This is a genomic window from Bradyrhizobium sp. USDA 4452 (genome assembly GCF_054063575.1).
The window spans coordinates 2,711,281-2,768,417 of record NZ_JBSSGK010000001.1 but is presented as its reverse complement, the minus strand read 5'-3'; the positions used below and the strand labels follow the sequence as shown (position 1 = coordinate 2,768,417).

The 57,137-nt window shown below is 65.4% G+C and carries 50 protein-coding genes and 1 pseudogene (1 of these 51 running past the window's edge); 25 read left to right on the top strand and 26 right to left on the bottom strand.

Translation table 11 applies throughout. From position 1 onward, the window contains the following. Nucleotides 1–116: 116 nt before the first annotated feature. Nucleotides 117–1,016, bottom strand: a complete 900-nt coding sequence (gene bla / locus ACVISU_RS13270; RefSeq protein ID WP_456707235.1) for a class A beta-lactamase — start codon at nucleotides 1,014–1,016, stop codon at nucleotides 117–119. Between the two features lie 99 nt (nucleotides 1,017–1,115). On the opposite strand from bla, the gene ACVISU_RS13265 reads away from it, so the two are divergent. Continuing rightward, a complete protein-coding gene (locus ACVISU_RS13265) occupies nucleotides 1,116–2,078 on the top strand; it encodes a LysR substrate-binding domain-containing protein (RefSeq protein ID WP_456707234.1) in 963 nt (320 codons plus the stop codon). 188 nt (nucleotides 2,079–2,266) lie between these two features. Here ACVISU_RS13265 and ACVISU_RS13260 read toward each other — a convergent pair whose 3' ends face one another. From ACVISU_RS13260 to ACVISU_RS13235, 6 genes are all read right to left on the bottom strand, one after another. Further along, complete coding sequence (locus ACVISU_RS13260) at nucleotides 2,267–3,235, bottom strand: ABC transporter ATP-binding protein (RefSeq protein WP_456707233.1); 969 nt, start codon at nucleotides 3,233–3,235, stop codon at nucleotides 2,267–2,269. Continuing rightward, a complete protein-coding gene (locus ACVISU_RS13255; RefSeq protein ID WP_456710818.1) occupies nucleotides 3,232–4,212 on the bottom strand; it encodes an ABC transporter ATP-binding protein in 981 nt (326 codons plus the stop codon). Before ACVISU_RS13255 ends, ACVISU_RS13260 begins: the two co-directional genes overlap by 4 nt. Beyond that, nucleotides 4,209–5,126 carry an ABC transporter permease gene (locus tag ACVISU_RS13250; protein WP_050402552.1) on the bottom strand — a complete coding sequence of 306 codons (918 nt, stop codon included), beginning with the start codon at nucleotides 5,124–5,126 and terminating at the stop codon, nucleotides 4,209–4,211. The genes ACVISU_RS13255 and ACVISU_RS13250 overlap by 4 nt, the downstream gene beginning before the upstream one ends. After that, entirely contained in the window at nucleotides 5,092–6,048 is a 957-nt protein-coding gene (locus tag ACVISU_RS13245; RefSeq protein WP_456707232.1) for an ABC transporter permease, read from the bottom strand. Before ACVISU_RS13245 ends, ACVISU_RS13250 begins: the two co-directional genes overlap by 35 nt. Before the next feature lie 252 nt (nucleotides 6,049–6,300). Continuing rightward, on the bottom strand, nucleotides 6,301–8,091 hold the full coding sequence (locus ACVISU_RS13240; RefSeq protein ID WP_050402551.1) for a peptide ABC transporter substrate-binding protein: 1,791 nt from the start codon (nucleotides 8,089–8,091) through the stop codon (nucleotides 6,301–6,303). Nucleotides 8,092–8,486: 395 nt separating this feature from the next. Beyond that, nucleotides 8,487–9,905, bottom strand: coding sequence for a M20 family metallopeptidase (locus ACVISU_RS13235; RefSeq protein WP_456707231.1), 1,419 nt, complete (start codon nucleotides 9,903–9,905; stop codon nucleotides 8,487–8,489). A gap of 202 nt (nucleotides 9,906–10,107) precedes the next feature. Between ACVISU_RS13235 and ACVISU_RS13230 the strand changes: the two genes are divergently transcribed. After that, complete coding sequence (locus tag ACVISU_RS13230) at nucleotides 10,108–11,469, top strand: metallophosphoesterase family protein (protein ID WP_456707230.1); 1,362 nt, start codon at nucleotides 10,108–10,110, stop codon at nucleotides 11,467–11,469. Between the two features lie 54 nt (nucleotides 11,470–11,523). On the opposite strand, the gene ACVISU_RS13225 is transcribed toward ACVISU_RS13230, so the two are convergent. The 7 genes from ACVISU_RS13225 to ACVISU_RS13195 form a co-directional block, all read right to left on the bottom strand. Further along, a complete protein-coding gene (locus ACVISU_RS13225; RefSeq protein ID WP_456707229.1) occupies nucleotides 11,524–11,736 on the bottom strand; it encodes a hypothetical protein in 213 nt (70 codons plus the stop codon). 367 nt (nucleotides 11,737–12,103) lie between these two features. Beyond that, nucleotides 12,104–12,478 carry a response regulator transcription factor gene (locus ACVISU_RS13220; RefSeq protein ID WP_456707228.1) on the bottom strand — a complete coding sequence of 125 codons (375 nt, stop codon included), beginning with the start codon at nucleotides 12,476–12,478 and terminating at the stop codon, nucleotides 12,104–12,106. Continuing rightward, a complete protein-coding gene (locus ACVISU_RS13215; protein WP_456707227.1) occupies nucleotides 12,475–13,341 on the bottom strand; it encodes a S1C family serine protease in 867 nt (288 codons plus the stop codon). The genes ACVISU_RS13220 and ACVISU_RS13215 overlap by 4 nt, the downstream gene beginning before the upstream one ends. A gap of 104 nt (nucleotides 13,342–13,445) precedes the next feature. Continuing rightward, entirely contained in the window at nucleotides 13,446–13,571 is a 126-nt protein-coding gene (locus tag ACVISU_RS13210; protein WP_456707226.1) for a hypothetical protein, read from the bottom strand. 86 nt (nucleotides 13,572–13,657) lie between these two features. Then, nucleotides 13,658–14,371, bottom strand: a complete 714-nt coding sequence (locus ACVISU_RS13205) for a response regulator (RefSeq protein ID WP_456707225.1) — start codon at nucleotides 14,369–14,371, stop codon at nucleotides 13,658–13,660. Continuing rightward, nucleotides 14,368–15,993, bottom strand: a complete 1,626-nt coding sequence (locus tag ACVISU_RS13200; RefSeq protein WP_456707224.1) for a sensor histidine kinase — start codon at nucleotides 15,991–15,993, stop codon at nucleotides 14,368–14,370. Before ACVISU_RS13200 ends, ACVISU_RS13205 begins: the two co-directional genes overlap by 4 nt. A 343-nt stretch (nucleotides 15,994–16,336) precedes the next feature. Continuing rightward, nucleotides 16,337–16,939 (bottom strand): hypothetical protein, encoded by a 603-nt coding sequence (locus tag ACVISU_RS13195; protein ID WP_456707223.1) that lies wholly within the window; start codon nucleotides 16,937–16,939, stop codon nucleotides 16,337–16,339. Between the two features lie 417 nt (nucleotides 16,940–17,356). On the opposite strand from ACVISU_RS13195, the gene ACVISU_RS13190 reads away from it, so the two are divergent. From ACVISU_RS13190 to ACVISU_RS13170, 5 genes are all read left to right on the top strand, one after another. After that, nucleotides 17,357–18,991, top strand: a complete 1,635-nt coding sequence (locus tag ACVISU_RS13190) for an outer membrane beta-barrel protein (RefSeq protein ID WP_456707222.1) — start codon at nucleotides 17,357–17,359, stop codon at nucleotides 18,989–18,991. A 60-nt stretch (nucleotides 18,992–19,051) separates the two neighbouring features. Beyond that, nucleotides 19,052–19,795, top strand: coding sequence for an outer membrane protein (locus tag ACVISU_RS13185; protein ID WP_456707221.1), 744 nt, complete (start codon nucleotides 19,052–19,054; stop codon nucleotides 19,793–19,795). A 19-nt stretch (nucleotides 19,796–19,814) separates the two neighbouring features. After that, nucleotides 19,815–19,997, top strand: a complete 183-nt coding sequence (locus ACVISU_RS13180) for a hypothetical protein (RefSeq protein ID WP_456707220.1) — start codon at nucleotides 19,815–19,817, stop codon at nucleotides 19,995–19,997. A gap of 40 nt (nucleotides 19,998–20,037) precedes the next feature. Next, on the top strand, nucleotides 20,038–20,664 hold the full coding sequence (locus ACVISU_RS13175) for an enoyl-CoA hydratase/isomerase family protein (protein WP_456707219.1): 627 nt from the start codon (nucleotides 20,038–20,040) through the stop codon (nucleotides 20,662–20,664). A 242-nt stretch (nucleotides 20,665–20,906) separates the two neighbouring features. Further along, a complete protein-coding gene (locus tag ACVISU_RS13170; protein WP_456707218.1) occupies nucleotides 20,907–21,122 on the top strand; it encodes a hypothetical protein in 216 nt (71 codons plus the stop codon). 28 nt (nucleotides 21,123–21,150) lie between these two features. On the opposite strand, the gene ACVISU_RS13165 is transcribed toward ACVISU_RS13170, so the two are convergent. After that, nucleotides 21,151–22,173: an AraC family transcriptional regulator gene (locus ACVISU_RS13165; protein ID WP_456707217.1), complete on the bottom strand. Its 1,023-nt coding sequence runs from the start codon at nucleotides 22,171–22,173 to the stop codon at nucleotides 21,151–21,153. 264 nt (nucleotides 22,174–22,437) lie between these two features. Here ACVISU_RS13165 and ACVISU_RS13160 point away from each other — a divergent pair, with 264 nt between their 5' ends. Beyond that, the gene (locus ACVISU_RS13160; RefSeq protein WP_050404090.1) at nucleotides 22,438–22,887 is read left to right on the top strand and encodes a cupin domain-containing protein; all 450 of its coding nucleotides are present in this window, start codon (nucleotides 22,438–22,440) and stop codon (nucleotides 22,885–22,887) included. Between the two features lie 110 nt (nucleotides 22,888–22,997). Further along, nucleotides 22,998–24,488, top strand: coding sequence for a flavin-containing monooxygenase (locus tag ACVISU_RS13155; RefSeq protein WP_456707216.1), 1,491 nt, complete (start codon nucleotides 22,998–23,000; stop codon nucleotides 24,486–24,488). Here ACVISU_RS13155 and ACVISU_RS13150 read toward each other — a convergent pair. After that, nucleotides 24,485–25,210 (bottom strand): alpha/beta hydrolase, encoded by a 726-nt coding sequence (locus ACVISU_RS13150; RefSeq protein ID WP_456707215.1) that lies wholly within the window; start codon nucleotides 25,208–25,210, stop codon nucleotides 24,485–24,487. The genes ACVISU_RS13155 and ACVISU_RS13150 overlap by 4 nt on opposite strands. Before the next feature lie 145 nt (nucleotides 25,211–25,355). On the opposite strand from ACVISU_RS13150, the gene ACVISU_RS13145 reads away from it, so the two are divergent. Continuing rightward, nucleotides 25,356–26,336 (top strand): helix-turn-helix domain-containing protein, encoded by a 981-nt coding sequence (locus ACVISU_RS13145; protein WP_456707214.1) that lies wholly within the window; start codon nucleotides 25,356–25,358, stop codon nucleotides 26,334–26,336. A 21-nt stretch (nucleotides 26,337–26,357) separates the two neighbouring features. Next, nucleotides 26,358–27,425: a maleylacetate reductase gene (locus tag ACVISU_RS13140; protein ID WP_456707213.1), complete on the top strand. Its 1,068-nt coding sequence runs from the start codon at nucleotides 26,358–26,360 to the stop codon at nucleotides 27,423–27,425. A 1-nt stretch (nucleotide 27,426) separates the two neighbouring features. Here the strand turns inward: ACVISU_RS13140 and ACVISU_RS13135 are convergent, their stop codons facing one another. After that, complete coding sequence (locus ACVISU_RS13135; RefSeq protein WP_050404095.1) at nucleotides 27,427–28,881, bottom strand: GH1 family beta-glucosidase; 1,455 nt, start codon at nucleotides 28,879–28,881, stop codon at nucleotides 27,427–27,429. Between the two features lie 246 nt (nucleotides 28,882–29,127). Between ACVISU_RS13135 and ACVISU_RS13130 the strand changes: the two genes are divergently transcribed. The 6 genes from ACVISU_RS13130 (at nucleotide 29,128) to ACVISU_RS13105 (ending at nucleotide 39,589) form a co-directional block, all read left to right on the top strand. After that, nucleotides 29,128–31,794 carry a M1 family metallopeptidase gene (locus ACVISU_RS13130; RefSeq protein WP_456707212.1) on the top strand — a complete coding sequence of 889 codons (2,667 nt, stop codon included), beginning with the start codon at nucleotides 29,128–29,130 and terminating at the stop codon, nucleotides 31,792–31,794. A gap of 78 nt (nucleotides 31,795–31,872) precedes the next feature. Then, on the top strand, nucleotides 31,873–33,525 hold the full coding sequence (locus ACVISU_RS13125; RefSeq protein WP_456707211.1) for an acetolactate synthase large subunit: 1,653 nt from the start codon (nucleotides 31,873–31,875) through the stop codon (nucleotides 33,523–33,525). 138 nt (nucleotides 33,526–33,663) lie between these two features. Then, complete coding sequence (gene pgm, locus ACVISU_RS13120) at nucleotides 33,664–35,304, top strand: phosphoglucomutase (alpha-D-glucose-1,6-bisphosphate-dependent) (protein WP_456707210.1); 1,641 nt, start codon at nucleotides 33,664–33,666, stop codon at nucleotides 35,302–35,304. Nucleotides 35,305–35,325: 21 nt separating this feature from the next. Continuing rightward, on the top strand, nucleotides 35,326–36,282 hold the full coding sequence (locus ACVISU_RS13115) for an NAD-dependent epimerase/dehydratase family protein (protein WP_456707209.1): 957 nt from the start codon (nucleotides 35,326–35,328) through the stop codon (nucleotides 36,280–36,282). Further along, a complete protein-coding gene (locus ACVISU_RS13110) occupies nucleotides 36,275–37,150 on the top strand; it encodes a dihydrodipicolinate synthase family protein (protein WP_456707208.1) in 876 nt (291 codons plus the stop codon). Before ACVISU_RS13115 ends, ACVISU_RS13110 begins: the two co-directional genes overlap by 8 nt. Nucleotides 37,151–37,261: 111 nt before the next feature. Next, nucleotides 37,262–39,589: a xanthine dehydrogenase family protein molybdopterin-binding subunit gene (locus ACVISU_RS13105; protein WP_456707207.1), complete on the top strand. Its 2,328-nt coding sequence runs from the start codon at nucleotides 37,262–37,264 to the stop codon at nucleotides 39,587–39,589. A gap of 136 nt (nucleotides 39,590–39,725) precedes the next feature. Here ACVISU_RS13105 and ACVISU_RS13100 read toward each other — a convergent pair whose 3' ends face one another. The 3 genes and pseudogenes from ACVISU_RS13100 to ACVISU_RS13090 all read right to left on the bottom strand — a co-directional run bounded on the left by ACVISU_RS13100 (nucleotide 39,726) and on the right by ACVISU_RS13090 (nucleotide 42,936). Next, complete coding sequence (locus ACVISU_RS13100; protein WP_456707206.1) at nucleotides 39,726–40,922, bottom strand: acyl-CoA dehydrogenase family protein; 1,197 nt, start codon at nucleotides 40,920–40,922, stop codon at nucleotides 39,726–39,728. Nucleotides 40,923–40,935: 13 nt separating this feature from the next. Then, nucleotides 40,936–42,074: pseudogene (locus ACVISU_RS13095) on the bottom strand (acyl-CoA dehydrogenase family protein). 4 nt (nucleotides 42,075–42,078) lie between these two features. Further along, nucleotides 42,079–42,936 (bottom strand): enoyl-CoA hydratase, encoded by an 858-nt coding sequence (locus ACVISU_RS13090; RefSeq protein ID WP_083992021.1) that lies wholly within the window; start codon nucleotides 42,934–42,936, stop codon nucleotides 42,079–42,081. 159 nt (nucleotides 42,937–43,095) lie between these two features. On the opposite strand from ACVISU_RS13090, the gene ACVISU_RS13085 reads away from it, so the two are divergent. The 3 genes from ACVISU_RS13085 to ACVISU_RS13075 are packed head-to-tail and all read left to right on the top strand — an operon-like array spanning nucleotide 43,096 to nucleotide 45,134. Beyond that, nucleotides 43,096–43,710, top strand: coding sequence for a LemA family protein (locus ACVISU_RS13085; protein WP_050404104.1), 615 nt, complete (start codon nucleotides 43,096–43,098; stop codon nucleotides 43,708–43,710). Between the two features lie 22 nt (nucleotides 43,711–43,732). Beyond that, nucleotides 43,733–44,632 (top strand): TPM domain-containing protein, encoded by a 900-nt coding sequence (locus ACVISU_RS13080; RefSeq protein WP_456707205.1) that lies wholly within the window; start codon nucleotides 43,733–43,735, stop codon nucleotides 44,630–44,632. A gap of 4 nt (nucleotides 44,633–44,636) precedes the next feature. Further along, nucleotides 44,637–45,134, top strand: a complete 498-nt coding sequence (locus ACVISU_RS13075; protein ID WP_456707204.1) for a TPM domain-containing protein — start codon at nucleotides 44,637–44,639, stop codon at nucleotides 45,132–45,134. A 112-nt stretch (nucleotides 45,135–45,246) separates the two neighbouring features. Here the strand turns inward: ACVISU_RS13075 and ACVISU_RS13070 are convergent, their stop codons facing one another. The 4 genes from ACVISU_RS13070 to ACVISU_RS13055 all read right to left on the bottom strand — a co-directional run bounded on the left by ACVISU_RS13070 (nucleotide 45,247) and on the right by ACVISU_RS13055 (nucleotide 48,586). Next, a complete protein-coding gene (locus tag ACVISU_RS13070) occupies nucleotides 45,247–45,861 on the bottom strand; it encodes a glutathione S-transferase family protein (RefSeq protein ID WP_456707203.1) in 615 nt (204 codons plus the stop codon). 103 nt (nucleotides 45,862–45,964) lie between these two features. Continuing rightward, entirely contained in the window at nucleotides 45,965–47,278 is a 1,314-nt protein-coding gene (locus tag ACVISU_RS13065) for an MFS transporter (RefSeq protein ID WP_050404107.1), read from the bottom strand. A gap of 127 nt (nucleotides 47,279–47,405) precedes the next feature. Continuing rightward, a complete protein-coding gene (locus tag ACVISU_RS13060; protein WP_050404108.1) occupies nucleotides 47,406–48,215 on the bottom strand; it encodes an MBL fold metallo-hydrolase in 810 nt (269 codons plus the stop codon). Then, a complete protein-coding gene (locus ACVISU_RS13055) occupies nucleotides 48,212–48,586 on the bottom strand; it encodes a Crp/Fnr family transcriptional regulator (protein ID WP_050404109.1) in 375 nt (124 codons plus the stop codon). Before ACVISU_RS13055 ends, ACVISU_RS13060 begins: the two co-directional genes overlap by 4 nt. A gap of 204 nt (nucleotides 48,587–48,790) precedes the next feature. On the opposite strand from ACVISU_RS13055, the gene ACVISU_RS13050 reads away from it, so the two are divergent. From ACVISU_RS13050 to ACVISU_RS13040, 3 genes are all read left to right on the top strand, one after another. Next, the gene (locus ACVISU_RS13050) at nucleotides 48,791–49,867 is read left to right on the top strand and encodes a hypothetical protein (RefSeq protein WP_456707202.1); all 1,077 of its coding nucleotides are present in this window, start codon (nucleotides 48,791–48,793) and stop codon (nucleotides 49,865–49,867) included. A 90-nt stretch (nucleotides 49,868–49,957) separates the two neighbouring features. Then, nucleotides 49,958–51,505 carry a hypothetical protein gene (locus ACVISU_RS13045; protein WP_456707201.1) on the top strand — a complete coding sequence of 516 codons (1,548 nt, stop codon included), beginning with the start codon at nucleotides 49,958–49,960 and terminating at the stop codon, nucleotides 51,503–51,505. A gap of 93 nt (nucleotides 51,506–51,598) precedes the next feature. Beyond that, complete coding sequence (locus ACVISU_RS13040) at nucleotides 51,599–51,763, top strand: hypothetical protein (protein WP_172803532.1); 165 nt, start codon at nucleotides 51,599–51,601, stop codon at nucleotides 51,761–51,763. Nucleotides 51,764–51,853: 90 nt separating this feature from the next. On the opposite strand, the gene ACVISU_RS13035 is transcribed toward ACVISU_RS13040, so the two are convergent. Continuing rightward, the gene (locus tag ACVISU_RS13035; RefSeq protein ID WP_456707200.1) at nucleotides 51,854–53,059 is read right to left on the bottom strand and encodes a CaiB/BaiF CoA transferase family protein; all 1,206 of its coding nucleotides are present in this window, start codon (nucleotides 53,057–53,059) and stop codon (nucleotides 51,854–51,856) included. A 211-nt stretch (nucleotides 53,060–53,270) separates the two neighbouring features. Next, a complete protein-coding gene (gene putA / locus ACVISU_RS13030) occupies nucleotides 53,271–56,282 on the bottom strand; it encodes a bifunctional proline dehydrogenase/L-glutamate gamma-semialdehyde dehydrogenase PutA (protein ID WP_456707199.1) in 3,012 nt (1,003 codons plus the stop codon). A 126-nt stretch (nucleotides 56,283–56,408) separates the two neighbouring features. Between putA and ACVISU_RS13025 the strand changes: the two genes are divergently transcribed. Together ACVISU_RS13025 and ACVISU_RS13020 are read left to right on the top strand one after the other, a co-directional pair. Further along, complete coding sequence (locus ACVISU_RS13025; protein ID WP_050404114.1) at nucleotides 56,409–56,873, top strand: Lrp/AsnC ligand binding domain-containing protein; 465 nt, start codon at nucleotides 56,409–56,411, stop codon at nucleotides 56,871–56,873. A gap of 91 nt (nucleotides 56,874–56,964) precedes the next feature. Next, a protein-coding gene (locus ACVISU_RS13020) for a hypothetical protein (RefSeq protein ID WP_050404115.1) crosses the window boundary here: on the top strand, nucleotides 56,965–57,137 show its start. 478 nt of this gene lie beyond the right edge of the window; 173 of the gene's 651 nt are visible here — the first part of the coding sequence; the start codon lies at nucleotides 56,965–56,967; its stop codon lies off the right edge, out of view.

The following is a 57,137-nucleotide window of genomic DNA, read 5'->3' as shown; positions in this document are numbered from 1 at the left end:
ACGTGTCCTCCGGATGGCCTGCTATCAGCATCGCCATTCGGATTCAGCGTCGCATGATCCTTCGTTGCTGCCAAGCCGCGCAGCGATGGGATGCCGCACGGCTGCGTCCTGCGGCTCTAGCCGGACTGTCCGGTACTCGCATTCGCAACGGCGCGCGCGACATTGGCGATCACCTCGTTGCATTTCTCCATGGGCGCACTTGCCCCGGTCAGGTAGACCGTCACCACGATCGGCTTGCGGCCGGGCGGCCAGAATACGCCGATATCGTTATAGGTGCCGCGCTCGCCGGTGCCGGTCTTGTCGCCGACCCGCCAGTCGCGCGGCACGCCGGCGCGCAGCCTTGCGTCACCGGTCTTGTTGGCCACCATCCAATCCGCCAGCTTCTGGCGCGAGGCGGCCTGCAGGACATCGCCGATCACCACGCGCTGCAGATTCTTCAGCATCGCAACAGGGCTCGTCGTGTCGCGCGGGTCGCCTGATACGCCCTCGTTCAGCGCCAGCTCCCAGCGGTCGAGCCGGCTCACATTGTCGCCGATGGTGCGGAAGAACGCGGTGAGGCCGGCCGGCCCGCCGATCTCGCGCAGGATCATGTTGCCCGCGGTGTTGTCGCTCCGCGTGATCGCAGCCTCGCAGAGTTCGGCGAGCGTCATGCCCGACTCGACATGGTCCTTGGTGACAGGCGAATTGGCCAAGATATCTTTGGCCTCGAACCGCACGCGCTGGTCGAGGCTGGATTCACCTCGATCGACCCGGAGCAGTACCGCGGCCGAGGCCAGTGCCTTGAAGGTGCTGCACATCGGGAACCGCTCGTCGCCGCGCAGGCTGGCGCGGAATCCGGTTTCCATGTCGAGCGCGGCGACGCCGAGCCGGCCGCTGGTTGCGAGCTCGATGCGCGCAAACTCGTCCTGCAGCCGCTGCGCCGGCCCGCTCGGTCCCGCCGCTGCACTCTGTCGCGCCAGGGTGCAAGAAACCGCAAGGCCCAGCGCGCGCAATCCCAATGTCCGTCTCGTCAGCATCTCTCGTCTCCGTTGGCGGCGCGAACCTGCCGGGCGGCGTGACGGAGCACAAACAATCATTTATACAACGAGGCATGAGAAAAACTTGGTCATGACACCGTGCGCCGGCACCTCCCGCTGAACGCATTACGCGCCTTCGAGGCCTCCGCGCGGCTGCTCAGCTTCACCCGCGCGGGGATGGAGCTGCGCGTGACGCAGACCGCGATCAGTCACCAGGTCAAGCAGCTCGAGGATACGCTCGGCGCGAGCCTGTTTCGCCGCCTGCCGCGCGGGCTGGTGCTCACCGACGAGGGGCTGGCGCTGCTGCCGGTGTTGACCGACGCGCTCGACCGGATCGGGGCTGCGATCGATCGCATCGAAGCCAAGGGCACGCGCGAGGTCGTTACCGTCGGCTGCGTCACGACCTTTGCGACCGGGTGGCTGCTGCAGCGGATCGATCGCTTCAAGCGTGCGCATCCCTATATCGACCTGCGCCTGCTCACCAACAACAACCGCGTCGACATCGCGGGCGACGGGCTCGATCTTGCGCTTCGCTTCGGCGACGGCTCATGGCACGGAACCGAGGCGATCCATCTGCTGTCCACGCCGCTCTCGCCGGTGTGCTGCGCCGATACGGCGGGCCGGCTGCGCAAGCCGTCGGATCTCGCGCAGGAATTCCTGCTGCGCTCCTACCGCGCCGAGGAATGGCCGCTGTGGTTTGCGGTGGCCGGCGCGCCATGCCCGAAGATCCAGGGGCCGATCTTCGACAGTTCGGTTGCGATGGCCGAGGCCGCCGCGCGCGGCGTCGGCGTCGGGCTGGTCCCAACAGCGATGTTCAACAACGAATTGACCTCGGGCCGGCTGGTGCGGCCATTCGCGGCCCAAGTGCCGGCGGGCTCCTATTGGCTGACCTGGCTGAAGTCGCGGGAAGTGACGCCCGGCATGCGCGCCTTCCGCGACTGGTTGCTGGATACGCTGCGGGCGGAAGTGAGCGAGACGGAGGACGCGGCAGCGCCTGCACCGCGGCGGAACGCCAAGGCAAAGGCCAGACCGACGCCACTGAGCAAGACCAAGCGGCGTTAGCCTTGGGCGGCATGATTTCAATCATCGTCGCCACTATTTCGGAATTTTCGAATAATGCCGCTGATTTGCCCGACATGTCAAGGGCCGTGTCGAACGCCCGCAGCCGCCGGCTACTGTGCATGGGGTTGTTTTCGATATTTTGGCGGTGCGCCCCCAGCGACGGCTGGCAACCGCATCTGGCGCGTCACCTACGCCAGATGGCACGCCACGGAATGCCCGTTGCTTCCCTCCCGCAGTTCCGGCGCGGTTTGCCGGCAGCGTTCTTCGGCGATCGGGCAACGGGTGTGGAAGTGGCAGCCCTGCGGCGGGTTCATCGGGCTCGGCACGTCGCCCTTCAGGCGGATGCGGTCGCGCTTCGCCTTGGGATCGGCCACCGGCACCGCCGAGAGCAGCGCCTTGGTGTAGGGATGCTGGGGATTGCGGTAGAGATCGCTGGCCTTGGCGAGCTCGACGATGCGGCCGAGATACATCACCGCGACACGGTCGGAGATGTGTTCGACCACAGAGAGATCGTGGGCCACGAACAGATAGGTGAGGTTCAGCTCGGCCTGCAGATCCTCGAGCAGGTTGATGACCTGGGCCTGGATCGAGACGTCGAGCGCCGAGACCGGCTCGTCGCACACGATCAGCTTCGGCTCCAGCGTCAGTGCGCGGGCGATCGCGATGCGCTGGCGCTGGCCGCCGGAGAATTCATGCGGATAGCGCCGCATGTGCTCGGCCTTCAGCCCGACCTTGACCAGAAGGCGCGCGACGCGGTCCTCGCGCTCGCTCGCTGACGTCACGAGATGATGGATGATGAAGGGCTCGGCGAGGATCGCGCCGACCGTCATCCGCGGATTGAGCGAGGCGAACGGGTCCTGGAACACCAGCTGCATGTTGCGCCGCATGGCGCGCAGATCGCCGCCGCCGAGACCAGTCACGCTCTGGCCGTCGAACACGACATCGCCCGAGGTCGGCTCGATCAGGCGCAGCACGCAACGGCCGGTGGTGGACTTGCCGCAGCCGGATTCGCCGACCAGCCCCAGCGTCTCGCCGCGGTTGACCGAGAACGACACGCCGTCGACCGCATAGACCTGGCCGACCTCGCGCGACAGCAGGCCGCCGAGCACCGGAAAGTGCTTCTTCAGATTGGAAACGCGCAGCAGCGGCTCGCTCATGACGCGTCTCCGAGGTGGCAGGCGATGCGATGGCCGGGCGCGATCTCGCGCAGCCGCGGCTCGCGCTCGGTGCAGATGCTCATCGCGTGTTTGCAGCGGGAAGCAAACCGGCAACCGGGCGGCGGGTTGATCAGGATCGGCACCGAGCCGCCGATCGCTTCCAGGCGGGTTTTGTGCTCGGCGTCGAGATCGATGCGCGGGATCGAGCGGATCAGGCCCTGGGTGTAGGGATGGCTTGGATTGCCGAACAGTTCGTCGACCGGCGCCTCTTCCACCACCTTGCCGGCATACATTACGACGACGCGCTGCGCGGTCTCGGCCACCACGCCCATCGCGTGCGTGATCAGCATCACCGCCATGCCGAAGCGTTCCTTCATGTCCTGCAAGAGGTCGAGGATCTGCGCCTGGATGGTGACGTCGAGCGCGGTGGTCGGCTCGTCCGCGATCACGAGCTTGGGCCGGCAGGCCAGCGCCATCGCGATCATCACGCGCTGGCGCATGCCGCCGGAGAACTGGTGCGGATAGTGATGCACGCGGCCCGCGGCATTGGGGATCTGCACCAGCTTCAGCATCTCGACGGTGCGCTCGAGCGCCTGCTTCTTGGTCATCGCCTCGTGGCGGCGCAGGCTTTCGGCGATCTGCTCGCCGATCGTCAGCACCGGATTGAGCGAGGTCATCGGCTCCTGGAAGATGAAGCCGATCTCCTTGGCCCTGATGTCGTCGAGCTCGTGGCTGGTCAGCGGCGCCAGGTCGCGGCCCTCGAACATGATCTCGCCTGCGACGATCTTGCCCGGCGGCATCGCGATCAGCTTTAGGATCGACATCGCGGTGACGGTCTTGCCGCAGCCGGATTCGCCGACCACGCAGAGGGTCTCGCCGCGGTTGATGCTGATGTCGACGCCGTCGACCGCCTGCACGATGCCGTCGTCGGTGGTGAAATGGGTTTTCAGGCCCTTGATGTCGAGCAGCGCCATCAGATCACCTTGCGTGCGTCGAGCGCGTCGCGCAGCCCGTCGCCGATGAAGTTGATGGCGACGACGGCGATGAAGATCGCACCGCCCGGAAACAGCGCCCAATGCGGGCCGATGTCGAGAAAGTCCTTGGCGTCATAGAGGATGCGGCCCCAGGTCGGTGTGTCCGGCGGAAAGCCGAGGCCGAGGAACGAGAGCGTCGATTCGGCGATGATCGCGGCGGCGACGTCGATCGTGCCGGCGATGATCACGGGACCAAGTGCATTGGGCAGGATGTGGCGCACCACCTGGCGCACCGGGCTCGCGCCGAGCGCACGCGCCGCCTCGACGAATTCCTTCTCGCGCAGCGACAGGAACTGGGCGCGCACCAGGCGGGCGACCGGCATCCAGCGCAAGCCGCCGATCACAAGCACGATCAGGATGAAGATGCCGCCCTCCGGGCCGAACACGGCCTTCAGCCCGTCGCGGAACAGATAGATCAGCATCAACAGCAGCGGCAGTTGCGGCAGCGACAGGAACAGGTCGGTCAGCCACATCAGCGCGTAGCCGAGCGGGCCGCGCGACATGCCAGCGAGCGCGCCGATCAGCGTGCCGACGAACACCGAGACCAGCATCGCGGCGAGGCCGACCGCGAGCGAGATGCGGCCGCCATAGATCATGCGGGCCAGCAGGTCTTGGCCGAGATCGTCGGTGCCGAACGGATGCGCCAGCGAGGGGCCCTGCAGGCCTGCCACCACGTCGATGTCGCTGATCGAGACGCGCCAGATGAACGGGCCGATCACCACGGCCGCGATCAAGAGCAGCAGTAGCACGGCGCTGACCACCGCCGGCCGGTGCCGGCGGTAGCGCCGCCAGGTTTCGCGCCAGGGCGAATAGCCGCGCCGCTCAGCGGAAGGAGATGCGAGGGTCAAGCCAGCCATAGAGGACATCTGCAATCAGGTTGAACAGCACCACGAGACACGCGAACACGAAGGTCACGGCCATCACGACCGGCGTATCGTTGGCGAGGATGGAGGAAATCAGCAGCGAGCCGATGCCGGGAATCCGGAAGATCTGCTCGGTGACGATGGCGCCGCCGAACACGGCAGGCATTTGCAATGCGATCAGCGTGACGACCGGGATCATCGCGTTTCGCATCACATGCTTGACGATCACCTTGGCCTGCCCGAGCCCCTTGGCGCGCGCGGTGGTGACATAGTCGAGGCGGATCACGTCGAGCATCGCCGAGCGCACGAAGCGGGTCATCGACGCCGCCTGGAACAGGCCGAGCACCATCACTGGCATGATGGCCTGCCGGATCATCTCGAGGGCCCATTTGATCCCGCTGCCCGGTACGTCGGTGTAGACGAACGGCAGCCAGTCCAGCTTCACCGAGAACACCAGGATGAACAGGATGCCGGTGAAGAAGGTCGGCAGCGAGAAGCCGATGAAGGCGAAGGTGTTGGCGAGCTGGTCGAACAGCGAATAGGGGCGGGTGGCGGCGTAGACGCCGACCGGGATCGCGATCAGCAGCGCCAGCAGTTGCGACGAGCCGACCACGTAGAGCGTGGTCGGCAGTCGTTGCAGGATCAGCGTATCGACATTGATCCGGCTGACGAAGGAGAAGCCCCAGTCGCCCTGCGCCATCGCCACGAGCCAGTGCAGGTAGCGGAGATAGATCGGATCGTCGAGCCCGAACTTGGTGCGCAGCGCGGCCTGCACCTCGGGCGGCACGTTCGGATTGGTCGCGAGCTCGCTGAACGGATCGCCTGGCGCGAGCGCCAGCACGACGAACAGCACGACCGAAATCCCGAGCAGGCTTGGGATCGCGATCATCAGACGGCGCAGGATATACTGACTCATAGAGAGATCATCTAACTAACGCTCGCACCTTGAGCACGTTGATCTTACTTTCAGTCGAAAGGCGAGCTTCACCTCGCCCCGCGTACGGGGAGAGGTCGGAATTCAAGCACGGCTTGAATGCCGGGTGAGAGGGACTCTCCACGAACTCATCTCTCACGGTATTGGCAGTTCGAGCCCCTCACCCTAACCCTCTCCCCGCAAGGACGGGGAGAGGGAAGAGATGCACCGGTTCGACGCTGTACCCGTCACGTCTTAAGTTTCACGATACCAGTCTTGCAGATTGTCGGTCTGGTTGGCCCAGCCGGAGAGCGCGGGCCGCACCGTGTTGGAGCAGGCTTCCACCGCGAGCCGATGCATCACGGGGATCATCACGTTGTCCTGCCACATCAGATCGTTGCACTTGATGTAGAGATCGGCGCGCTTGATCGGATCGGTCTCGGTATCGGCGGCATCGACCGCGGCGTCGTAATCCTTGTTGACCCAGCGCGGAAAGTTCGGTCCCTGCCACTTGTTCTCCTTGGTGGCGACGTTGCGCGAATGATAGCGGCGCATGTGCAGGGCCGGATCGGGCTGCGTCATCGGGATCTGGAACATCTCGATGTCGGCATAGAAATGGGCGTAGGTGTCGGGGTTGGCGACGTCGGAGGAGAAGAACACCGAGGCCACCACCGATTTCAACTCGACGTCGATGCCGGCCTTCTGGCAGGCCTGCTTGACGATCGCTTGGGTCTTCTGCCGCGGCCCGTTGATCGAGGTCTGGTAGAGAAGTTTGAGCTTCTTGCCGTCCTTCTCGCGGATGCCATCGGAGCCCGCCTTCCAGCCGGCTTCCTCGAGCAGCGCGCTCGCCTTCTCGACCGAGAACTCCCATTTGGTGTTCTTGGAGACGAACTCTTCGGGGCCGTTGAGATAGTTGGCGGTGGCGCGGCCGGCGCGGCCGTAGATCACCTTCTTGATGGATTCGCGGTCGACCAGGAGGGCGAGCGCCTGGCGCACGCGCGGGTCGGACAGAATCGGATGCTTGGTCTTCATCGACGAGCGTTCGCCGTCGACCTCGGTGTTGGGGTCGGTGAAGTTGATGGCGATGAATTCGATGTCGCCGCCGACGGCATAGAGCGTCTTGCCCTTGCCGCCCTTCTCCAGCCGCAGCAGCACTTCGTCCTCGACCTGAATATTCCAGGCGAAATCATATTCGCCGGTCTGGATCACCGCGCGCGCCGCCGACACCGCGTCACCGCCGCCCTTCATCTCGATCGTGTCGAAATAGGGCCGGTTCGCCATGTGGTAGTCTTGATTGATCTCGCCGCGGATCAGGTCGCCCGGCTTGAATTCGATGAACTTGTAGGGTCCGGTGCCGACCGGCTTCAGATTGGTCGGCGCCTCGCGCGACTTGCCGCCCTTGAACTCGGCGAACAGGTGTTTCGGAATGACGCAGCCATAGGCGCCGACGAATGCGTTGGCCCAGAACGGCGTCGGATCCTTGAACTTGATGCGGACCGTGAGGTCGTCGACCTTCTCCACTGTCATGCCGGCGTAGGTCGCACTCGAGACCGCGGCCGTCGCCGGGTCGCTGGCATATTCGTATGTGAAGACGACGTCGTCGGCGCTGAACGGTTTCCCGTCATGCCATTTGACGCCGGGCTTGAGTTTCCAGACCACCGATTTGGCGTCGGCGGCAAGGCCGCCATTCTGGATCGAGGGGATCTCGGCGGCGAGGATCGGGTTGAGATGGCCGTCGACATCCCAGCTGGCCAGCGGCTCGTAGAAGATGCGCGAGCCATCCTGGTCCTTGGTGCCGGTGGCGAAGTGCGGATTGAGCAGCGTCGGGCCCTGCCACCACAACAGCTTCAGCGGACCGCCGCCGCCGCGCTTGGTCGGCTTGTAGGGGTTGGGGCTCTGCGCCATCGCGACGCCGCCGATCGCCAGAATCTGGTTAGCCAACGGCGCGGTGAGGCCGACGGCAACCATTCGCTTGACGAAGGCGCGGCGGTCCATCCGCCCGTCCCTTACGTCGTCGATCATCCCGCGCAGATTGTTGTCGAACATTGTCCCCTCGGTCCGGCTCACGTGAGATTGCGGCGGACCGTGGAACCGGCCGCCGTGCTGGCGGCAGATGGCACACCGAATGACCGCGAAGGTCAACGTCTCCAACGCCACAGGGCCTAGGTCTTTTGGCTATCGCTTGTGCAGAACGGCTCCGCATCGCACATCGGTTCGGCATTTCGGCGCCAAAGCGCGGCTGCGCACGCCTCGCAGTGCGGAAAATTTGTTCGTTATCCTTTGTTCTGAGATGCTTTCCTGCCACACGGGCGCGCTTTCGAGCGAAGTGGATATCGTGCAGACTAGAAATCCAAGGCCCCGTTCCGATTGGATCGGAACGGGATCGGCGCTCGCCGGGTCCCGCGCATCGAAGCGCAGGTCCGGCCCGTCATGTGCGGCGCTCAGGCGACCGACATGTCCAACGGCGGTGCAACATTCGCCGGCAGCGGACTGACATAGGGCGTCCGGGTGGTCCGCTTCGTGAGGTCCGCCTTGGCGGCCGCGATCAGCTCCGGCTCCATCAGCGCCTTGACGCCAAGGCCGGCCATCGCCTTGGCCGCCTGCACCATCGCCTTGTGCGCGGCCGCCGTCTTGCCCTGCGCCACAACCTGCCAGGTGTGGAACGGCGTGCCGATTGCAACCGTCGGTGCATGAACCTGCACCGTCGGCACCACCCAGCTGACGTCGCCGACATCGGTCGAGCCGATCAGCGGATTGCGCTTGGCGTCGATCGGTACCAGGAAATCGGCCAGCGGCCGGTCGGTCGGCTCCATGCCGATCGCGTAATAGACCGAGGCGATGTCCTTGTCGGTCAGGGTCGCGCGGATCTTGCCGGCGAAATCCTTGTCGGCATCGTCGAAATGCGGCGGGCCGAGATCTTCCATAATCTGGTGCAGCGTCCGCTCCAGCGGCGTGTTGGGCAGGATGTTGGAGACCGCGGAGATGATCTTCATCTCGACCTTGGTCTCGGTCATCAGGGCAGCGCCTTGCGCGATCTTGTGCACGCGCTCGACCAGCTCGTTCATGCCGGGCAGGTCTCGGGCGCGGATCGAGTAGCGCACGCGGGCATGGGCCTGCACCACGTTGGGTGCAATGCCGCCGGTGTCGAGCAGCGCATAGTGCACCCGGGCATCGCTCGGCATGTGCTCGCGCATGTAGTTGACGCCGACATTCATCAATTCCACTGCATCGAGCGCGCTGCGGCCGAGATGCGGCGAGGCCGCCGCATGCGATGTCCGCCCGGTGAAGATGAAATCGGCGCGGGTATTGGCGAGCGACGGCGTCACCGCGACTTCCCAGAAACTGTGCGGATGCCAGGTGATGGCGATGTCGGCGTCCTCGAATGCGCCAGAGCGCACCATGAAAGCCTTTGCCGCGCCGCCTTCCTCGGCAGGACAGCCGTAATAGCGCACCCGGCCCGGCACCTTGTTGGCGGCGAGCCAATCCTTCACCGCTGTCGCGGCGAGCAGCGCGGAGGAGCCGAGCAGATTGTGGCCGCAGCCATGGCCGTGACCGCCGGTCTCGACCGGACGAGGTTCGGCAATTCCGGCCTCCTGGCTGAGGCCGGGCAGGGCGTCATATTCGCCGAGGAAGGCGATCACAGGTCCACCCTCGCCCCATTCGCCCATCACCGCGGTCGGAATGTCGGCGAGGTTTTCGGTGATGCGGAAACCGTGATGCCGCAGTTCGGCCAGATGTTCGGCGGATGAGCGCGCCTCGGTGTAGCAGACCTCGGGCATCGCCCAGACCCGGTCGCTCAATTCGATGAAACGCCGCTTGATCGCGTCGACGCCGCGCCAAACATCATTACGGTTGTCCATTTGCTCCGATCCTCAAAAGGCAATCTGAAGCGCGAAACGCTAGCAGCTTGGCGCAACGCCGCCTAGCGGGCGCGAGCAGACCTGCATTTCCGGGGCGTCACGTCTTGGTGTGCGTGATGGCGTTTGGCGGGCGCCGATGCCTGCCTTGAGCGATCAGCCTGCCTTCCTCTATGATGTGGCTCGCGAGGACGTGGCCCGAACCATGCATGATGCAATTCCGTCTCTGTTGCCGAGAAATCCGGGCCATCATTTCGTGATCTATGCCGACGCCTGTTCGGGCGTCGCGGGTGCACTGCATGAGCGCACCTTCGCGTCGGTGAACAGTGTGGTCCGCCGGCTGCATCCTGCGCCCGAATTCATCCTCTTTCCCGGCGACGAGATCATCGGCCTCACTGCCGATACGGATGCCTTGCGCGCGCAGTGGCGGCATTGGTTCGAGGTCGAAATGGGCTGGCTCGACCGCCATGCGGTGCCGCTGTGGCACACGACCGGCAATCACACCACCTATGACGAGATGAGCGAGGCTGTGTTCCGCGAGGTGCTGCAGCTGCCGCGCAATGGTCCGCCCGGTCAGGAGGGCCTGTCCTACTGGGTCCGCCGCGGCGATCTCCTGTTGGTGTTCGTGCACACGCTGTGGAGCGGGTTGGGCGGCGAGGGGCACGTCGAGACCGATTGGCTGAAAGAGGTGCTCGAACAACACAGGGACGCCAGGCACAAACTGGTGCTGGGTCATCATCCCGTGTACCCGATCAACGGCTTCGGCGGCAGCTATCAGCGCGAGATCGGCCACGAATACAGTGCGCGCTTCTGGGACATCCTGGTCGGCGCCGGCGTGACCGCCTATCTGTGCAGCCATATCCTCGCATTCGATGTTCAGGCCCATCGCGGCGTGCTGCAGATCTGCACGGCAGGCGCCGGCACCGCGCACCGGATGCCCGAAGGCGTCGAGTATCTGCATTGCGTGCAGGCGGCGCTCGACGAGAACGGTCTTCGCTATCAGGTGCTCGACACCGAAGGCGCCGTGCGCGAGCGGCTCTTATGGCCGCTGCCATCTCTCGACCACGCCGCATGGTCGCCATTGCCGCACGGGACCAGCCCTGCGCCACTGTCCGGAATGCCGGCGCCCGCGACGGTCGTCGCTCTGAGATTGTCGGGCCGCACAGCCGCGCGAAGCGCCGCGCCGCAAACGCTGCTCTGCACGCCGGTGCCGGACATGATCGCGCCGCTCTGGCTCGGCCTGCGCGGGCCGGCCCAGACGCTCACCTTGATCCTCGGGCGCGAGCGCGGGCGCAGTCCGCATTACTGGGTCGGTCCCGATTTCGGCGATGCGCGGGATTTCGACCTCGACATCGCCCTCTATCCGGACATGGGACCGGGGGGCGTGCTGTGGCGACGCCGCGGTGACATCAGCTGGACGTCGTTCGCGGCGATATCGGCGACGGGGCTCGAGCAATTGTCGTGGCCCGCGCTCTGGAGCGTCGGGTGCGGCGAGCGTGGACCGGACGACAGGCGATATGCCGGGCCGCGCCTCGACGTTGCTGCGACCGTGATCGCATTGTCGTGAGCCAAAATAAGCGGCGACCGCCCGGTTGAGAAGCGGAGCCAGGATGCGGATGGTCTAATCAGGCTTCTTCGGCTTGTCGCGTTCCGCGCTTTTCAATTCGCGATCGATCAGCGTGCAGACCCGCCGCTGCGCCAGCAGGCCGAGCCGCACGCGCGTGGTGCCGTGCTTGACCTTGCCGTTGATTTCGAATGACCAGCTCCAGAGGTCGGGTTCGATGTTGGTGAGCGTGTATTGAATGTTCCGATGACGATCGATCAGCTTCTTCATGCCGTTTCTTCTTGTTGGCTGAAGATTGCATAGCGAGATCAAGAAGGCGTCTGTATCCGGACGACTACCTACACAATTGGTCTAAGCGTCCGCGTGACGGAATTTTCCACAATCACTGAGTGGGGGGCGTCGTCCAGTGGTTGCGTGATCATGTCGCGAGAATGTTGGTACACGGCAGCTGCGCCACCTGCTCGGTGTCGTCCCTGCGAAAGCAGGGACCCATAACCACGAATGGTTATTGGTGGACGAACGTCGGAACGACGAGTCCCCTCAACAACGACGGCCGCGGAGTATGGGTCCCTGCTTTCGCAGGGACGACGGGGGGACAGATATCAATCCGCCAGCATCAACCGTGTACGTCCCACCCTCACAAATTGATCACGCCGCGCCGCGCCGCATGCGCCACCGCGTCGGTGCGGCCGGTGGCGTCGAGCTTGTCGAGCAGGGAGCCGACATGAAACTTGGCGGTGTGGACCGAGATCCCGAGCCGCTGCGCGATCATCTTGTTGGATGCGCCTTCGGCCAGCAGCGCCAGCACGTCGAGTTCGCGCGGCGTCAGTTCGAAGTCGACGCCGCCTGCGGTCTCGCGGTTGCGTGCGACGATCGCAGCCGTCGCCTGTTCGCCCGGCGCGGCAAGCCGCAGGCCGGCGACGCTGCCGAGCAACGTCGCCAGCCGGTCGGCGAGTGCGGGGTCGTCGACCTCGAGTGCGATCACGATATCGGCGGCGGGCTCGCTGCTCACGTCTCGGGCCTTTCGCCGACCGTCACCTTGAAGTTCAGTGGCTCGCCGCCGCGATGCACGGTGAGCTCGATGACGGTGCCGACGCTCTGCGGCCCGAGGCCGCGCGACAGTGCCCGCACGCCGGACAGCTTCTCGCCGTTGACGGCAATGATCACGTCGCCCTGGCGGATGCCGGCGGCAGCCGACGGGCCGGCCTTGTCGACATTCATCACCATCGCGCCGAGGCCGTCGTCGAGCCGCACCGGTTGCAGCCCGACGCCGAGATATCCGCGCGCGATGCGGCCGCTCTTCTCGAGCTGGGCTGCGACCCGCTCGATGGTCGCGGCCGGGATCGTCAGCACGCGGCGCGGGCCGAGCACCGCCATGCCGAACGGCGCGCCTGCGGCATTCAACGCCAATCCGCCCTGCTGGCTGTGCCGCAGCCGGACGTCGAGCTCGATCCGCGCGTCGATCTCGCCGCCGCGCAGGCTGCGCCAGGCGGGGCCCGACCGCGAGACCATGCCGAGCCGCCCGATCGGCGCGCCGCGGTCGGCCGCGACGATGACCGCGAGCGATCCGAGCGCGGGGATGTCGGTCGACAGCTTGATCGGCGCGACGTCGCCGTCGACGCGCAGCAGCGCGATGTCGGTGGTGTGGTCGCGTCCGGCGACGGCGGCCTGCCTGCGGCTGCCGTCAGCGAACTGGATTTCGACCTCGCCGTCGTCGGCGAGCGCTTCGTCGGCGGTGACGATCAGGCCGGTCTTCCAGGCGAAGCCGGAGGCGCGCGCGCGATGCGAATGTACGGAGACGATCGCAGGCGCGGCGCGCGCAATGGTCTCGGAAAGGGATGATGACAGCGAGGCGAGCGTGGTCGGTTCGGTCATGGGAAACTCCGTTGGCTTCCCCCAATCTGGGATGTTGCGGCCGGCGGTGAAACTGGCCGGATGGGCAGGGCCGGGACGCGGAACTTCCACGGAGCCCGAACCGCTCAGCTGCGGTCCCGGCTCTTCCGGCCGAACACCGCGAAGCCGACGACGAGCGCGACCACGATCAGCATCCAGTTCTGACCCTCGAAGCCGAGGAAGTGAAACGGTTGAATCAGGAACTGCACCATGTGCCCCTTTTCCGGGCACGCTAAGCCTTTCTCGGTCGGAATTATATTTTTTTTGTATATATCCGGACCGGAGGCCGTTGGGGTCGTTAGTCCGCCACGCTGGTCTCCAGGCGGTTTTCCAGCCGATAGCCTACCCCGGACTCTGTTACCAGCAGGCGAGGCTGGTTGGGGTCGGCCTCGATCTTCTGGCGCAGCTTGCGCACCAGGATGCGCAGATACTGGATGTTGTCGCGCTGGTTGCCGGTCCAGATCTCCTTGAGCAGCTGGTCGTGCGTCACCACCAGACCGATATGTACGGCAAGGACGTGCAGCAGGCGGTACTCCTTTCGTGTCAGCTTGATCCTGGCCTGGTTGAGCGAGACGGTCCGGCTGACGAGATCGACCGACAGTGGGCCGGCGACGACGACCGGATTCTCGGTGGCGCTCTTGAAATAGCGGCGCAACGCGGCGTCGCTGCGCGCCAGCAGCTCGGCCATGCCGAACGGCTTGACGACATAATCGTCGGCACCGGCCTGCAGCAGGCGAACCTTCTCGTCCTCGTTGGATTCGACGGAGAGCACGATCACCGGAACGTTGGACCAGGAGCGCAGCCGCTCCAGCGTCTCGCTGCCATGCAGGTCCGGCAGACCGAGATCGAGAATCACGAGGTCGGGCGCGTTGAAGGTCGCGATCTTCAATCCGTCGGCGGCGTTCTCGGCCTCGACCACGGTGAAGCCGTGAATCTCGAACCCGGCGCGCAGAAAGCGGCGGATCTTCGGCTCGTCGTCGATCAGCAGGACGAGGTTACGCGGCTTACTCATCGTCGCAGGTCACCAGTTCCGAATCCGTGGTCTGCGGTGCCGGTAGCAAGATCGATGCCGTCGTCCCCAAGGCCGTGGCCGCGGCTCGCGACCTCGACGCTGCCGCCATGCGCCTTGACGAAGGTCGATGCGATCCAGAAGCCGAGCCCGGAGCCGGGGACGCTCGCCTGGTGCCGCGGGCTGCGGAACGACTTGCGGCCGAGATGGCGCTGCTCGTCCGGTGTGATGCCCACTCCTTGGTCGATGATCGACATTACGACATGCCCGGGAACGTGCCGGGTCTGCACCGAGATCGTCGACCCGGATGGGGAGTATTTGGCGGCGTTCTCGATCAGCTGGCCGCAGGCCTCCGCGACCAGGCCGGAATCGACGTTGAGCAGCGGGAGATCGCCGTCAAATCCGATCTCGACGCGGTGCGCCGCCAGCCGCGGCGCACGTGCCTTGACGGCGGCGTTGACGATGTCGCGCGGGTCGGACCATTCGAGACGAGGCGTCAGCCCGCCGGCCGTAACGCGCGTCGCATTCAGGAGATTGCGGATGTGGCCGTCGAGCCGTGCGACCTCGTCCGAAACCGCCTCGGTCAGCGAGCGCAGCCGTTCGTCGGCATTGACGGCCGGCATCGCGTGCATGACGCTCACCGATCCCTGGATGGCGGCGAGCGGCGAGCAGAGTTCGTGCGAGAGCGTGCCATGGAAGGCGTCGCGCAACAATTCGGCCTGCAGATGCATCCTGGCATCGTCCATCGCCTTGCCGATGTCGAGCCGTTGCAGCGTCAGCGAAACCTCTTCCAGCACTGCCTCGATCCGGCGCGTGCGCGACCTGATCGCGTCGCGCGTCCCGCGCCCGGCATTGATGGCGATGACGCCGTGCACCACGGTCTTCGATCCGACGGCGCGAAGCAGCCAGACCTCCTGGGTTTTTTCATCGATGACGCTGCGATCCGTTGCGCCGAGCGTTGCCGTCATCGCCGCTACGCTCTCCTGCACGGCCGGCGGGGCAGCCCCCAGTTCCGGCGAGGATTCGAAATGACCTCCTGGGGACGCCACGAACAATGCCGCCCGCTGGCCGAGCGTATGCGCCAGATAGTGACTGACGGCGTCGATCAGATCGGAGATGGTGAAGCATGCGGCGAGGCGCTTGGAGAATTCGTAGAGATGTTGGATCTCCCGCTCGCGGCGCCGCAACCTTTCGGTCTCCTGTTGCAGGCGCGAGGCCAGATTGCTGCTCACCAGCGCGACGACGAGGAAGACGAGGAGATCGATGGCCTCCTGCGGACTGTCGACCCGAAGGCTGTAGAGCGGCGCGAAAAAGAAGAAGTCGGCCGCGGTGATTGCGGTCAACGATGCCAGCGTCCCAGCCCAGATACCCCATCGGGTGGCCGCATAGATGATAGGGATCAGATAGGCGATCGGCACCAGATTCGCGGCGATCGGCTCATCGAGCGCAAACAGCAGCGCCGTGACGATGCCGATCGATCCAACCGACCACAGCAGGGGCAGGACGTCGGCCCACATGACCAATTGTGGCCTCGCCTCGAGCGCCGGCGCGAACACATGCTCCGCATCGGCACGTCGCGCGCGGGTATCCGCGAGCCGTTGAAACAGGGTCAGGGAGTAGATCAAGGATTTTGCCTTCGCAGAGCAAGACACCGGAAGATCCTCGTCACGGCCGTCCCGGCCAGCGCGAAATCCGCCCCGGCAACATCCGATGTGAGCGCTGAAGACGCAGGTCCGGCGCCGTCACAATGGCGCATACCCTCGCGAATGGTTCAACGTTCGAACGTCGGCTGCTGCTCCGATGTCACCAACTACCCAGCGATCCGAGCATTCCCCAGGAACGGATAGAAAATCCATGTTGTTGAGGTGGGTGAGAAATATAGAAGAAATAGCCGAAGCGCTCAGGCCATGGTTGCCGGCGCAGCCGGATGGATCAGATGGCGGCAAGAGACGGTGGCGCGAAGCGCCTTCAGTGGCGCTCAAGCAGGGCGGCATCATCCGATTTCTGGAGCATCTCGCTGACATAGCCGAGCGCCAGCCGTTCGCCGACAAGCTCCGGCTTCGACGTGCGGTAAAGGCTGAACTCGCCGGCCCGGCTCGCCCGCGGCGGCGTCAGCTTGGCGATCGCGGCCGAGCTGACATATTTCGGCGGGTAGAGATAAAAGTCCATCAGCGGGGTCTGCGAGCCGCCGGATTGCCGCTTCAGGATCGCATGCGCACTCGCGCCGGCCGCAGGATAGAGTGCGGCCCAGCCTGCAAAGCTGCTTGCCAGAATCTCCAGCGACAGGATCGCCGTCGCGATCTCCACAAAACCCTGGTTGGACTTCTTGGCGCTTCGGCTCGTCGAAGCCTTGCGCAGCCGTTGCCTGAATTCGTGGTGCCGCTCGATGAACGGCCCGAGCCGGGCCCGCCACAGCATGTCGGGCAGGCAGGCGTAGCCATGAATGTCGTGATAGCTCTCGATCAGGTTGCGGCACTGTGCCGTAAGATCGGCCGGCAGGAAGCCGAAATCGACGTCGTTGATCTCGTCGGTGAGAGCGACGTCGTTCGCACCATTTGTAACGTTCGCCACGATGCGCAGCGCTCCATTGCACTCGACGCGAAAGATTCGCTCGATGCCGCGAGCTTAGCCACGAGGCGCGTATATCTTCGATCTCGATTCAAGGTGATCCGCATAGCAATAATATAGCACACGGATCGGATGCCGGCCGAGCTATGGCGGAAATGACACAGGGTTTTGGAAATCTATCGCAACGCAACCCGCGTATGTCGCAAAACGTCAAGATTGCCGCCGGGTTCTTGAGCAGATGCGCGTGCAACTGACGCTTACGCGAGCAAACAACGCGGCGGCAAACGTTTCGGATATTTTATCTTAATGAAAGCGCGAGGAGACCCGTATCGCCTTTTTCTCAACGCCCCACGAATGATGACGCAGACGTAACACGCGACAGCGCTCGAAGCGTAGATAGCAATATCCTGGGGCAAAATCATGAAGAGACTCTTTTTGGCGGGCGTATCGTTGGCGGCGGTGAGCCTGCTCAACACAGCTCATGCAGCTGACGCCAATCCGCCGTTATTGAAGGCACCAGCCTCCACATGCGATCCCTACAAGAATTACTCCTGCCTCGACAGCTATCTCGGCAGCGACTTCTTCTCGCGCTTCGTCAACTACTACCGCCTCGAGTGGGGCCACGACGCCGCGCCGTCGGATCCGAAGGCGCCACCGTCACGCCGCGACGGCTGGCCGACGACCCCACAGAGCACGCCGCCGATGCCGTTCACGGAGTGGCCTTATGGCGGTTCGACCAGCATCGGCGTGACGAGGCCGAGCTCGATCGACAGTCCCTTGATGGCGGCGCTCGGCAATACGCCTGCCGGGCAGTGGATGAACGATGCGCACATCCAGGTCTACGGCTGGATCAATGCCGGCGGCAATCTGAGCTCCAACACGGTTCGCGGCGGCAACGCGCCCGCCGCCTACGACTACAATCCGAACACGGTCCAGCTCGACCAGGCGGTCCTCTATATCGAGCGTCTGCCCGACACCGTCCAGAAGGATCACGTCGACTGGGGCTTCCGCATCGCGCCGATTTACGGCGAGAACTATCGCTACACGACCGCCTATGGCCTCTGGAGCAATCAGCTCCTGAACCAGAACAAGAACTACGGCTACGACCTGCCGATGGCTTACGGCGAGGTGTTCATTCCGCAGATCGCCGAAGGCCTGTTGCTGCGGTTCGGCCGCTTCATCTCGATCCCCGACATCGAGGCGCAGCTCGCGCCCAACAACTACATGTATACGCACTCGATGACGTATACGTTCGACAACTACACCAACACCGGTCTGCAGAGCACGCTCGCCGTTACCAAGAACTGGATGCTGCAGCTCGGCGTATCGGTCGGCAGCGACACCATGCCGTGGAACGCCGGCGCGAAAATCGCCAACCCGTTCCCCAATCCGCTGTTCCCCGGCACCACCATGCTGAAGGATCCGGGCGCGATACCGAGTGTGACCGGCAGCGTGCGCTGGACCAGCGATTCCGGCAACGACAGCGTCTATGTGGTGGCGGACGCGATCAACAGCGGCACCTGGGGTTACAACAACCTGCAATGGTACGGCCTGACTGCGTATCACAAGTTCAACGAACAGTGGCACATCTCGTTCGAGACCTACAATCTGCACCAGAATAATGTATTGAACGCCAACAACCCGGCTGCGATCGCCGCGTTCAATGCGGGCGGCACGCCGTTCTCGCCGCAATACTTGCCGTTCAATGCGCCTGGCCTTGCCCAGTGCAGCAGCGCGACGGTGTTCGCCTGCACGGCGTCGGTGCAGACTTATCTCGCTTACCTGAATTACAAGGCCTCTCCGCTCGACAACATCTCGTATCGCATCGAGTTCTATGACGACAAGCAAGGTCAGCGTACCGGCGTGAAGACGCGTTACGTCGAGACCGGTATCGGCTGGCAGCACTGGTTCTCGCCGCAGATCGAGATCCGGCCCGAGGTCTCCTACTACAGGTCGCTGGATGCGAATGCGTTCAACGGCAATTCCAACCTCGGCATCGCTCCGACCAAAAATTTCGCTCTGATCGGCTCGGCCGACATCATCATTCACTTCTGATCCGCGGGCGCGCCACGAGGAGATCGCGTGGCGTCCCCATCAGAAACCAGGAGATTCACAATGAAGCACGTTCTTTTCACCACCGCTGCGCTCGGAGCGCTGCTGCTCGCCTCTCCGGCAAGGAGTGCGGACCTTCCTCTCTACACCAAGGCGCCCGCTATCGCGGCGCCGGCATACGATTGGTCCGGCTTCTACGTCGGCGTGTTCGGTGGCGGTGGTTACGGCAATCACAATCTCAACAACGCACTCGGGCCGGCCGGCTTCGCCAACTATACCATCAACTACTCCTCCACTGGCGGCATTGCTGGCGGCGAGATCGGCTACAACGTGCAGAGCGGGAGCATCGTTGTCGGCGTCGAAGCGGACGGCTTCTGGTCGGGCATCAAGGGCAGTGATGTCGATCAGTTCAACGCCGGCACCTTGCCGATCGGCTCCGCAGATGCGACCAACCTTCGCGACGGCGTTACGCTCCGCGCGCGCGGCGGCATCGCTGTCGACCGGTTGCTGCTGTTCTTCACTGGTGGCTGGGCCTATGGCGACTTTCAGCACACCAACACCGATCCGGTGTTCGGCGTCGATAAGTTCAGCGCCAACAGGAGCGGTCTGACTGCGGGCGGCGGTCTCGCCTATGCGCTCACCGACAATCTGATCGGCAAGTTCGAGTACCGCTACTACGACTTCGGCCGCTACGAGCGCGCGGCACCGCTGAACGGCCAGATTCCCTACACGGTCGACAACACGTTTTCAGTCGTGACGGTAGGCCTCGACTACAAGTTCGGCGGACCGGTGGTTGCGAAGTATTGAGGCGGCGGGGGCGGACTGCATGGAAATCTCGACATTGAAGCAAGCATTGGTGCGCATCATCATGATCGTGGGGCTCTGCGCCACGGTTGTCGGCTGTGCCAGCGACATAGCGGCGCCGACGGCGGACACCGTCGGCGGCTCTCAAATGCGCTACTACGGCGGCCCGAAATCTGCGATGTGGCGAGCACCGGCGGAGAATTGACCCGGTGGCCCGACGTGTCCTGGTCGGTGAGCAAGGACCGGTGCGGACGATTGTGGTGCTGCACCCGGAAGGGATCAACGCGCGTGCGGATGACATGTATGGCGCCGTGATGAAGGCCATCGAATCGGCGCATCGCAATTCTGCCATCCGTTGCATCGTCGTCGCCGGCGGGTTCGATGTCTTCGCGACAGGCCGCGCAGCCGTAGAACATCGCGCTGTCGGCACCGCGGGGCCGGAAGGATTGCCGCTTCAGGACGCGATCCGGCTGCTACACGCGCTCGCCAGCTGTGCAAAGCCGATCATTGCCGCAGTCGAGGGAGCGTCGGAAGGCATCGGCACGGCCATTGTGTTTTATTGCGACCGGGTCATCGCTGCCACATCCGCGACGTTTGCTTCGCCGCTGGAATCTCATGATCTGATCCCGGATGATTCGATGGGCCTCCTGATACCCGGGCGGCTTGCTCATCATCGCGCCCTTCCGATGCTGGTTCCCGGGCGGCCGATGCGCGCCGAGAGAGCCTATGAGGCGGGCCTGGTCGACATGATCGTTCCACCGGGACAGGCGGTCGCCGAAGCGGAGCGGATGGCACGGCAGCTGTGCGAGTTGGCGGCGGAAGACGACCATCGCGGCATTGCGCCGGAAGGGTTGGCCGAGCGGAGCAGGTGACGCGAGCACCGGCAGCCGCGCTGTCCGCAACTTGCGTTACAGCACAATCGGCTGGTCCTTGTCGCGTGCCGCTTTTCTGACCGGCGCGGCCTGCTGTCCAAAAAATCGGCAACTGCTGATTATTGTTGCGATTCACAGAAATTGGGACCAGCATTCCGCATCGTCAACAAGACGCCGAGCAGAGGCGTCGATCGGAAACGCCTATTGCTGCTCGGACGTGTCTCAGCCTCCCGGAGGGTGCGATGCTGAAGTCCCTTGCCATTCTGATCAGTGCTTTTGCAATTGCCGTCTTGGTTGCACCGGCCGCCCAAGCCGGCGCGTCCGCCAGCGCACCGTCAAAATACGCACAGCGTTCGCAGCAGGTGCCGAGCGTGACTATGGTCAGGCAGGCCAGGCGGATCGAGCAACCGATCACCGATTTTTCAGCTCAGGCACGGACGGCGCCGTTTCATCGCTAGAGCGTTTTCGATCGTTGGCCGGGCCCGCTCAGCTCAGCCGCTGCAGCGTCGCTTTCGGGCTTTCGCCGAACTTGGCGCGGTAGGCGCTCGCCATCCGGCTCAGATGGGTGAAGCCGAGGTCGAATGCAATATCGACGATGCGCTCGCCCGGCCGCGCCGTCTTGAGGCGGGCGTTGAGATGGGCGAGGCGGATGTCGAGCAGCATCTCTGAGACGGTGGTGCCGAAATGGCGGCGGAAGCCCAGCTGCAGCGCGCGGATACCGGTACCCGCGATGTCGGCGAGCTCGGCAAGATCCAGCGGCTCGGTCGCGCGGGTTTCGAGGTAAGCCCGCACGCGCTTCAGCGCCGCCGGCTGCGCCTCGGTACGGCCGTTGAACACCTCGATCGCCGAACTCAGGCTGTGGCGCTGCTCGTTGAGCAGGACGTTGAGGAACTGTTCGCGCCAATCGGCCGCCGCGATCGCGGACAACGATTTGTGCGGCCCGAGTTGCTCCGCCGTCGACACGAGCCGCCCGATCCTGGCCGACAGCGTCTGCCCGAGCGGGCCATGCAAGGCGACGGCGGGATCGAACTCGACCGGTTGGACCGCCGCGCCGCCAAGCGCCGCGGCGCGATGCTCGACCAGCTTGCGGTCGAGCAGCAGGATGATCTGGGCGCAGTTGTCGCGCCAGGTCATCTCGGTCCGAATCGTCGGCGACAGCAGCGAGGCACAGTGTTGCGGCCCGGTGGTGAGCTCGCGCGCGGCGGTGCGGATCGAGGCCGAGCCGGACAGCGGCATCTGCAACAGGAAGAAGCGATCGAGGCAGCCGGGATTGATCGCGACCGATCCGCCATAGGCGACATAGTTGACGGAGAAGCCGTTGAACCCTGCGCAATTGTGGTGCGCGGAGAAATCGCGCTCCGAATGATCGACCGGCGTCAGGTCGTGCGGACAGAAGATGCGGCCGATCGCTTCGGCCGCATCATCGACGCGCGCGGTCGCAACGCGTGCGAAATCCTTCAGCCTTGCGGAATTTGCCCTTGCCGAAACCTCGTTGCCAACAGCAGTCACACCGGCCGTCCGGAGTTGTTTGAGGTCTAAAATATCAGCCAGCCTAGTGCATTCGCCGGCAAAGGGGAACGCCGTTTCGTCGCGCAATCTGCCCGATCGGCACGCAGGCGGCTGCGATGTCGTTAGGCAGACGGCGGCCGGCTCGATGCTCCCGCATTGCAGCATGATCGCGCCGGCTGCGGATTCGTTTATCGGCTAGACAGCCTCACCGGCCGGCGACAGGCTCCGTGTCCGCAAGACGCATCCAAAACTGGAGAGGCTGACATGGGCACGCTCGAGAAAGGCATTACCCGAACCGGCACCGGCTACGGCGGCAAGACCTGGAATATCCTGGGCCAGGTCTACTATCCGAAGGCAGTCACCGACTCGACCTTCGCGTTCGAGACCAACAGCGATCCCGGCCAGTTCGTGCCGGTGCACATCCACCCGACCCAGGACGAGTTCATCCTGGTGCAGGAGGGCGTGCTCGACCTCAAGCTCGACGGCGTCTGGGTGCAGGCCAGGGCCGGCGATCTCGTGCGCATGCCGCGCGGCATCCCGCACGGCTATTTCAACAAGTCGGACAAGCCGGCGCGGGCGCTGTTCTGGGTGTCGCCGATGCAGAAGCTCGAGGCGTTGTTCGAGAAGCTGCACAACCTGCAGGACCCCGTCGAGGTGGTGCGCATTTCCGCCGAGCACGAGGTGGATTTCCTGCCGCCGGAAGCCAACGACTAGAGCGGCGAGCAAACAGACAAAACGCACGCGCAATCGCCGGAGCTGGCTCCGGTGATTACGGGGACGTGCGCCTGGAAAACGGACTTGTTCATTCATCGCGGAGACGTTTCATGGTCAAGCAGAAGCATGTGTGCGTCATCGGCGCCGGGATTTCCGGCCTCGCCGCCGGCAAGGCCTTCGCCGGTCGCGGCCACAAGGTGACCATCATCGAGCGCAGCGGCGATCTCGGCGGGGTCTGGGAGCCGGCGCGCTCCTATCCCGATGTGCAGACCCAGAGCCCGAAGGAGCTCTATCGCTACACCGACAAGGCGATGCCGCAATCCTATCCGGAATGGCCGAAAGGACCGCAAGTCCATGCCTATCTGCGCGACTACGCCCGCGGCCATGGGCTCGACGGCGCGATGCGGTTCGACACCAGGGTCGAAGGCATGACGCGCCGCGCCGACGGCAGACCAGGCTGGACGCTCACGCTGCGCTCGACCGACGGTGCCACCGGCCATGAGGATTTCGACTTTGTCGCCGTCTGCACAGGACAGTTCAACGAACCGCAGTCCCTGCCGTTGCCCGGCGAGGAGGGCTTCAAGGCGCAGGGCGGCCAGATCCTGCACTCGTCGCAATACAGCGATCCCGATCTCGCCAAGGGCCGCAAGGTGGTGGTGCTCGGCGGCTCGAAATCGGCGACCGACATCGCGGTGAACGCGGTCAATTCCGGCGCCAGCGAGGTCACCATCGTGTTTCGCGAGCCGGTCTGGCGGATTCCCTATTTCGTCGGTGGCCTCGTCAACTTCAAGCGCATCCTCTACATCCGTGCCCAGGAGCAGATGTTCGCGAGCTGGGGCATCGGCCCGATCGCGCGCCTTGCGCATGCCGTGGCGAAGCCGTTCGTTTGGGCGAACTGGCGCGGGCTCGAGAGCATGCTGAAGATGCAGCTCAAGCTCAAACAGTGCGGCATGGTGCCGAAGCAGCGGATCGAAGACGGCGTCAACTGCTCGGTGCCGATCGCGACCCCCGGTTTCTATCCGATGGTCGCCGACGGCCGGATCAAGGCCGTGCAGGGCACTTTCGATCATTATGACGGCAGGACCATCGTGATGAGCGGCGGCCAGCGTGTCGCGGCCGACGTCGCGGTGCTCGCGATCGGCTACAAGCTCGGCGTGCCGTTCCTGCCCGAGGAGTATCAAGCCAAGCTGGTCGAGCCCGACGGGCAGTACCGGCTCTATCGGCTGATCGCCAACCCCGATCTGCCCGACATGGGCTTTGTCGGGTTCAACTCGAGCTTCTGCACCGTGCTGTGCGCGGATCTCGCCGCGAACTGGCTGGTGCGCTATGCCGACGGCCAGCTCGCGCGGCAGCCGAGCGCGGCCGAGATGCACGACAACATTGCGATGATGCTGAACTTCAAGCGCGTCGAGCGTCCGGCGGCGGGCGTCTATGGCGGGCTGTGCGTCGCGCCGTATCACTTCAAGCATTTCGACGAGCTGCTCGCGGATATCGGCACCAAGGCGTCGCGCCGCAACCCGCTCGTCGAAAAGTTCACGCCGCCGGACGCGGACGCCTATGCGCGCTTCCTTGCGACCGCGCCGGAATACAAGGCTGCCTAATCGCGGCCGGCGTCGAGGAAGGCCTGTGCCAGGCGCTCGGGATTGGAGAAGCACAGCTCGTGGCTGCCCGGCACCTGGACCAGGCGGAACAGCCCGAGCTTCTCCGACAGCCGCGGATGCCAGGGCAGGCCGTGCGGCATCGCGGTATCCTCGGTGCAGTTGACGTAGGACTTTGCGATCGGCATCTCGGCCGGATTGGTCCGCAGCGCGATCTTGTCCTGGAAGGTCTTGAGCGGGTGCGGGTTGAGCTTGTCATAGGCCCGCTGCGCCGTCTCGAGATCGGCGTCGTTGATGAAGGCCTCGCGCCAGATCGGGAACGGAAGCACCACCGAGCCGTCGCCGCGCTCGGCATGGACGGCATCGAACAGGCCGACATAGTGCGGCGGCACCATGTCGTTGAGGCATTCGCCATTGTTGGGCACGAACGCATTCCAGTACACCAGCCGGCGGATGCGGTTGGCGGCGGCGTCGGCAACGCCCGTGATGACCATGCCGCCGTAACTGTGGCCGACCAGCACGATGTCATTCAGATTGTGCTCGGCGAGATAATCCACGATCGAGTGGATGGCCTCGGCAAGCCCGGAATCCTTGCGGTCGCCGGGGCGGTTGCCCTTGATGGTCGGGGTGTGCACGACATGGCCGGCCTTGCGGATCGCAGCCGCAACCGGCTCAAACTCGGCGCCGGTATGCCAGGCGCCATGGACGAGAACATAGGTCGACATGTTGTAGCTCCCTGCGTGGTTTGGTTAGATCGGTTGCGACGTCCGGAATACGCGCCGAGTTCAAGCAGTTCTCGATCGGATATTGACCCGGGGCCACGGAACGCGCTTGGCTGTAACCGAACCGGACTGGGCTCGGAGTGAACTGATGCAGCAAATCGCCGCCGCTGATCGCTCGCGCAGGCTGAGCTGGAATACCGCGGACACGCGGCCGGGCGAGCAGTTCGCCTATTATCGCGAAGCGATCTGCCAGGCCTTCATGAACCTGACGCCGGAACCGCCGGCGACACCGGGCTTCCTGGCCCGGGTCGAAACCGTTGGGCTCGGCGATGGCGCGGTCAACCGGGTCAGCTTCCCGGAGCATGTCGTGCGGCGCTCGGCAGCCGACATCGCCGCGTCCAGCCGGCGCTGCTACTACCTCAATCTCAAGCTCGCCGGCCGTTGCCGCATCCAGCAGGCGGGGCGCGAGATCAGCCTGTCGCCGGGGCAGGTCGGAATCTTCGACAGCGGGCAGCGCTTCTCGCTGCTGCATGACCGCGGCCCGGCGCTGCAGGTCGCTTCGTTCTGGGTGCCGGCCGAGGCGCTCGACGAACGGCTGCCGTCGGCGCCCGAGGTGACGCCGGCGCGGGTTTCCGATGATCCCTTTGTCGGCCATCTCATCGCCGAGACCGCGCAAGTGCTGAACAATTCGGCGCTTCGCGCCTCTGATGCCGACAATGCCCGGCTGTTCGGTGTGCTGCTCGATCTGGTCGCGCTCAGCCTGTCGCGGACCGGTTGCGCAGGCGTTGCCGAGGGTGCGGGCCTTGCGGACGCGACCTGGCTGGCGCTGCGCCGCGCCGTGGACCGCAGGCTGCGCCAGCCGGGGCTCAGCGTCGCATCGATCGCGGCCGCAATCGGCATCAGCGAGCGTTACGTCCACAAACTGTTCGAGAAAGCCGGCACCACATTCGCCAGCCATGTGATGGACCGCCGCCTCGACGGCGCGGCGCGCGACCTGAAGGATCCGGCGGTCGCCGGGCGCGCCATCGGCGACATCGCCTTCGACTGGGGCTTCTCCGATCTGTCGCACTTTACCCGGCGCTTTCGGCATCGCTTCGGCTGCACGCCGCGTGACTGGCGCCGGGGCTGACCAACCGTTCTGGTAATCGCCATGGCGCAATCGTTTATCTATCAGGTCAGCCCGATGCGGGTCGTGTTCGGGACCGGCACGGTCGCGCAGCTGGCGGACGAACTCGGCCGGCTTGGCATCGGCCGCGCGCTGCTGCTCGCAAGCCGGCGGCAGCAGGCCGAGCTCGGCGATCTCGTAAGGCTGGCCGGCGGCCGCATCGCCGGCGCGTTCGACGGCGCCGTCGTGCACACGCCGGTCGCGGTGACCGAACGTGCGATGCAGACGGTCCGCGAGTTGAAACCCGACGGCGTGGTTGCGATCGGCGCGGGCGCTGCGACCGGGCTTAGCAAGGCGATCGCGCTGCGCACCGACCTGCCGCAACTGATCGTGCCGACCAGCTATGCCGGCTCCGAGATGACGCCGGTGCTCGGCGAGACCGCGGACGGCGTCAAGACCACGCAGTCATCGCCCAAGATATTGCCCGAGGCCGTGATCTACGACGTCAACCTGACCCTCTCGATGCCGGAAAAATTCTCGGCGATCTCCGGCCTCAATGCGATCGCCCATGCGGCCGAGGCGCTGTATGCGCGGGACGGCAACCCGATCACCGCGCTAATGGCGGAAGAGGCGATTGCAAAACTCGCGTCATCGCTGCCGGAGGTGATCGCACGGCCGCGCGATCTCGACGCGCGGTCCGACGCGCTCTATGGCGCGTGGCTGTGTGCGGTCTGTCTCGGCACCGTCGGCATGGCGTTGCATCACAAGCTCTGCCACACCGTCGGCGCGCTGTTCGACCTGCCGCATGCCGAAACCCATGCGGTGCTGCTGCCGCACACTATCGCCTACAACACGCCGGCGGCACGCGATGCGATCAGCCGTGCCGCACGGGCGCTTGGAGCGTCCGATGCGGCCGATGGCCTGTTCGATCTGTCGGCAAGGCTCGGCGCGCCGCGCTCGCTCGCCGAGATCGGTATGCCCGAAGACGGCATCGCAAAAGCGGCCGCACTCGCCACCAAAAATCCCTACTGGAATCCGCGGCCGATCGAAGAGAGCGGCATCGGCGACTTGCTCAAGCGTGCGTGGTCCGGCGCGCGGCCGCAGGCCGGATAGATCATGCGCCGATGGCGTTGCGCGCGATCACGTCGCGATAGAACGCCGCGCTCAGTTTCGGCACGCGCGCCTGGGTCTCGAAATCCACCCGATAGAGGCCGAAGCGCTTCGCATAGCCGAAGATCCACTCGAAATTGTCCATCAGGCTCCACAGGAAATAGCCGTGGACCGGGACGCCGTCGGCGGTCGCGCGCTGCAACTGGGCGAGGTAGTTGCGCAGGAACATGATGCGGTCGAGGTCGTAGATCTGCCCGTCCGGCTGCACCTTGTCCTCGCCGGAGGTGCCGTTCTCACTGATATAGATGCTCTTGATGTTCCAGAGCTTGGCGGCGATCCGCGGCGCCCAGTAGATCGTTTCCGGCGCGATCCGCAGCCAATCCGAACTCATATGCGGGAAGGAGCCCGGCATCGGCAGCGGCTTCCAGCCGGGGCCTGAGTCGGTGGCGAGGACGTAGCACTGCGGCGCGTAGATGTTGAGCCCGACGAAATCGTTCGGCTGCGAGATGATCTTCAGCTCCTCCGCGGTGAATTTGGGTGCATCAGTGCCGGCATATTGCAGGAAGCCCTCGGTGTACTTGCCTTCGAGGAGAACGCCGAGGAAGCCCGCATTGAGCTCGCGCGTCGCGATCTCGGTGGCGCGGATGTGCTCCGGCGTGTTGACCGCGGGCACGCAGGCGGTGATGTTCTCGGCCGGGCCGACCCGCGTGCCGGGGCGGCCCTTGGCGCGGATCGCCTGCACCGCGAGCCCATGCGCCAGCGCGACGTGGTGGCGCGCCTGGTTGACCTCGGCCGGCGGCAGCGTCAGCCCCGGCGCGTCGACGCCGAGCGCATAGCCGAACGGGAGGAAGCGCCCGACCTCGTTGAGGGTGAAGATGTTCTTGACCCGGTCGGTCAGTCGCTGCGCCACATAGCCGGCATAGTCGCCGAACGCCTTCGATGTGTCGCGCGAGCGCCAGCCGCCGACGCGGTCTTGTAACGCCTGCGGCAGGTCCCAGTGATAGAGCGTGGCGTAGGGCTCGATGCCGTTGGCGAGCAGCTCGTCGACCAGGCGGTTGTAGAAGTCGAGGCCTTTCGGATTCGGCGTGCCGGTGCCATCGGGAAACACCCGCGGCCAGGCGATCGAGAAACGATAGGCCCTGGCGCCGAGATCCTTGATGAGGCGGACATCTTCCTTGTAGCGGTGGTAGTGCTCGTTGGCGCGATCGCCGGTCGAGCCGTCCTCGATCTTGCCCGATGTGTGGGTGAATGTGTCCCAGATCGATCGGCCGCGGCCGTCCTCGTTGACCGCGCCCTCGACCTGGTAGGACGAGGTCGCGGTGCCCCAGACGAAGCCGGCCGGAAAGTTCGCGCCGTCCGGCCGCGGGGCGTGGTTCGCTGCCTCGGCAGGGCCGGTTAAGCCGAGCGCCGAGAGGCCTGCAAGGCCCGCAAATTGCCGACGCGAGAATTTTCCGAACATTATTGTCTCCCGTGGCCGGACCTTGCGGCCGGAATGCCGGCCACAAGTTAGCCTTCCACCCGGCCGTAGAGCAACAAGGGCCGGCCGAGGCGCCGTAGCGAGCCGCGCACCAATCGATGCGAGCCGCTGCGATGTCGGATGTCGCGGAGTTGTCAGTTTTGTGGCGACATGTTCTCCACTAGATTGCCCGCTATGTCCTTCCGCAATGACATCCGAAATTCCCGAAATCCCGGTGAGTCGTGCGCGATGAACAAGCCAGCAACCCATGTCCGAACCGCGCAGCTGCGTCGTCTTGCCACGGCGATCGGTCTGCTGCTGACGATGGCCGCGGGCGCGCAGGCCGAGCAGACATTTTCGTTCGACGGCACGCCGGGAAAGCTGCCGAAGACGGTGGTCCCGTTGAGCTACACGATCGAGTTGACGCCCGATCTCACCAGCCTTGCTCTGCCCGGCGTCGAGACCGTTGACGTCGATGTGCGCGAGGCCGTGGCGCAGCTGACGCTGAATGCGATCAATACGACCTCCGCCGAGGTCACGATCGATGACGGTGCGCAGCGTGCTGAGGTCGCAACGGACGCTACCGCGCAGACCGCGACGCTGACCTTCGCCAAACCGCTTGCGGCGGGCCGGCACAAGCTCCGCATCGTGTTCACGGCGCAGATCAACAAATTCGGCACCGGCCTGTTCGCGGTCGATTATCCGACCCCGAGCGGGATCAAGCGGCTGGTCTCAAGCAAGCTGGAGCCGGCCGATGCGCGGCGGATCTTCCCGTGCTGGGACGAGCCGTCGTTCAAGGCGAGCTTCGCACTGACCGTCGTGATTCCGCGCAATCTGCTCGCGGTCGGCAACATGCCCGTCGCGAGCGAGGCGCCGGTCGCCGACGATCTCAAGAAGGTCACCTTCGCGCCGACACCGAAGATGTCGAGCTATCTGTTCGTGCTCACGGTCGGTGAGCTCGAGCGGATCACCGCGGATGCCGGCGGCGTCATCGTCGGCGTGGTGACGACGGAGGGCAAGAGCGGGCAGAGCCGGTTCGCGCTCGACAGCGCGGTGAAGCTGCTCGCCTATTACAACGACTATTTCGGCGTGAAATATCCGCTGCCGAAGCTCGACCTGATCGCCGTTCCCGGCGGGTTCGGCGGCGCGATGGAGAACTGGGGCGGCATCACCTTCTTCGAGAGCCGGCTGCTGTTCGATCCCGCGACCAATGCCGAGACCGCGCGGCGCGGCATCTTCGCGATCATCGCGCACGAGATGGCGCATATGTGGTTCGGCGATCTCGTCACCATGGCGTGGTGGGACAATCTCTGGCTCAACGAGGGCTTTGCCAGCTGGATGGCGACCAAGGCGTCGGAGCAATTCTATCCGCAATGGCAGAGCTGGCTGAACGGCAACGGCGCCAAGCAGTTCGCCATGGCGCTCGATGCGCGCCGCACCTCGCACCCGGTGCAGCAGCCGATCGCCGATCACAGCGAAGCGGTCACGGCGTTCGACGCCATCACCTACAACAAGGGGCAGGCGCTGATCCGCATGCTGGAGACCTGGCTGGGCGAGCAGGCGTTCCGCGACGGCATCCGCAAATACATCGCCGCGCATGCCTACAGCAATTCCACCACGGCCGATCTTTGGCAGGCGCTCGAGACGTCCGGCGGCAAGCCCATCACCGGCATCGCCGCCTCCTTCACCGAGCAGGACGGCGTGCCGCTCGTCGTGGCGGAGACAGCGTGCGATGGCACGGCACAGCGCCTGACGTTGCGGCAGGATCGCTTCGTGATCGCGCCGGCCGGCGATCCGCCGTTGCCGGCCCACGACTGGCAGATCCCGGTTGCGGCCGGACCGGCGCAGGGCAAGCCGTTCGACGAGATCCTGCTGAAGGGCCGTGCCGATGTCCCGGCCGGCACATGCGGCGATGCGATCAAGGTCAATCTCGGCGACGTCGGTTACTTCAGGGTCGAATACGGTCCCAAGAACCGTGCCGCATTGCTGAACGCCTTCCCGCAAATGCAGGTCACCGACCGGCTCAATATCGTCACCGACAGCTGGGCGCTGGTGCAGGCGGGCCGCACTGAAGCGCCATCCTATCTTGCGCTGCTCGACGCGCTCGATGTCGGCGACCACCGTGCGGTGTGGGACCAGGTGATCTCGACCTTTGCCATGCTCAACCGCCTGTCGCGCGACCGCAGCGAACGACCGGTGATCCAGGCCTATGCCCGCGCCAAGCTGCGCCCGGTATTCGATCGGATCGGATGGGAGAGACGCGGTCCCGCCGACGACGACACCGCGCTGCAGCGCGCGAGCCTGATCTCGACGCTGGGCGATCTCGGGGATGCGGCCATCATCGCCGAAGCGAAGCAGCGCTTTGCAACGTTCCTCGATGATCCCAAATCGCTGCCCACCACGCTGCGCGATGCGGTCACCCATGTCGTTGGCATCACGGCCGATCGGGCAACCTATGATCAACTGCTGGCGCTCGCGCGCAAGAGCACGGCGACCAATGAGCGGCTGCGCTATTACTTCGCCGCGGCCAGTGCCCGCGATGCGGAGCTGGCGCGCGCCACGCTGGCGTTGACGCTGACCAACGAATTGCCCGACACCATCGTCACGGGAATGATCAACGCGGTTGCGGGCGCGGGCGATCAACCGCAGCTCGCCTGGGACTTCGTCCGGGCCAATTTCGATGCGCTGCTGGCGAGGCAAGGGCCGAACTTCCGCGACCAGTTCGTGCCGAACTTCATGACCAATTTTACCGATCAGGCCCACGCGGTGGAGCTCGCCGCGTTCGCCCCGTCGCAATCGACCAGCGGCGGGCGGGTGATGGTGGCGCGCTCCTTGCAGGCGATCGCGATCTCGGCCGATCTCGCCGCGCGCGTGCTGCCCGCCACTGAGGCCTGGATCACGGCGCACAAGCCGTGAGGTCGCGGGGGAGTTTCCGGCGGCGCGCGATGCGGCTATGCTCCGTGCGCGGCATGCAATCAACGATGCGAGGCTGACATGGTCAAAGGTTCCGATTTGCTGGTCGCCGCCCTCGAGAACGAGGGCGTGGAACGGGTGTTCGGCGTTCCCGGCGAGGAGAATCTCGACGTCGTCGAGAGCCTGCGCAGATCCTCGATCAAGCTGATCGTAACCCGCCACGAGCAGGCCGCGGCGTTCATGGCGGCGACCTATGGCCGGCTGACCGGAAAGCCCGGCGTCTGCATGACGACGCTGGGCCCCGGCGCGCTCAACCTGACGACCGGCGCGGCCTATGCGCTGCTCGGCGCGATGCCGATGGTGATGCTCACGGGGCAGAAGGGCATCCTGAGCAGTCGGCAGGCCAAGTTCCAGATCGTCGACATCGTCAACACGTTCCGGCCGCTGACCAAGCTGTCGCTGCAGATCGTCAGCGGCGCGACCATCCCGACGCTGGTGCGTGATGCCTTCCGGATCGCGACCCAGGAACGGCCGGGGCCGGTGCTGCTTGAATTGCCGGAAGACATCGCCGGCGAGGAGACCGCGCCGGTCGAAATGATCCCGCCGCATCCGATCGAAATTCCGATCGCACATGCTGCAGCCCTCGACCGCGCCGCCGAGATGATCCTCAAGGCGCAGCGGCCGCTGATCATGCTGGGTGCTGCGGCATCGCGCCCGCGCTCGACCGCAGGGATCGGCGACTTCGTACGGCGGACCAAGATCCCGTTCTTCACCACACAGATGGGCAAGGGCACGGTATCCGGCGGCACCAACCAGTACATGGGAACCGCCGCGCTGAGCGAGCGTGACTATGTGCACGAGGCGATCGACCGCGCCGACCTGATCATCGCGATCGGCCACGACACGATCGAGAAGCCGCCCTTCATCATGGGCCCCAAGGGGCCGCAGGTGATCCATGTCAGCTACACGCCGGCGAATGTCGAGCAGGTGTATTTCCCGCAATGCGAGGTGATCGGCGATGTCGGGCCGAGCCTCGAACTGCTGGCCGACCGCGTCGCGGGCAAGCTGCCGCATGCCAGTGCGCTGCTCAGCCTGCGCGAGGGCATTCTGGCGAAGATCACCGATCGCGCGACAGAAGGCCGCTGGCCGCCGACGCCGCAGCGCATCGTGCACGATGTGCGCCAGGTGATTCCCGAGGACGGCATCGTCGCGCTCGACAACGGCATATACAAGATCTGGTTCGCGCGCAACTACCGCACGCTGCTCGCGAACTCGCTGCTGCTGGATAACGCGCTCGCCACCATGGGCGCCGGCCTGCCGTCGGCGATGATGGCGGCGATGCTCTTTCCGAACAACCGCGTGCTCGCGGTCTGCGGCGACGGCGGCTTCATGATGAACTCGCAGGAGATGGAGACTGCGGTCCGCCTCAAGCTCAATCTCGTGATCCTGATCCTGGAGGACTCCGCCTACGGCATGATCCGCTGGAAGCAGGCGGTCGATCATTTCCCGGATTTCGGCCTGACCTTCGGCAATCCGGATTTCGTCAAATATGCCGAAAGCTACGGCGCCAAGGGCTCGCGGATCGAGAGCACGGAAGCGATCGTGCCGACCCTGGAGCGGGCTTTCGCCGGCGGCGGCGTGCACCTCGTCGTGGTGCCGATCGACTATAGCGAGAACAAGCGGGTGCTGGTCGACGAGCTGCGCGAGAAGGTGCAGCAGATCGACGTCGAATAGCAAATTGCCGCAGACCGCACGGAACGAAATGCCGTCGGCTTGATTGAACGTCAGCCGCCATGGTAGCACGCCCAGATGTTACGCACTGAGCATCACTCGTTTTGCTGATGGTCGGCGATACCAGATCTGAGAGGTCACGTGACTGCACCAAATCCTGCCGCCGGCAAACCCATTGATCCCTCAGCGCTCGCCAATGTGCCGCGGCTGGTCACGGCCTATTTCGCGGGCAAGCCCGACGCCAGCGATCCCACCCAGCGGGTTGCTTTCGGTACCTCGGGCCATCGCGGCTCGTCGCTGAAGAACTCGTTCAATGAGGATCATATCCTCGCCACCACGCAGGCGATCTGTGAGTATCGGCGCGAGAAGGGGCTGACCGGGCCGCTGTTCATCGGTATCGACACCCATGCGCTGGCCGAGCCGGCGCTGGCCAGCGCGGTCGAGGTGTTCGCGGCGAATGGCGTCGAGATCATGATCGACGCGCAGGGCGGCTACACCCCGACGCCCGTCATCTCGCACGCCATCCTGAGCTACAACAAGGGCCGCAGCACCGGCCTTGCCGACGGTGTCGTCATCACCCCGTCACACAACCCGCCGGAGGACGGCGGCTACAAGTACAACCCGCCGCATGGCGGCCCGGCCGACACCGACGTCACCGCGGTGGTCGAAAAGAACGCCAACCGGTATATCGAGGCCGGCCTCAAGGGGGTCGCGCGGGTGCCCTATGATCGCGCGCGCAAGGCAGCGACCACGCATCTGCATGACTACATCACGCCCTATATCGCCGACCTCGGCAACACCGTCGATCTCGCGCTGATCAAATCCGCCGGCGTCAAGATCGGCATCGATCCGCTCGGCGGCGCGGCGGTGCACTACTGGCAACCGATCATCGCGCGCTACGGCCTCGACGCTACCGTGGTCAACCAGGCGGTCGATCCGACCTTCCGCTTCATGACCGCGGACTGGGACGGCAAGATCCGGATGGACTGCTCGTCGCCTTATGCGATGGCGAGCCTGATCGGGATGCGCGACCGTTTCGATGTCGCCTTCGCTAACGACACCGACGCCGACCGCCATGGCATTGTGACCCGCTCGAACGGGCTGATGAACCCGAACCATTTCCTCGCCACCGCGATCGCCTATCTGTTCGCGCACCGGCCGCAATGGAGCAAGGACGCCGCGATCGGCAAGACCATCGTGTCGAGCTCGATCATCGATCGTGTGGCCAAGAAGCTCGGTCGCAAGTTGGTCGAGACGCCGGTCGGCTTCAAATGGTTCGTCGAAGGGCTCGGCAGCGGCCGCTTCGGCTTTGCCGGAGAGGAAAGCGCCGGCGCCTCGTTCCTCAAGCGCGACGGTTCGGCCTGGACCACCGACAAGGACGGCATCATCCTCGGCCTGCTGGCTGCGGAGATCATCGCCAAGACCGGCCGCGATCCCAGCGAATTGTTCAATGAGCTGACCGCCGAGCTCGGCGTGCCCTATTACGAGCGCATCGATGTTGCGGCGACGCCGAAGCAGAAGAACGCGCTGAAGGCGCTCGGGCCGGACCAGCTCAACATGACGGAGCTCGCCGGCGATCCGGTGCGCGCGGTCCGAACCAAGGCACCGGGCAACGATCAGCCGTTCGGCGGCATCAAGGTCGAGAGCGACGCCGGCTGGTTCGCCGCACGTCCCTCCGGTACCGAAGACGTCTACAAGATCTACGCCGAGAGTTTCCGCGGCCCGGATCATCTGAAAAAGATCCAGGGCGACGCGCAGGCCGCGATCGCCAAGGTGTTCTGAGCGCCGGGCGGGGCGGAATTCATGCGCGTATTGTTGACCGGCTCCTCCGGCTGGCTCGGCCGGTTCCTCGCGCCGCGGCTTCAACAGGCCGGCCATGACGTGACCGGCCTCGACATCGTTCCGGGGGAGGCGACCGATGTGGTCGGTTCGGTGACCGAGAGATCGGTGGTCGACCGCGTGTTCGGCGATCGCGGCATCGAGGCCGTGATCCATGGCGGCGCGCTGCACAAGCCGGACATCGAACGGTTCGCGCCGCAGGCCTTTGTCGACGTCAACGTGTCAGGCACGCTCAATCTGCTGCAAGCCGCCGCGTCCGCTGGCCACGACCGCTTCGTCTTCACCTCGACGACCTCGCTGATGATCTCGCAGGCGATCCGCGACGAGGAGGGCCACACCGCGGTGTGGCTCGACGAGAGCTCGGGGCCACTCGAGCCACGCAACGTCTACGGCGTGACAAAACTCGCCGCCGAAGGGTTGTGCCGGCTCTACAGCCGCGAGTATGGGCTGAACTGCGCGGTATTGCGCACCAGCCGCTTCTTCCCCGAGGACGACGACACGATCCGCGACATCCATGGCGAGAACCTGAAGGCGACCGAGCTGCTGTACCGCCGCCTCACGGTCGAGGATGCCGCCGACGCCCATGTCGTGGCGCTGGGGAAGATCCGCGGCTTCGAGGTGTTCGTGATCAGTGCGCCGACGCCGTTTGCGCGCAGCGACGTTGCCGCCCTGAAGACGGATGCGGCCGGCACGATCGCGCGTATCTTCCCCGACGCGCCGGCGCTGTTCGCGCGCCGCGGCTGGCAGCTGCCGAAATCGATCGGCCGGATCTACGACGCGAGCAAGGCCGAGCGGCTGCTCGGTTTCCGCGCGGCAACCGATTTTGCCGCCGTGCTCGCCGCCCTGCGCACGGGCGAACCGCTTCCATTTGCGCACGATCCCGATTATGTCTCGCCGTCAACGAGGCTCGCAAATGGCTGATTTCCACGGCGTCTTTCCCTATTTGGTGTCCCCGGTCGATCCCGCCGGCCATATCCGCACCGAGGTGCTGGGCCGGCTCTGCGACGACCTGATCGAGGCCGGCGTCCACGGGCTGACGCCACTCGGCTCGACCGGCGAATTCGCCTATCTCAACAATGCGCAGCGCATGCAGGTGGTGGCGACCACGATCGAGGCCGCGCAGGGCCGCGTGCCTGTGGTCGCCGGCGTCGCCTCGACCTCGACGGCGGATGCGGTGGCGCAGGCCAAGGCCTATCAGAAGCGCGGCGCTGCCGGCATTCTCGCGATCCTGGAGGCGTATTTTCCGCTCAGTGACGCCCAGGTGGAATCCTATTTCCGCGCCATCGCCGACGCCGTCGACATTCCGGTCGTGATCTACACCAATCCGAATTTCCAGCGTTCCGATCTCACGCTCGACGTCATCGCGCGGCTCGCCCAGCACCCGCGGATCGGCTACATCAAGGACGCCTCGACCAACACTGGCCGGCTGCTGTCGATCATGAACCGCTGCGGCGATGGCCTGAAAGTATTCTCGGCGTCCGCCCATATTCCGGCCGCGGTGATGCTGATCGGCGGCCATGGCTGGATGGCGGGACCTGCCTGCATCATCCCGCGCCAGAGCGTCGAGCTCTACAATCTCTGCCGCCGCGCCCGGTGGGACGAGGCGATGGCCCTGCAGCGCAAGCTCTGGCGCATCAACGAGGCGTTCGCCCGCTTCAACCTCGCCGCCTGCATCAAGGCCGGACTGGCGAGCCAAGGCTACGATGTCGGCGATCCCGTGCCGCCGCAGGCGCCGCTGAGCGCCGAGCAGCGCAAGGTGGTCGAGGCCGCGTTGCGCGATCTGGGCTGAAGCTGGCTTGCGGGTTGCATCCGGCGCATTACGTCGTCGTTTCCGGGCGTGTTGTCTCGCGCCGAAAATCCGTTAAAACCCGCCGAAATTTATGAAATCAAGGACCCTCCGATGAACATTCTTCCCGGCAATATGCGTTTTGGTGCGGGCCAGCCGGTCAAGCGTCTGGAAGACCAGCGGCTGCTCACCGGGAAGGGGCACTTCATCGACGATAAGCCGCAGGACGGCGCGCTGTGGCTGCACGTGCTGCGCTCGCCGCATGCCCACGCCAACATCAAGTCGATCGACGCCAAGGCGGCGCTGGAGATGCCCGGCGTCAAGGCGGTCTATACGGGCGCCGACCTCGTCAGGGACGATATCGGCACGCTGCCGACGCTTGCGATCTTCAAGCGGCCGGACGGCTCGCCGATGACGGTGCCGCCGCGGCGCCTGCTGGCGCATGAAGTGGTGCGTTATGCGGGCGAGGGTGTTGCGGCTGTGGTCGCGACCTCGCGCGTGCTGGCGCAGACCGCGGCCGAGGCGATCGAGGTCGATTACGAGGTGCTGCCTTCGGTGGTCGATCCGGTCGAGGCGATCAAGCCCGGTGCGCCGGTGGTCTGGCCGGAAGCGCCCGACAATATCGTGGCCGCGATGAGCTATGGCGACGCAGCCAAGGTCGAGGAAGCCTTTGCCAACGCCGCGCACAAAGTGTCGCTCGACCTGGTCAGCCAGCGCCTGGTGCCGTCGGCGATGGAGCCGCGCTCGACCATTGCCGAGATCGAGAAGAAGACCGGCCGGCTCATTCTCCACGTGCAGTCGCAGACCCCGGGCTCGACCCGCGATCTGCTGGCGGAATCGATCCTGAAGCGGCCGAAGGACAGCGTGCGCGTGCTGGTCGGCGACATCGGCGGCGGCTTCGGCCAGAAGACCAGCCTGTATCCCGAAGACGGCATCGTCGCCTATGCCGCGACCAAGCTGAACGAGAAGATCCGCTGGCGTGGCGATCGCACCGACGAATTCGTCGGCGGCACCCATGGCCGCGACCTCACCTCGACCGGTGAGTTTGCGCTCGACGCCAAGGGTCGCGTGCTGGCCTATCGCGTGCGTTCGATCGGCGGCACCGGCGCCTACTCGTCGGGCACCGCCAACATCATCCCGCTGGTGCTCGGCCCGTTCGTGCAGACCGGCGTCTACGATCTGCCGCTGGTGCATTTCGAAGTGAAGTCGGTGATGACCCACACCGCGCCGGTCGGCGCCTATCGCGGCGCCGGCAGGCCCGAGGCGGTGTTCATCGTCGAGCGGCTGTTCGATGCCGCCGCGCGCCAGATCGGCATAGACCCGCGCACCATCCGCAAGGTCAACTACATCAAGCCGGCGCAACTGCCCTACACCAATGCGGTCGGGCAGGTGTACGATTCCGGCGCCTTCGCCCACATGCTGGAGCGCGCCTCAGACCTCGCCGACTGGAACGGCTTTGCCGCGCGCAAGAAGGCGGCGAAGAAGAAAGGCCTGCTCTACGGTCGCGGTCTGACCAGCTACATCGAGTGGACCGGCGGCCGCGCCCACACCGAGAACGTGTCGCTGCATGCGACCGCCGAAGGCCGCGTCATCCTGCATTCCGGCACCATGGCGATGGGGCAGGGCCTCGCCACCACCTACACTCAGATGATCGCCGATACGCTCGGCATTGCCATGGACAAGATCGACGTCGTCCAGGGCGACACCGATCTGGCCACCGGCTTCGGCAGCGTCGGTTCGCGCTCGCTGTTCGTCGGCGGCACCGCAGTTGCGGTCTCCACCAACGACATGATCAACAAGGCGCGCGACAAGGCCTCCAACCTGCTGGAAGCCTCGGTCGAGGACATCGAGTATCGCGACGGCTTCCTCACCGTGGTCGGCACCGACAAGCGCATCAGCCTGTTCGAGATTGCGGCCAAGGAAAGCGGCGCAAAGCTCTCGGTCGAGAGCGAGGGCAATGTCGACGGACCGAGCTGGCCGAACGGCACGCATATCTGCGAGGTCGAGATCGATCCCGAGACCGGTGTCACGCGCGTGGTGCGCTACACCACGGTCGACGACGTCGGCGTCGCGGTCAATCCGATGCTGGTGACCGGGCAGGTGCATGGCGGCGTTGTCCAGGGCATCGGCCAGGCGCTGTTCGAGGGTGTGGCCTACAGCGAGGAAGGCCAGCTGCTGACCGCGAGCTATCAGGACTATTGCATCCCACGCGCCTCGGACGTTCCGCCGCTGTCGGTGACGCTCGATCCCTCCGCGCCCTGCAAGACCAATCCGCTCGGCGCCAAGGGCTGTGGCGAGTCGGGCGCGATCGGCGGGCCGCCTTGCATCACCAACGGCGTGATGGATGCCTTGAGCGAAGTCGGGGTCACCCAGCTCAACACGCCGCTGACGCCGGTGAAGATCTGGCAGGCGATCCAGGACGCAAAAGCGGGGGCTGCTTAGGCCGCCCGCGCACTCTCACCACGTCATTCCGGGGCATCGCGAGCGATGAGCCCGGAATCCATCGGGCGGCGCATTCTGAGGTGAAATGGATTCCGGGCTCGCGCTCACGCGCGCCCCGGAATGACGAAGGGAGAATTTACAGCCCCAGCACCATCTTCGCGATGATGTCGCGCTGGATCTCCGACGAGCCGCCGAAGATCGTGTACGCCCGCCCGTTGAGATATTCCGGCACTACCGGCAGCAGTTCTTCCGGGATCGCCGGCTCGTGGTTGAGCCGGTAGAACGGCCGCGCTGGCTCGACCGCAAGCCCGTCTTGGCCGATCACGTCGACGCCGAGCCGCGTCACCGCCTGACGGATCTCGCTGACCCTGAGCTTGATCAGCGACGACACCGCGCCGGGATTCTGCCCGGTCTGCAGTGCCGACAGCACCCTGAGCTCGGTCATCTCGAGCGCGTCGATATCGACCTCGAGCTCCGACATCCGTATCGCGATGTCGGGGTCTTCGATGGCGCGGCCGGTGACCTCGGACTCCGCGAGGTCGGCAATCGTCTTCAGCGCCTCACGCAGCTTGGCCGAGGCGATGCCGGAGCCGCGCTCGAATTCGAGCAGGTACTTTCCGTAGGTCCAGCCCTTGCCTTCCTCGCCGACGCGGTTGGCGACGGGCACGCGGACGTCGTCGAAGAACACCTGGTTGACCTCGTGATCGCCGCCGATCGTCAGTATTGGCCGCGTCGTGATGCCGGGCGTCTTCATGTCGATGAGAATAAAACTGATGCCGTCCTGTTGCCGCGCCTCGTCGCTGGTGCGCACCAGCGCGAACATGCGGTTGGCGTGATGTGCGTGCGTGGTCCAGATCTTGGTGCCGTTGATGACGTAGTCGTCGCCGTCGCGCACCGCGCGGGTCTTCAGCGACGACAGGTCGGAGCCGGAGCCCGGCTCGGAATAGCCCTGGCACCAATAGTCCTCGCCGGAAAGAATGCGCGGCAGATAATAATTCTTCTGCTCCGGGGAGCCGAAGCCGATGATGACCGGGCCGACCATCTTCACGCCCATCACGTTGACATTCGGGACGCCGGCGCGGGCGCATTCGGCCTCGAAGATCCAGCGCTGCGCCGGCGTCCAGTCCGGCCCGCCATGCTCGACCGGCCAGCCCGGCGCGCCCCAGCCCTTCTTGTGTAGTGCGCGCTGCCAGGCCATGCCGATGTCGGGATCGGAGAACACCGACGGCGTCAGCGCGGTGGCGCGCTTCATCTCCGGCGTCAGGCTCTCGGCGATGTAGTCGCGGACTTCCTGTTCGAAAGCCCGTTCCTCGGCACTGAAGGTGAGATCCATGGAGCGCTCTCCGTTACGCGTGGGCGCGGCCGCTCAGCGCGGCGTGGCGGCGATAATGATGGGCGCTGCTGCCGAACAGCGTGTCGAAGGCGAGCAGCCGCTTGAAATAGGCGCCGATGTCGAGCTCCTCGGTGACGCCCATCGCGCCGTGAAGCTGCACCGCTTGCTCGGCAACGAAGCGCGCGCATCTGCCGATTTTCGCCTTGGCGCCGGAAGCGGCGCGGCCGCGGGCCACGGGCTCGGCGCCCGCCATCAGCGCAGCGCGCAGCGCCATCGACCGCGCCTCGTCGACCTGCATCGCGACGTCGGCGAGGCGATGGCGGATCACCTGGTTGGCCGACAGCGGCCGGCCGAACTGCTTGCGGATCTTGGTGTATTCGAGCGTAGTGTCGAGCAGCGTCTGCATGATGCCGACCGCCTCGGCGCCGAGCGCGGCCATCGCCCGGTCGACCACGGTCTCGATCGCGGGCAGCGCATCCCGTCCGTCGCCGAGCAGCGCGTCGGCGGGCACTTGCAGATCGCTGAGATCGAGATTGCAGCCGTGCCCGCCGCCGAGCCGCGCGTAGTCGCGCAAGGTGAGACCCGGTGTACCGGGAGGCACGAGGAACAAGCAAAGCTTGCCAGATGCGCCGTTGGCGTTGGCGGTGCGGGCCGAGACGATGATCTGGCTGGCGGCCGCGCCGTCCAGCACGGCGATCTTGCTGCCGTTCAGCCGTCGGCGGTCTTGGCGGCCGTGGTGTCGACATGGGCGAGGTCGAACCGCGCGGCGCGCTCCGAATGCGCGAAGGCAAGCGTGAGCGCGCCCTCGGCGACCCTGGGCAGGATCGCCTGCTGCTGTGCCTCGGTGCCGCATTCGGCGACCAGCGCAGCGCCGATCACGACCGTGGACAGGAACGGCTCGGACACCAGGCCGCGGCCGAATGCTTCCATCAGCAGCCCGATCTCGATCGCGCCGCCGCCGAGCCCGCCATGGGCTTCGGCGATCGGCAGCGCCAGCCAGCCGAGCTCGGCGAACTGCTTCCAGATCGCGGGTGAATAACCCAGCGGATCGTTCGTCGCCTTCTTGCGATGCTCCGATGTGAAGGTCTCCGCCACGAAGCGGTCGGCACTTTCGCGCAGCAGGCGCTGCTCGTCGCTCAGGGTAAGGTCCATCTGATTACTTCACGTTGGCGTTTTTCTTGACGGAGGGATGCAGGCCCGCAGGGTCCACTATCATTCCGAATTGCTGCAGGTTGTGGGCGTGGCAGAGCTGATGCAGCGCGAACGCCTGATCGATCGCGGCGGGTTGGCCCATGATGTCGATCGAGCGGTTCACCGCCTCCTTGGATAGCTTCAGCGCGAAGGCAGGCTTGGCCGCGATCCTGCGCGCCAGCGCCAGCGTGAAGGAGGAGAGATCGCCGCGCGGCACCACGTGATTGACCATGCCGAGGCGATGCGCCTCGTCGGCGCTCCAGACATCCGCGGTGAACAACATCTCCTTGGCCTTGCGCGCGCCGAGTTCCCAGGGATGCACGAACCATTCGACGCCGCAGACGCCCATCGTCACGACGGGATCGCAGAACTCGGCATCGTGGCTCGCGACGATCAGGTCGCAGGCCCAGGCCAGCATCAGCCCGCCGGCGATGCATTTGCCGTGGATCTCCGCGATCGTGGGCTTGGCGAGATTGCGCCAGCGCCGTGTGATCTGCAGGTAGATCTCCTGCTCGCGCGCGAAGCGGCCGTGGGCGTTCGGTTCGGCGAAGCCGCCCCAATTTCCGACTGGCGGGAAATCGACGCCGGCCTCGTTCTTGCCGGCGGGCCGCAGATCGTGGCCAGCCGAGAAATGCGGGCCGTTGCCGGCGAGGATGATGACCTTGATCGCGTCGTCCTGCACTGCCTGGTCGAAGGCGGTGTTGAGGTCGTAGGTCATCTGCAGGTTCTGGGCGTTGCGCGCCTCAGGGCGATTCATCACGATCCGCGCAATCGCGGGGTCGGGCCGCTCGACGACGATCGTCTCGAATTGTTCAGACGCCAATGGATCCTCCCGGGACCGATTTTTCCGCCATGATGAACGGCGCGGGGAGGGAGTGGCAAGGGCTATCGTCTGCAAAACCGCCCGCGTATCCCGCCGCGCGGGATTGTCAGCCGGAAATCTGTTACTCTGATACGAGAATCCACCGGGAGGACCATCTTCATGCGCAAGCTTTGGACCGTGCTGGCAGCGCTGGCGACCTTGAGCCTGACCAACTGCGGCTACAACGCGATCCAGACCAATGACGAGCAGGTCAAGTCGAGCTGGTCGGAGGTGGTGAACCAGTACCAGCGGCGCGCCGATCTGGTGCCGAACCTGGTCAACTCGGTGAAGGGCTTTGCGCAGCAGGAGAAGGACGTGCTGCTCGGCGTCACCAACGCGCGCGCCAAGGTCGGCAGCATTCAGGCGACGCCCGAGGTGCTCAACGATCCCGCCGCGTTCCAGAAGTTCACCCAGGCGCAGGGTGAACTGACCAGCGCGCTGTCGCGGCTGCTGGTCGTCACCGAGAACTACCCGCAGCTGAAATCGGATGCGCTGTTCCGCGATTTGATGGCGCAGCTCGAAGGCACCGAGAACCGCATTACCGTGGCGCGCAATCGCTACATCAAGGCCGTGCAGGACTACAACGTCGGCATCCGCACCTTCCCGAACAATCTGACCGCAATGGCGTTCGGCTACAAGGAGAAGCCCAACTTCACGGTCGACAATGAGAAGGAGATCTCGACCGCGCCGAAGGTCGACTTCAATCCGGCTCCGGCGCCCGCGCCGTCGAAATAGCGTCGGCGGGGCGCCTACCGCGATGACTGTCGCACGCGTCATCCTGATCGCTTTGCTGCTGGGCTTCGTGTGCCCGGCGTGGGCGGAGGTCGCAGTGCCTCAGCTCACTGGCCGCGTCGTCGATCAGACCGGGACGCTGTCGGCGAGTGACGTTGCGTCGCTGAACGACAGGCTGAAGGATCTGGAGACCCGCAAGGGCAGCCAGATCGCGGTTCTGATCGTGCCGACCACGGGCGAGGAAACCATCGAGCAGTTCTCGATCCGCGTTGCCGAGGCCTGGAAGATCGGGCGCAAGAAGGTCGACGACGGCGCGCTGTTCGTCGTCGCCAAGAGCGACGGGCATCTGCGCATCGAGGTCGGCTACGGCCTCGAGGGCGTGCTGAGCGACGTCGTCACCCACCGCATCATCGACGAAGACATCACGCCGAAATTCAAGGCCGGCGATTTCGCCGGCGGCATCTCGGCCGGCGTCGACCGCATGATCCGTCTGATCAATGGCGAGCATTTGCCCGCGCCGGAGCCCGAGCATTGGCAAGGGCCGAACCTGGTCGACTTTGCCAATCCAGTGGTGATCTTCGTCGTCATCATCGCGGCGAGCGTGTTGCGCGCGATGCTGGGGCGGCTATTGGGCTCGGTCGCGACCGGCGGTATCGTCGGCGTCTTCACCTGGATGGTCGCCGGCTCGCTCGCCACCGCCCTGGTGATCGGGCTGTTCGCCGCCGTTGCGGCATTGATCTTCGGCGGATTGAATTTCGGCGGTGCGGCGGCCGGCTCGGGACCGTACCGGCGTGGCGGCGGTTATTCCGGCGGCTGGTCGGGCGGCGGCGGTGGCTGGAGCAGCGGCTCGAGCTCGGGCGACAGCGGCGGCTTCAGCGGCGGAGGCGGCGGCTTCGGCGGCGGCGGCGCCTCGGGGAGCTGGTAGGCACATGGGCATCAAGCGCATCGGCAAGCATCTGCTCGAACACCGATGGCGCGTGCGGCGCGAGTTTCCGCCGCGCGTGCTCCATGCCATCGAGCAGGCGATCAAGGCAGGCGAGGCGACGCATTCGGGCCAGATCCGCTTCGTCGTCGAGGGCGCGCTCGATGGCGTGCCGCTGTTCCGCGATCAGCCGGCGCGAGAGCGGGCGCTCGACGTGTTCGCGCACCTGCGGATCTGGGACACCCATCACAACAATGGCGTTCTGATCTATCTTTTGCTCGCCGACCGCGATGTCGAGATCGTCGCCGATCGCGGCATCGATGCCAAGGTCGGCCATGCCGGCTGGGAAGCGATTTGCCGCGCGATGGAAACGGATTTCCGGGCCGGCCGGTTCGAGCAGGGCGTGATCAAGGGGATCGAGGCGGTGTCGCGGGAGCTCGCGAAGTATTTCCCGCACGTCGAGGGCGGACCGAACGAGCTGCCGGACAAGCCGGTGGTGATCTAGGCCCGACTCTCCCCGCGTCATTGCGAGCGAAGCGAGGCAATCCAGCTCTCTACGTGCGGCGAGGTGGATTGCTTGGTCGCTGTCGTTCCTCGCAATGACGGCTCTGAAAGGCTTACGCCTTCACTGACGGCCGCGCACCCACACGGCTGAACCAGGCCAGGATGTTGCCGTTCGACAGGTCCAGCGGCTGGCCGACCTGGTTGCCGAAATCGAGCCAGCAATAGAGCAGCATGTCGGCGAGGGTGAAGCGCTTGCCGCAGATATAGTCGCGGCCGTCGGCCATCTGGTCGTTCAGCCACTTGATGCGGTTGGCGGCGATCATCTTCAGCCCGGGCGAGGCCTCCGGCGCCACCGGAATGCGCTTCTCGAAGAATTTCAGCGCCTCGCCGAAGCGGTAGCCGTTGGCGAGCGGCTCGGCGATGTTGAGATCGACGCGGCGGGTCCACATCCGGCACTCGGCGCGCTCTTCCGGCGTGCTGCCGATCATGGCGGGCGTGGGGTGCTTCTCCTCGAGATATTCGCAGATCGCCGTGATCTCCGAGAGGTAGTTGCCGCAGTCGAGCTCGAGCGTCGGCATCTGGCCGTGCGGATTGCGCTTCAGATGCGCAGCCTCACGGTTCTCGCCCTTGCGCAGGTCGACGGTCTGCTTGGGGAGCTCGATGCCCTTCTCGGCCATGAACATGCGCACGATGCGCGGATTGGGCCCGATCGAGTCGTAAAGCTTCATCGTCCTCGCTCCCTGTTCTTCAGTGTTATTCTTGTCGCTGTTGAACAGGCCACGCGCGGATTTGTCAAATGCAGCGCCGCAGGCGTGGTCGCGCACGCGGACCTCATTGCGCGGGCTGAGTTGCGATTCCCGGCACGGAAGGTCTCCCGCGATAGACCGACAGACCCACGAGACCCACCGCCGCGGCGAACAGGATGTAGTAGACCGGTGCAGCCTTGTCGCCGGTGATCTGGACCAGCCAGGTGTTGATGAACGGCGCCAGCCCGCCGAACAGCATCACGGCGAGATTGTACATCAGCGATGCTCCGGTCGAGCGCACGCCGACCGGAAATATCTCGGTCATGAAGGCCGGCATCGGCCCGGCCAGGGCTCCGAGCAGGACCGCGACGATCTGCAACTGCCAGAGGTTCGCGGTGGTCGGGGCGGCGACGAGCCGCTGCAGGATCACGTAGAACAGCACGCTGTAGATGATCAGCGCCGGAACGAGGACCGCGCGACGACCGATCCGGTCGGAGAGCGCGCCGCATGCCACCGCCACCGCCGCATTGACGAGGCTGACGACGAGCAGGCCGAGCTGCGCGTTCAGGATCGGCAGCTTCAGCTCAGCGACCGCATAGGTCGGCAGAAAGATCGCATTGACATAGTTGATCGCCGTACCGGCGGCGATCAGGCAGAACGAGGCAATCAACTCGCGCGGATGCTCGGAGAACAACTGGCCGAGCGTGGTCTGCCTGCTCGGTTGCGCCGTCGCGGCCTTCTCGGCGAGATAGGCCTTGAATTCGGGCGACTCGTCGCACTTTTGCCTCAGGTACCATCCGGTCGGCCCGATCAGGATGCCGAGGATGAACGGCACGCGCCAGCCCCAGCTCGCGAAGGCGTCGGGCGACAGGCTGACATTGAGGCCGATCGCCATCGCGGCACCGAGGCCGAACGCCAACGATTGCGACACCATCTGGAATGAGCCGTAAAAGCCGCGCCGGCCGGGCGGCGCGAATTCGATCAGCATCGCGCTGGCGCTGCCGAACTCGCCGCCGGCGGAGAATCCCTGGATCAGCCGTGCCAGCAGCAATAGCAGCGGCGCCGCGATTCCGATCGCGCCATAGGTCGGCAGCAGGCCGAGCAGGCCGGTGCCGATCGCCATCAGCGATATCATCACGACCAGCGCCTTCTTGCGACCGTGCTTGTCGGAATACAGCCCGAACACCAGGCCACCCAACGGCCGGGCTGCAAAGGCGATCCCGAATGTCGCGAAGGTCAGCAGCAGCGAGGAATGCGGATTGTCCGCCGGAAAGAACAGCTTGCTCAGGATGCCGGCGAACAGGCCGAAGACGGTGAAGTCGAACCATTCCAGCGCATTGCCGATCGTGGAGGAGATCACCACCCGGCGGCGCATCTGCGCCATCGTGTCAGCCTGCATTGGTTTCGTCTCCCCCGCTATCGGCAATGGCTTGCATCGCCGAGCCCATGATTTTTGTCATTGTGGGCCGATCCTAATGCAAAGTCATGGCAGGCCACAACGGGTGACCTTGGGCTCGGTCCGACCGTCAATCGTCGAGCTTGTTGAGGTCGCGTACCGACTGCATGATCGGCTCGAAATTCGCGCGTGCATCGAGCGCATCGAACAGTTGCGCGGTGTCCTCGAGCAGGGCATGCGAGCGCTGCAGCGCGATCCGCACATCATCCTGCGGCGTGTCGGACAGGCGGCCATGACCCGACAGCAGGATCTTCGAATTGAGCCCCTTCAGCCGTTCCAGCGACTGGATGTAGTCGGCGATCGAACCGGAGCCGAACACGCCGCCCATCACGCCGCCGGGCATCAGCGTGTCGGCGGCGAACAGCAGCCCCTTGTCCTGATCGAACAGCGAGATGCAGGCCGAGGTGTGGCCTGGCGTGTACATCACGTTGAGGCGGAAATTGCCGAGGTCGATCAGATTGCCTTCCTCGAGCCAGATGTCGATGTCGATCGGCACGTTCGGTTCGTTGAACATCTTGCGCAGCATCGAGAAGTCGTCGCGCAGCATGATCTTGTTGGCGGCGAGCCGGTGCGCGGCGATGTAGGCCGAGCCATGGAAATGATAGGCCGCGCCGATGTGGTCGAGATGCTCGTGGCTCAGCACCACCATGTCGATCATGTCGGGCGTCACCCCGAGATGGTTGAGACAGGCGACCAGCGACGGATAGTTGGTCGACAGCCCGACGTCGATCATGATGGTCCGCTTGCTGCCGCGCACGAGATAGGCGTTGGCCGCACGATTCTTGAAGCGGATCTGGTAGACGTCGTCGGCCGCCTGGATCAGCGTCGCGACGTCGGCGTCGAACAGCGTCTTGAACGGGCTTGGCTTGCGCTCGCTCATGGTGCAGCCGCCGTCCGGTATGTGACGGCGTTGGAGGCGCGCAGCCGTTTCGAGAGTGCATCCATCACCATCAGCGCGAAGGCCGGCTGCTGGCTGACTAGATAGACGAAGCGGGCGTGATTGATCCGCATCACTCGCGTCGCGGGCGCGGAGGCGATCGCGGTTGCCGAGCGCGCCGAGCCGTCGATCACGGCCATCTCGCCGAAGAACTCGCCCTTGCCGAGGCTGACGATGACCGTCTTGTGTCGGCCATCGATCTTGGCGATGTCGACGGTGCCGTCGAGCACGACGAACAGCTCGCGGCCGGTCGAGCCTTCCTCAAAAATGACGTCATCGACATCAAATTCATTGATGCACTTCTCGATCGTCATGGCGCTCTCCTGCCTTCTGGCTGGAAGACGGCGGTATGTTAATCGGGAAAGCGCCGCGCGCAAACGGAGCTGACGCAGATTGCCGCACGGCAACATCGCCCAAATCCGGCCCGGAAAACTCCCTAAAATTTAGGTAATGGCGGCGCGGGGTAACCATTTCGCAAGCAATGAAAGTTACCGAATTGTCAACCTATCCTGGAGACTTTGAACGTGAGTGAGCAGCAGAGCGAGCCGGTCAGCGGTCAAGCCGGCGCCGAGACGGCGGCGAAGAGCGAGCCCGTGATGGCCGCGGCCGGTGCCGAGGCTGTCAGGCTTGCGCCCGAGCAGGAAGAGACCTCGCCAAAGGCCGACGCGCCCCGGATGGACGCGCCGAAGGTTGAAGCCCCCAAGATCGAGCCGTCCCGGCTTGATCCGGTGATCGAGGCCAAGATTGACGCCAACATCGGCGCCAAGATCGAGCCGACCAACATGGACGTGCCCAAGGTCGAGACCGGCAAGCGTGAAGAGCCGCGTTTCCCGGGCAAGCTGATGATCATGGCGCCGGGTGACCGGACCTGGGACCACGAGGCATCCGCCTCCAGGCCGGGCACCGAGCAGAGCGGCAAGACATCAGGCAAACCGGCCGGTACGCGCCGGTTCGGGGCCATGGCCGCGGTGATTGCGCTGGCGACCGTCGCGGGGGCCGTCGGTGGTGCGCTCGCGACCGCCGGGCTTAGCCATCTCGCCGCGCCCGCCGCTGCCTCCGTCAGGGATGTGGCTGCCAAGGACGCTGCCAACGCCGCCGCCAAGGAAGCGGCCGATGCCTCCTTCGCCCGGATTGAATCCGAAATCGCCGGGCTGAAGGCCAGCCTGGAGCAGACTGCCAAGGCCGGCCAGGCCCAGTTCAGCAAGGCCAGTGACCGGATCGAGAAGGTCGAGAAGGCCCAGGCCGAGCCGATCGCCAGGCTCAACAAGCTCAGCGAGACCGTCGACAAGCTCCGCGCCCCGCAGACGACCGTCGCCGCCGTGACGCCCGCCCGCGAGGTGACCGGCTCGGTCCCGCCGGTGACCGCCGCGGCAGCACCCGCCGCCCCGAGGCCCGAGGTCGGCCGCATGCCGGTGGTCGACGGCTGGGCGCTGCGCGACGTCGGCAATGGCGGCGCACTGATCGAGGGCCGCGGCGGCATCTACGAGGTCTATGCCGGCGATCCCGTCCCCGGCCTCGGCCGCGTCGATGCGATCCGCAAGCAGGATGGCCGTTGGGTGGTCGTCACCAGCAAGGGTCTGATCGTCTCGCGCTGATCTGTGAAACGCGACGATACCAAGGCGCTTCACCGCGATGTGAAGCGCCTTTTTTCTTGAATAGGGTTTGCCGTGCGGTGTTAGTGGGGCATGAGCCGCGCGCTGAAATGCCTCCTGGTGATGTCCGTTCTGTTCGGCGGCGCCGTGCCTGGGCGCGCCACGGAGCATTTCGCGCTCGAGCGCGGCGCGGCGGTGATCGATCCCGCGATCCTGCGCGAGCTCGATCATGGCCGCTTCGGCCTCGGCCGGATGCTGGCACCGGAGCGCGCCGCCGATACGCCGCTGTCCAATCGCGACCTGTTCGGATTGCCTGCGATGGTGCCGGTGCGCGAGGCGCTCGACCGCGAATTCGATCACTATGTCGGAAAGCACAAGGCAAGCCTGCCGAACGAGAGCATCGGGGTCGGCGACAGCTTTGCGTTCCAGCTGTTCGATCGCGCGCTGCTTGAATCCGCTGACGTTCGCTTCGTGCTGGCCGGCATCGTCAACCGCATGGACCGCGCCTATGTGGCGCCGAAAGATTGCGGCGAGATCCGGTTGATCTACCGGCTGACCCGCACCGACGTGCCGCTGATCGGCGAGAACGCGGTCTCGCAGCGGCTGCCGATGACGCTGAACCTGGTGTTGAAGGCGAAGGGCGACGGCAACGATGCCTCGCTGACCTGTCGCGAGCTCGCGCGTCGCTGGCTCGCAACCGCCAGCGCGCCGCCGACGATGGACAGGCTGTTCGGCAAGGACGGGCCGCTCGACCTGATCGATGCCCGTAATATCGATCGCATCGAGACCAATCTGCAGATCGCCCACGCGCCGAAATCCGCGGTGCGCGACTTCCGCACCGACTATCTCCTGAAGGTGTTCGACCATGACGCCGCGGCGAAACGCTTTGCCGAGGCGCCGCTGGAGAACCAGATCGACCGCGATCGTATTCTGGCCGACGCGGCCTTGAAGCGCGACTTCAGGGCATGGCTGCTCGATCCCGGGCATTTTGCCGAGCTCGATCGCGGCACCTTGCTGATCCCCGATCGCTTCCTCGCGACATCAGCGGTGGCGCCAACGCCGACCGGTTTTGATGTCAGTGATCTGGAGCCTGAGTTCGGGATGGTGCAGGGCGAGGGGACGGCCGGCACGGCGGTGTTCTCGGAAGGCGACGTGGTCGACGCGTTGCAGAAGGCCGCAGCCGACGGAACGAAGCTGCAAAACATCCAGTCGCTGGCCGGCTTCGAGCGGCGCCTCAACGACGTCACCTGCGCCGGATGCCATCAGACCCGCGGCATCGGCGGCTTCCATTTTCCCGGCGTCGACTGGATGGCGGCAAAGCCGTCGAACTCCACCGTGGTGCCGGCCTCGCCGCATTTCTTCGGCGACCAGCCTCGCCGCCGCGACATCCTCGCCAGCTTCCGCGACGGCAAGGCGCCGGACTTCTCGCGCGGCTTCTCCAACCGGCCGCAACTGCGCGCCGGCGCCGAGCTTGCCGGCACCGAATACAGCGACGGCTGGGGCGCGCATTGCTATCTGCCGGACGCTAAACCGGCCCAGACCGACCGCAGCTTTCGTGGCTGGACCTGCGCCGAAGGCCTCGCCTGCCAGGTCGCGGGGAAGACCTCACGGATGGGGATGTGCTTCGTGCAGGGACGGTGAGTTCTGCCGGAACCGAAGCGGCTGCGCGTCATTATTTGATGCTACACTCGAGCTTGCCCAGGACCTGACAGCTCTTGACCGGAGACCGGCCCGATGAGTGCTTCCGAGGACAACAAGCAGCGCAATCGCGAGATCGCGGCCAATGAGGCCGAGCGTCAGGCGGTCAGCGCCGTCCGCGTCAGCAGCTGGGCGATCGGGCTCGCGGTGATCATCGGCATCATCGTGGTGGCCATCGCCTGGGCCTGGATGAAGCGCTGAGCTTTCCTTGTAGCCCGGATGGAGCGCAGCGCAATCCGGGAACGGAGTATTCGAGGACGCTTCGCTCCATCCGGGCTACGTGTCGCGTGACTATGCCACCGCGCCGGACGCGCGCAGCTTCCGGATCGTCGCCTCGTCGTAGCCGGCCTGGCGCAGGATCTCGTCGGAGTGCTCGCCGACCTCGGGCGGCTTGCGTGGCTGCACCTTCTTGGCGCCGTCGATGAAGATCGGGCTGTTGACGGTGAGCATGGTGTCGTTCTCGAAGCGCACCAGCACCTCGTTCTCGATCATCTGCTTGTCGTTCGGAATGTCGTCGAGGATGCCGACGACGCCGAACACGAGGCCATTGCCGTCGAGGATCTTGCGCCATTCGGCGAGGTCCTTGCCGGCGAACACCTCGTCGAAGATATTGATTAGCTCGACCGAGCGCGCATGGCGGTCCGCCTTGGTGGCAAAGCGCGCATCGGCGATGAGGTCCTCGCGGCCCATGCAGCGCGCCAGTGTCGGCCATTGCCGGTCTTCGTTGAGCAGCGACAGGATCAGCCAGCGGCCGTCCCTGCACTTGTAGTGGTTGGTGACGGCGTTGAGCGCCTCTTCGCGCGGCTTGCGCTTCTTGAATTTGGCGCCGGCGAGCTTCGCCTGTGCCAGCACGCCGTTGGCCCAGACGCCGTTGGCCATCAGATTGGTCGAGACATGCGAGCCCTTGCCGGTCTTCTCGCGCTGGAACAGCGCGGTGACGATCGCACCGTAGAACGCCATTGCGCAGGGGTGGTCGCCCATGCCGGCGACCGAACGCGCCGGCGTGGTGTCCTCGTCGGCGCGCACCAGATCCATCAGGCCGGAGCGGGCCCAATAGGCGTTGGAGTCGAAGCCGGGCTTGTTGGCCTCCTCGCCCTTCTCGCCATAGCCGGTGAACGAAGCGTAGATCAGCCGGTCGTTGAGATGGGCGAGATGATCGTGGGTGATGCCGAGCTTTTCGCGCACCTGCGGCGGCATGTTGGTGATGAACACGTCGGCTTCGGCGACCAGCTTGTAGAGCACCTGCTGTGCGTCCGGTTTGGTGAGGTCGAGCGCGAGGCTCTTCTTGTTGCGGGCCTCCAGCATCCACGCGAAATTGTGCTCGCTCGCAGGATAGCCGGGCAGGTTGGGCAGATTGCGGTAGGGATCGCCGGCGCCGGGCGGTTCGATCTTGATGACGTCGGCGCCGAAGTCGGACAGCACGGTCGCGGCCGCGGGCGCCGCGATGAAGCTCGCGCAGTCCAGGACCTTGAGCCCGTCAAAAATGCCTTTTTCCATCGTGCCGTCGCTCCCGTGGCGCTTGTTGGTGTTTTTCCGGTAGCTGGAATTATCGTGTGCGATGATCCCGATCGGACCGCCATTTGACCCATCTCGGGGGCACGATGCAACGGCTTGTTGAGCGTCATTGCGAGCGCAGCGAAGCAATCGATACCTCATCCCGGGATAGGTGGATTGCTTCGTCGCTCTGCTCCTCGCAATGACGCATCCGTTACTCCACGCCCGCCATCAGCGCCGCATTGCCGCCGGCGGCGGCGGTGTTGATCGTCACCGTCTGCTCGGTGGCGAAGCTAGTGAGGTAGTGCGGGCCGCCGGCCTTGGGGCCGGTGCCGGAGAGGCCGCTGCCGCCGAACGGCTGCACGCCGACCACCGCGCCAATCATGTTGCGGTTGACATAGATGTTGCCGACCTGAAGACGATCGATCACGTGCTCGATCGTGTCGTCGATGCGCGAGTGGATGCCGAGCGTCAGCCCAAACCCAGTCGCCTCGATCGCGGAAAGCACCTCGCCGAACCGTTCGGCGCGGTAGCGCACGACATGCAGGATCGGGCCGAACACCTCCTCACGCAGCTGGCTTGCGGACGAGAGCTCGAAGATATGCGGCGCGACGAAATTGCCTGCAGGGGCCTCGCCGGCGAGATGCACCCGCGCTTCCTTTTTCATCCGCGCGATGTGCGCGTCGAGGCGCAGCTTGGCTTCGGCATCGATCACCGGTCCGATATGCGTCGATGGCTCCGATGGATCGCCGATCTTCAATTCGCGGGCCGCGCCAGCGATCATCTCGATCATGCGGTCGGCGACGTCGTCCTGCACGAACAGCAGCCGCAGCGCCGAGCAGCGCTGGCCGGCGGAACGGAACGCCGAGGTCACGACGTCATCGGCAACCTGCTCGGGCAACGCGGTGGCATCGACGATCATCGCATTGATGCCGCCGGTCTCGGCGATCAGCGGCACGATCGGGCCGTCCTTGGCCGCGAGCGTCCGGTTGATCGATCGCGCCACCTCCGTGGAGCCAGTGAAGACCACGCCAGCAATGGCGGGATGGCTGACCAGCGCGGCACCGGCAGTGCCGTCGCCCTGAACCAGATGCAGGGCCGATGCTGGCACGCCGGCCTGGTGCAGCAGCGCGACGGCCTCGGCTGCGATCCGCGGGGTCTGCTCGGCCGGCTTTGCGATCACCGCATTGCCGGCCATCAGCGCCGCCGTGACCTGACCGAGGAAGATCGCGAGCGGGAAATTCCATGGCGAAATCGCGACGAAGGCGCCACGGCCGCGCAGCTCCAGCACGTTGCTTTCGCCAGTCGGCCCGGGCATCGCCTCGCCCTGGCCGAACAGTTTTTGACCGAGCGCTGCATAGTAGCGGCAGAAGTCGATCGCCTCGCGCACCTCCGAGAGCGCGTCGTCGAGCGTCTTGCCGCCTTCGCTCTGCAGCAGGGCGAGGAAGTGCGCGCGGCGCTGCTCGAGCAGGTCCGCGGCCTTGTCGAGGATCGCCGCACGTTGGGCGGCGGGCGTTGCGTTCCAGGCCTTGAAGCCGGCGCGGGCGGCAACGACCGCGGCGTTCGCCTGTTCGGCCCTCGACGTTGCGACCATGCCCGACGCCGCCTTGGGTTCGGCCGCGATCGCCGATGTCAGCGCGTCGAGCGCCTTTCGCTCGCCGAACTCGATGCCGTGCGAATTCTCGCGTTGCGGCCGGTAGAGATCGGCCGGCAATGGAATTCCGGAGTGCGCCGCGTTGTCGTCGGCGCCGATGATCTCGGCCGGGCGGCGCAGCAGGTCCACGATGGAAACGCGATTGTCCGCCGCCAGCGCCACAAAGGACGAATTTGCGCCGTTCTCGAGCAGCCGCCGCACCAGATAGGCGAGCAGGTCGCGGTGGCTGCCGACCGGCGCATAGGTGCGGTGCGCGATCTCCGGCCGGTCGTCGCCGAGCTGGGCGTAGAGCGCTTCGCCCATGCCGTGCAGCCGCTGGAATTCGAAGCTCGTGGGATCGTCCGACAGTTCGAGGATGGTCGCGACCGTCAGCGCGTTGTGAGTGGCGAATTGCGGAAACAGCCGCGGCCGCAAGCCGAGCAGCTTGCGCGCGCAGGCGACGTAGTTCAGATCGGTCATCGCCTTGCGGGTGAACACCGGATAGCCGTCGAGCCCGCGCTCCTGCGCGCGCTTGATCTCGGTGTCCCAATAGGCGCCCTTGACCAGGCGCACCATCATCCTGCGGTCGAGCGCGCGCGTCAGTGCATCGATGTAATCGATCACGTCGGCGGCGCGCTTCTGATAGGCCTGGATCGCAAGCCCGAAGCCGCTCCAGCCGGCGAGCGACGGGTCGGCGAAGGCAGCTGCGATGACGTCGAGCGACAGCTCCAGCCGGTCGCCTTCCTCGGCATCGACGGTGAAGTTGAGGTCGAACGCCTTGGCGCGGCGCGCCAGGTCGATCAGCTGCGGCACCAGCTCGGTCATCACGCGAGCGTGGCTAACCGCCTCGAAGCGCGGATGCAGCGCGGAGAGTTTGACTGAGATGCCGGGCCGGTCGGGCAGGGCCTGATCGCCGGCCGCCTTGCCAATCGCGTCGATCGCGCGGGCGTAGGATTCGAAATAGCGGCGGGCATCGTCGGCGGTGCGGGCGCCCTCGCCAAGCATGTCGAACGAATAGCGTGAGCCGCGTGCCGTGTGCGATTGCGCCCGCGACAGCGCGGCCTCGATGGTCTCGCCGAGCACGAAATGGCTGCCCATCAGCCGCATCGCCTGCCGTGTCGCAGCGCGCACCGCAGGGGCGCCGAGCCGCTTGGTCAGCCGACCTATCGTGCCTTGCGGTGTTTCACCGGGCTGGATTACGCGGGCCGACATGCCGAGCGCCCAGGCCGAGGCGTTGACCATGAACGCGCTCGATCTGGTCTCGTGGTTGACGAAGTCGCCCTGGCCGAGCTTGTCCTCGATGAACTGGTCGGCGGTGCGCGCGTCGGGCACACGGAGCAGCGCCTCCGCGAGCACCATCAGCGCCAGGCCCTCCTTGGTCGACAGCGCGAACTCGCGCAGCATGTCCTCGACCCCGCCGAGCGGATCGTCATTGGCCCTGATCGCCTCGATCAGGCGTCGCGCGGTGCGGTCGACCCCAGCCTCCTGATCCGCGCCAAGCTGCGCATCCCGGCGCAGCCTGCCGGCGATTGCGGTGTCATCGGGGGCGTAGGGCGCGCTGAACGGCGGCGGGAGCGGGGATGGGTCGGGCATGGCGGTTCCTTGGCGGTTCCTCGATGGTTGCACAGGAACACCTACGCGCGGTCGCACCGTAGTTCGATAGACAAATTAGCAGAGTTGCCTTAGAAAATCCGGATCATCTCAAATATTGCCGTGGATATGACAGAGATAGATAAGACAGACCGCAAAATCCTCTCGATCCTGCAAGGAGATGGAAGGATTGCCAATGTAGAACTGGCCGAGAGGATCGGCCTGTCGCCGACCTCCGTCGGCGAACGGCTGAAGCGGCTGCAGCGCGACGGCTTCGTCGAGGGCTATGGTGCGCGGCTCAACCCGCACCGGCTCGGCCTCGGCCTCCTGGTGTTCGTCGAGGTGCTGCTCGACAAGACTACGCCCGACGTATTCGAGAAGTTCGCCAGGGCCGTGCAGAACGCCCCGGAAGTGCTGGAGTGCCACATGGTGGCCGGCGGCTTCGACTATCTGGTCAAGGCCCGCGTCGCCAACATGACCGCCTACCGCCGGTTTCTCGGCGAGACCCTGCTGGCGCTGCCGGGCGTGCGCGAGACGCGAACCTACGCGGTGATGGAGGAAGTCAAGCGCGACGCGCCGCTTCCGGTCGGCTGACAGGCGCAGGATCCGATCCACAGCCATGCGCAGGATGTCTTGGCATCGCGGCGCACCCGCGATAATTCTCCCCTCAGTTGGGGGCCGCGACATGGACGATGCCAATCAGCCGATAGGTGCGAGTCGAGCCGGGGTTGCCGGCGCGCTATGCGCAGCCATCCTGTCGCTATCCGCGATGACGCCCTCCCGCGCGGCCGAGCTCAGCTCCGGCATCATGCAGCTCTATACGTCGGTCTCGATCTATCCGCCGTCGGCCTCGGCGAT

Coding starts and splice junctions, on each gene's coding strand:
- ACVISU_RS13115 (WP_456707209.1), top strand. CDS start 35,326: ATGCGCGTATTGTTGACCGGCTCCTCCGGCTGGCTCGGCCGGTTCCTC.
- ACVISU_RS13230 (WP_456707230.1), top strand. CDS start 10,108: ATGCATGATGCAATTCCGTCTCTGTTGCCGAGAAATCCGGGCCATCAT.
- ACVISU_RS13040 (WP_172803532.1), top strand. CDS start 51,599: ATGAGTGCTTCCGAGGACAACAAGCAGCGCAATCGCGAGATCGCGGCC.
- ACVISU_RS13140 (WP_456707213.1), top strand. CDS start 26,358: ATGGCGCAATCGTTTATCTATCAGGTCAGCCCGATGCGGGTCGTGTTC.
- putA (WP_456707199.1), bottom strand. CDS start 56,282: ATGCCCGACCCATCCCCGCTCCCGCCGCCGTTCAGCGCGCCCTACGCC.
- ACVISU_RS13180 (WP_456707220.1), top strand. CDS start 19,815: ATGGAAATCTCGACATTGAAGCAAGCATTGGTGCGCATCATCATGATC.
- ACVISU_RS13190 (WP_456707222.1), top strand. CDS start 17,357: ATGAAGAGACTCTTTTTGGCGGGCGTATCGTTGGCGGCGGTGAGCCTG.
- ACVISU_RS13130 (WP_456707212.1), top strand. CDS start 29,128: ATGAACAAGCCAGCAACCCATGTCCGAACCGCGCAGCTGCGTCGTCTT.
- ACVISU_RS13240 (WP_050402551.1), bottom strand. CDS start 8,091: ATGTTCGACAACAATCTGCGCGGGATGATCGACGACGTAAGGGACGGG.
- ACVISU_RS13070 (WP_456707203.1), bottom strand. CDS start 45,861: ATGAAGCTTTACGACTCGATCGGGCCCAATCCGCGCATCGTGCGCATG.
- ACVISU_RS13135 (WP_050404095.1), bottom strand. CDS start 28,881: ATGTTCGGAAAATTCTCGCGTCGGCAATTTGCGGGCCTTGCAGGCCTC.
- ACVISU_RS13045 (WP_456707201.1), top strand. CDS start 49,958: ATGAGCCGCGCGCTGAAATGCCTCCTGGTGATGTCCGTTCTGTTCGGC.
- ACVISU_RS13060 (WP_050404108.1), bottom strand. CDS start 48,215: ATGAGCGAGCGCAAGCCAAGCCCGTTCAAGACGCTGTTCGACGCCGAC.
- ACVISU_RS13225 (WP_456707229.1), bottom strand. CDS start 11,736: ATGAAGAAGCTGATCGATCGTCATCGGAACATTCAATACACGCTCACC.
- ACVISU_RS13055 (WP_050404109.1), bottom strand. CDS start 48,586: ATGACGATCGAGAAGTGCATCAATGAATTTGATGTCGATGACGTCATT.
- ACVISU_RS13150 (WP_456707215.1), bottom strand. CDS start 25,210: ATGTCGACCTATGTTCTCGTCCATGGCGCCTGGCATACCGGCGCCGAG.
- ACVISU_RS13035 (WP_456707200.1), bottom strand. CDS start 53,059: ATGGAAAAAGGCATTTTTGACGGGCTCAAGGTCCTGGACTGCGCGAGC.
- ACVISU_RS13205 (WP_456707225.1), bottom strand. CDS start 14,371: ATGAGTAAGCCGCGTAACCTCGTCCTGCTGATCGACGACGAGCCGAAG.
- ACVISU_RS13260 (WP_456707233.1), bottom strand. CDS start 3,235: ATGAGCGAGCCGCTGCTGCGCGTTTCCAATCTGAAGAAGCACTTTCCG.
- ACVISU_RS13025 (WP_050404114.1), top strand. CDS start 56,409: ATGACAGAGATAGATAAGACAGACCGCAAAATCCTCTCGATCCTGCAA.
- ACVISU_RS13155 (WP_456707216.1), top strand. CDS start 22,998: ATGGTCAAGCAGAAGCATGTGTGCGTCATCGGCGCCGGGATTTCCGGC.
- ACVISU_RS13075 (WP_456707204.1), top strand. CDS start 44,637: ATGGGCATCAAGCGCATCGGCAAGCATCTGCTCGAACACCGATGGCGC.
- ACVISU_RS13245 (WP_456707232.1), bottom strand. CDS start 6,048: ATGAGTCAGTATATCCTGCGCCGTCTGATGATCGCGATCCCAAGCCTG.
- ACVISU_RS13210 (WP_456707226.1), bottom strand. CDS start 13,571: ATGGTGCAGTTCCTGATTCAACCGTTTCACTTCCTCGGCTTCGAGGGT.
- ACVISU_RS13080 (WP_456707205.1), top strand. CDS start 43,733: ATGACTGTCGCACGCGTCATCCTGATCGCTTTGCTGCTGGGCTTCGTG.
- bla (WP_456707235.1), bottom strand. CDS start 1,016: ATGCTGACGAGACGGACATTGGGATTGCGCGCGCTGGGCCTTGCGGTT.
- ACVISU_RS13110 (WP_456707208.1), top strand. CDS start 36,275: ATGGCTGATTTCCACGGCGTCTTTCCCTATTTGGTGTCCCCGGTCGAT.
- ACVISU_RS13125 (WP_456707211.1), top strand. CDS start 31,873: ATGGTCAAAGGTTCCGATTTGCTGGTCGCCGCCCTCGAGAACGAGGGC.
- ACVISU_RS13170 (WP_456707218.1), top strand. CDS start 20,907: ATGCTGAAGTCCCTTGCCATTCTGATCAGTGCTTTTGCAATTGCCGTC.
- ACVISU_RS13235 (WP_456707231.1), bottom strand. CDS start 9,905: ATGGACAACCGTAATGATGTTTGGCGCGGCGTCGACGCGATCAAGCGG.
- ACVISU_RS13100 (WP_456707206.1), bottom strand. CDS start 40,922: ATGGATCTCACCTTCAGTGCCGAGGAACGGGCTTTCGAACAGGAAGTC.
- ACVISU_RS13065 (WP_050404107.1), bottom strand. CDS start 47,278: ATGCAGGCTGACACGATGGCGCAGATGCGCCGCCGGGTGGTGATCTCC.
- ACVISU_RS13250 (WP_050402552.1), bottom strand. CDS start 5,126: ATGGCTGGCTTGACCCTCGCATCTCCTTCCGCTGAGCGGCGCGGCTAT.
- ACVISU_RS13215 (WP_456707227.1), bottom strand. CDS start 13,341: ATGACCGAACCGACCACGCTCGCCTCGCTGTCATCATCCCTTTCCGAG.
- ACVISU_RS13145 (WP_456707214.1), top strand. CDS start 25,356: ATGCAGCAAATCGCCGCCGCTGATCGCTCGCGCAGGCTGAGCTGGAAT.
- ACVISU_RS13085 (WP_050404104.1), top strand. CDS start 43,096: ATGCGCAAGCTTTGGACCGTGCTGGCAGCGCTGGCGACCTTGAGCCTG.
- ACVISU_RS13105 (WP_456707207.1), top strand. CDS start 37,262: ATGAACATTCTTCCCGGCAATATGCGTTTTGGTGCGGGCCAGCCGGTC.
- ACVISU_RS13160 (WP_050404090.1), top strand. CDS start 22,438: ATGGGCACGCTCGAGAAAGGCATTACCCGAACCGGCACCGGCTACGGC.
- ACVISU_RS13185 (WP_456707221.1), top strand. CDS start 19,052: ATGAAGCACGTTCTTTTCACCACCGCTGCGCTCGGAGCGCTGCTGCTC.